Here is a 57,150-nt window from a genome sequence, read left to right as displayed (position 1 = left end):
CTGCCAGCTGGACCACCAACGAGGTGTTCTGGCGCGGGGCCAACCGGCGCTATCTCGAGCTTGACTGGCAGGGCTTCCGCATCTGGGGCGTGACGGCAGCGATCATCGCCAACCTGTCGCGGCGGATCGCGGTGGAAAGGCTGAAAGATGCTGCGTGATCTTTCGCAAGCCGATTGGCCCCGCCGCGCAGGGCTCGCCGCGCTGACAGCCGCGCTAGGGGCAGAGAATATCCGCTGGGTCGGCGGGGCTGTGCGCGACGGGCTGCTGGGCGCGAGCGTCCACGATGTCGATTGCGCCACGAAGCTGATGCCCGCCGAGGTGATCGCGGGCTGCGGCAAGGCCAGCATCCGCACCGTGCCGACCGGGATCGAACACGGCACCGTCACCGCGATCCTCAAGGACGGGCCGGTCGAAATCACCACCCTGCGCCGCGATGTGGCAACCGATGGCCGGCGCGCCACCATCGCCTTTGCCAAGGACTGGCCCGAGGACGCCGCAAGGCGCGATTTCACCATCAACGCGCTCTATGCCCATCCCGAGACGCTGGAGATTGCCGACTATTTCGGCGGGCTCGATGATCTCGCAGCGCGGCGGGTGCGCTTCATCGGCTCGCCCGAGCAGCGCATTGCCGAGGATCACTTGCGGATCCTGCGCTATTTCCGCTTTCAGGCGCGCTTCGGGGCCGAACTTGATGCCGCTGCCGAGGCGGCCTGCGCTGCCTTGGCGCATACCTTGAAGGGCCTCAGCCGCGAGCGGATTGCGGCGGAATTGCTGGCGCTGCTGGCCCTGCCCGATCCGCACTCCACCCTCGATCGGATGCGCGCGGGCGGCGTGTTGGGCGTGATCCTGCCCGAGGCGGGCGCGCCGCAGCTGGCCTGCCTTGCGCGGGTCATTGCAGCCGAGGCCGCGCAGGGCTTTGCCCCCGATCCCGTGCGGCGGCTGGCGGCGCTGCTGCCGCCCTCGCCCGAGGTGGGCGAGACTGTCGCTGCGCGCCTGCGCCTCTCGAAAGTCCAGCGCACCCGGCTGGTCTCGGCAGCCGAGCGCCAGACGGGCGACAGCGCGAACGCGGCCGCGCTCGCCTATCGCATCACGGCGCCCCATGCGATCGATCGCCTGCTACTGCTGGGCGGCGATGCGAAGGCGCTCGCGGAATGGACAATGCCGGTCTTTCCGCTCAAGGGCGGCGCCATTGTCGCGCGCGGGGTGACCGCCGGGCCGGACGTCGCGCGCATCCTCAAATCGCTTGAGGCGCGCTGGATTGCCGAGGGCTTCCCCGGCGCCGACCGCGTCAACCAGATGCTGGCCGAAGAGCTGGGATCGAGCGCCTTCGACTTCGACTAGTCGAACCGGCCCGACTTGGGGAAGCCCTGCGGCGGCATCCGTCCGGCAGCACCGCGCGCCACCTTCCACATGCGGATTTCGGTCTCGGTGCGGGTCCGCTCGCCCGAGCCTCCCATCTGCCAGCTGAGACCGTCAGCCAGCACGAAGGTTATCGCGTCGGACAGCCCGCCATCGCGGAAGCGCTGCAACTGCACCCCTTGACCGCGCGCCATGATCGGCAGCTCTTCGAGGTTGAACACGACGAGCTTGCGGTTGTCGCCGACGCAGGCGACGTGATCGTGGCTTTCCGCAATCGGGCGGATGACGTTGAGCTTCGCCCCGTCCTTGAGGTTCACCACCTGCCGCCCCTTGCGGGTCTCGGCGAGGAGCTCGCTGGTCTCCGCCACGAAGCCCTTGCCGAGGCTCGAGGCGAGCAGCAGCTTGCCGCCAGCGCGATGCACCATCAGCGCCGCGACATTGGCGTCGCTTTCCAGGTCAATCATCGTGCGCACGGGCTCGCCGAACCCGCGCGCGCCCGGCAGCTTGTCGCAGCCCAGCGTGAAGAAGCGCCCGTCGGATGCGGCGAGCAGCAGCTTGTCGGTGGTCTGGGCGTGGAGGATAAAGGCGAGGCCGTCGCCCTCCTTGTACTTGAACTCCTGATCCAGCGGCACATGGCCGCTCGCCGCGCGGATCCAGCCCTTCTGGGAGAGGATCACGGTGACCGGCGCCTTCTCGATCATCGCGTCCATGCTGAATTCGATCGTCGGCGCGGCTTCGGCAATCAGCGTGCGGCGGCGACCGATCAGCGTGTCCTCGGCATAGTCCTTGCGCAGATTGCGCAGATCCTTCTTGAGGCGCGTGCGCTGGCGGGCCGGGCTTTCGAGCAGCTTTTCGAGCTCGTCCTGCTCGGCCAGAAGCTCGTCCTGCTCCTTGCGCAGCTGCATTTCCTCGAGCTTGCGCAAGCTCCGCAGCCGCATGTTGAGAATCGCTTCGGCCTGCCGGTCGGTGAGTTCGAACTCGGCCATCATCACCGGCTTGGGCTCGTCCTCGGTGCGGATGATCTCGATCACGCGGTCGAGGTTGAGGAAGGCGATGATGTAGCCGCGCACCAGTTCAAGGCGCTTTTCGATCTGCTCCAGCCGGTGTTTCGCGCGGCGCTGGAGGATGTCGATCTGCGCGAAGGTCCAGCTTTCGAGCAGTTCCTTGAGGCCCATCACCATCGGGGTGCGGCCCATGCCCGGGCGCGCATCGAGCACGTTCAGGTTGAGGCTGAAGCGCGTTTCGAGATCGGTGAGCTTGAACAGGCTCTCCTTGAGCAGCTCGGGATCGACATTGCGGCTTTTGGGCACCAGCACGATGCGGATCGCTTCGTCGCTTTCGTCGCGCACATCTTCGAGGATCGGCAACTTGCGGTCGGCAATGGCCTGCGCGATCTGCTCGATCAGCTTGCCCTTGGGCACCTGATAGGGGATTTCCGAGATCACGAGCTGCCATTGCCCGCCGCCGAGCCGTTCGATCCCGGCCTCGATATCGCCCGGATCCTTGGCCTCGGGCGCATGGAACCGGCCGCGCAGGCGGAAGCTGCCGCGTCCCGTGCGATAGGCCTCGGCAATCGCGGCCGCGCTATCGACCACCTGTCCGCCAGTGGCAAAATCGGGGCCGTGGAACAGCTCCATCAGCCGCGCGTGCTCGACATGGGGGTTGTCGATCAGCTCCAGCGTCGCGTCGATGATCTCCGCGACATTGTGGCTGGGGATCGAGGTCGCCATGCCCACCGCGATCCCGCTCGCGCCATTGGCGAGCAGATTGGGGAACAGGCCGGGGAAGATTTCCGGCTCGATTTCCTCGCCATTATAAGTCGGCAGGAAATCGACCGTGCCTTCATCGAGGCCGGACATCAGTTCCAGCGCGGTCTTGGTCAGGCGCGCTTCGGTGTAGCGATAGGCTGCGGCGTTATCGCCATCGACATTGCCGAAATTGCCCTGCCCCTCGACCAGCGGATAGCGCAGCGCGAAATCCTGCGCGAGGCGGACCATCGCGTCATAGACGGATGCGTCGCCATGGGGGTGATACTTGCCGATCACGTCGCCGACGACGCGGGCGCTCTTCTTGAAGGCGCTGGAAGGATCGAGCTTCAGCTGCCGCATCGCCCACAAGAGGCGGCGGTGGACCGGCTTCAACCCGTCGCGAAGATCGGGCAGCGAGCGGGCGGTGATCGTCGAGAGTGCATAGACGAGATAGCGCTCGGACAGCGCGGCATCGAAGGGCGCATCGACGATAGCGTCAAAGCCATCGTCCGATGCCTCAGTGGTCGGAGTTTCGGACATGGCCTCCGTCTAGCAACCCTGAGCGGCGCGAGGGAGAGGGGTTTCCACAGGGTTGAGGCACTTACATACGGCGGGCGTCGCTGCTTTCGGCAGGGATGCTGACGGACAGGCCGTCCATCTCGGCCGTCAGTTCGATCTGGCACGACAGGCGGCTCGTGCGGCGCGCACCGGCGGCGAAGTCGAGCATGTCCTCCTCCTCCTCCGCAGCGCGGGGCAGGCGGTCGAACCATTCGGCAGCGACGATCACGTGGCAGGTGGAGCAGGCCATCTGGCCTTCGCAGGTGCCCTCGAGCGGCAGGCCCGCTGCCTGGCCGACACGCAGCAGGCTGTCGCCCGGTTCGGCCTTGGCGGTGACCGTGCTTCCGCGCGGATCGATGAAGGTGATGGTGATGCTCACAGACCCTGTTCCTTCGCGGCGGCGAGAATCGCGGCGGCGGCGGCCTCGATCTCCTGCGCCGTCGTATAGCGCCCGAAACCGAGGCGGATAGAGGACTTTGCTTGTGCGTCGGTAAGGCCGATGGCGCGCAGCACGTGGCTTGGGCGGCCCGATCCACTCGCGCAGGCCGAGCCGGCGGAGAACATGACCGAGCGGCACTCGCTCATCAGCCGGGCGACGTCCAGCCCGTCCTTGCGCAGGTTGAGATTGCCGTGCCAGCGGTGCTCGGCGCTGCCGTTCAGCTCCCAGCCGTCGAACAGCTCGCGGGCACGGTGCCAAAGGGCTTCGACATGGGCGGCGTCCTCTTGCCCCTGCGCCAGCGCCAGCCGCGCCGCCGCGCCAAAGCCTGCGATCAGCGCGGGGCTCAGCGTGCCCGAGCGCAGCCCCTGCTCCTGCCCGCCGCCATGGGTCTGGGGCGCAATGTCCACTCCGTCCCGCACCCACAGCGCGCCGATGCCCTTGGGGCCGTGGAGCTTGTGGGCCGAGACCGCGATCATGTCGGCATGGGCTGGCGGCGCGAGTTTGCCTGCGCCCTGCACCGCATCGCACAGGAACCAGCCGCCCGCCGCATGGGCCGCCTCGGCCAGTTCCTCGACCGGCTGGATCGTCCCGATCTCGTTGTTGACCTGCATCACCGCGGTGAGCTGCGTGCCTTCGGGGATGACCGTATCCTCCGCGACGAGGCCGTGGGGGTCGACCGGCAGCACCAGCATCTCGGTGGTTTCGCGCATGGCGTGGCCGCAATCGAGCACTGCGGCATGTTCGATCGCCGAGACGGCGATGGTGTTGGTGCCGTCGCCGCGTGCGGTGCCCTTGATCGCGAGGTTGATCGCCTCGGTCGCACCGGAGGTGAAAATCACCCGCCCGTCCGGTGGAAACAGCGCGGCGACCTGTTCGCGCGCCGCCTCAATGGCAGCCGCGGCCATGCGGCCCATGCGGTGGGGGCTATGCGGATTGCCGAAAGTGTCGCTCTCCGGCCCGCCGAGCCAGCGCAGCATCGCCTCGCGCGCTTCGGGCGCAAGGGGCGTGGTGGCCTGGTAGTCGAGGTAGATCATGCGAGCGAAGCCCAGACTTCCGCGAACCGCTCCAGATCCTCGGGCGTGGTCGACCAGCCCAAGCTCACCCGGATCGTGCGCGCCGCGACATCATCGGGTACGCCGAACGCATCGAGCACCCGGCTTTTCTTGAGCGTGCCGGAGGAGCACGCGCTCCCTGCCGAGACGGCGAAGCCCATGGCATCGAGCCGTATCAGAAGGGCCTGCGCACTCATCGCGGGGTGGGTCAGGGCATAGATGTAATCGACCTGCTCGCCGATGGTCATGCGCTGGCCTGCGACACGTGCGGCGAAGGCGGCGCGCTGTTCCGCGGTGCTTGCCCAAGCGCCCGCGTCCAGCGCCGCCGCCATACCCATTGCGCCGGGCAGGTTCTCGGTCCCCTGCCGGTAGCCGCGCTCATGCCCGCCGACCGGCTCCAGCAGGTTGAAGTCCCGCACCAGCAGCGCCCCCACTCCGATCGGCCCGCCGAACTTGTGCGCGCTGACCACGAGCATGTCGGCATCCGGCAGCGCCAGCTTGCCCGCGCTCTGCGCACAGTCGGACAGCAGCAGCGCCCCCGCCTCGGCCAGCGGAGCCGCCATTTGCGCGACCGGATTGATCGTGCCGGTTTCGGAATTGACCTGCTGGACGGCAAGCAGCGTGGCAGGATCGAAGGGCTCCTCGCCGGTGAACACCGTCGCATCGGGCGCAGCGCGCAACACCGCGTCATGCTCCACCGCGCTGACGATCCGACGTTTCGCCTTCGCGCGATTAAGCGCGATCCACAGGGCCTCGCTCGCGCCCGAGGTAAAGATCAGCTCCCCGTCCCAGCCCAGCGCCGCCTTGATCCGCTCGCGCGCATCCTCCAGCGCGGCGCGCGCCTTGCGCCCTTCCGCATGGGGGCTGGAAGGGTTCGCCCATATGGCAAAGCCCTCCTCTATCGCCGCCCGTGCCTCGGGGCGCAGCGGCGAAGTGGCGGCGTGATCGAGATAGACCCGCTGGGGAATGACCTTTTCCTCACAAGAAATTGCGATTTTCGCGAGTGACACTATATAGGCCGCGCAATCGCCAGCGCCACCCGGCGCGCAGGCTTCTCGATCACAAGGTTAACCGATGCCCTCAGTCATCTTCCCCGGCCCGGAAGGCCGTCTTGAAGGCCGTTTCTCCCCGCCGCCGCGCCCGCGTGCGCCGGTGGCGATGATCCTGCACCCGCACCCCGAAGGCGGCGGAACGATGAACGACCGGATCGTGCAGCGCCTCTACAAAACCTTCGCGGATCGCGGCTTTGCCACGCTGCGTTTCAACTTCCGCGGTGTGGGCCGCTCGCAGGGCTCGTTTGACAGCGGGATCGGGGAACTTTCCGACGCGGCATCGGCGCTCGACTGGGTGCAGTCGATCCATCCTGAAGCGCAGAGCACCTGGATTGCCGGCTACAGCTTCGGTGCCCTCATCGGCATGCAGCTCCTTATGCGCCGCCCCGAAGTGCGCGGCTTCATCTCGGTCGCGCCGCCCGCCAACATGTACGACTTCAGCTTCCTCGCACCCTGCCCTGCCAGCGGCATCTTCGTGCAGGGCGCGGCGGATACGGTGGTGCAGCCCAACGCGGTGCAGAAGCTGGTGGACAAGCTGCGCACCCAGAAGCACATCACCATCCACCACGAGGAAATTCCGCGCGCCAACCACTTCTTCGAGAACGAACTCGAAGAGCTGATGAAGTCGGTCGACAACTATCTCGACTTCCGCCTCTCGCCGGATTGCCCGATTAAGTGATTTTTGCGTGCTGCACGCCCTCCGGCGTGCAGTCCTCGGCGAGCCTTTGTTGCCCTACCGCTTCGCTGCTTGAGGGCCGCGTTTCAATGTCTTTGGGCTTGGGCGCCTGCGGCGCGTGCGCGTGCGCTCGCGGCCCGTTCGTTGGCGGGCCAGAAAGTTCCCCAGCCTATTCCTCTCTCTTTTCTCTACTGATTTGATTGCAAAAAATACAGTATTGAAAAGCAACGCGAAATGTCTTCGCGCCTAACAAAAAGCATAGTACTCTCGGAGCCGAGCGAGGCCGGAGGGTCTGCGCTTGTCATCGGCACTCCGGCCACCGCTCCCACGATGATGGAGAGAGGAGACCCCTGATGACCTATGCCTCCCATGCCCGCCGTCCCAATCCCGCTGCCCTTGTCGGCGCCCTCGGCATTCCCGCTGCCGTAGGCGCCTTGCTGGTGGTGGGCCTTGCCGTGACGGTGGTCGTCACACCTGAGCCGCCGCCGCTTCAGGGCTTTACCGTCAAGCCGATCCCGATCCCCCCGCCGCCGCCCGATCCCGCGGCGCCGACCAGCAACACCAGCACCAAGGCAGCGAGCCCCACCACCACCACCCGCCCGGACACGATCCCCTTCGATTTCGCCACCACTCCTGTCACCACCTTGCCCGGCGTGGACGAATTGAAGGGCGTCGAGGTCGGCCCGGTCGATTTCGGCATCCCCGGGCCTTCCCCCAGCGCCTCGCCCTTCGATCCGGTTGGCGCGGCCCCGCGCAACAATCCGGCGCGCTGGGTGCTCGATAGCGATTACCGCGCGAACTGGCTGCGGCAGGGCCTTTCGGGTTCCGCACGCTTCACCCTGACGATCGATGCGGCAGGGAAGGTGACAGGGTGCAGCATCACCCGTTCGACGGGACACGGCGTGCTCGATGCCGCGACCTGCGAGCTGGTGACCAAACGCTCCCGCTTCGATGCAGCGCGCGACAGCAGTGGCCGCCCGGTGAGCGGCAGCTACTCGGGTGCGATCACCTGGAATATTCCTGATTGATCTGGTGACGGCGCGCCGGGGAGGCTTACCCCTCTCCGGCCGCCTTGATCTCTTCGATCGGTGCCTTGCCGGTGGAGCTCGGCACGGTCCAGATCAGCACGTTGACGACCGCGATCACCGCCAGCAGCACCATCAGCAGCGGCTGCTTTGCCTCGCCGGTGCGGCGCCAGAGGACAAAAGCGCCCGCCACCAGCGCGAGCGCGGCGAGCATCACGAGCGAGAGCACGAAATCGGTCATGCCCGTGCCCATAGCCGCTTGGGCCGCCCCCGCGCAATTGACTTGGAGGCAGGCGAACGCCAAACCTCGCCCGCATGAGAGAGAGCAACCATGATTTCACCCGCCGCCAGGCCCTTTCCGGGCTTGCCGGTGTTTCCGCCCTTGCCCTGCTGCCCGCCTGCGCCCGCAGCGATGCCGCGCCGATCAGCACCCCCGCTGCTCCGGGCGGCGCGGATGCGACGCTGGACCGCATCGCCTACAAGATGCTCGCACACGAGCCGGGCCGGGCAACCGGGCTCGGGGTCGACACCGGCGAATATGCCGCGTGGCGATCGACCTTCGGGGTCGGCGGCGAGGAAGGGCGCAGCGCCTATGCCGCAACACTCAAGGAACTGGTAGCCGAAGCCCGCGCCTTCCCGCGCGCCAAGGATCGTGGGGGCCTCACCGACGATCAGGAAATCGGCTTCGAGGTGGTCGAAACCGCCTTCACCCGCGCTGTGGAGGGCATGGCCATGCCCTATGGCGATGTCGCGGTCGGCAGCTGGCGCAACGCGCCCTATGTGGTGATCCAGAACGTCGGCGGCTATCTCGACATGCCGCGCTTCTTCGGCTCGAGCCAGCCGCTGTTCGCGGCCTCGGATGTCGGCCCCTACATGTCGCGCCTTGCCGAGGTGCCCGCGTTGCTCGACGGGGAACTTGAGCGCATCCGGTCGGCGCGCGGGATGGGCCTCGTGCCGCCCGCTTTCCTGCTCGACAAGGCGATCCGCCAGATGGAAACGAGCATTGCAGGCGCATCGGAAAGCTACGCCGGCCCGCTCGCGGCCGCGAAGCTGGATGGCGCGACGAAGGCTGCCGAGCAGGCCGAGCGGATCGTTGCCAGCGGCATCGTCCCCGCGCTCGAACGCCAGATCGCCGAACTCAAGGTCCAGCGCGCCGCGGCCAAGGACAATGCCGGCATGTGGGCCCAGCCGATGGGCGAGGAATATTACGCCTGGGCCGTCGGCGCCTCGACCACCACGCGCCTCACCCCTGACGAGATCCACCGTCAGGGTCTTGCCGAACTCGAAGAAATCCACGGCCGGATGGACCCGATCCTCAAGGAGATCGGCTACACCAAGGGCAGCGTCGGCGAGCGGATGCAGGCGCTTTCGCAGGACCCGCGATACCACTTTGCCGAAGGGGACGCGGGCCGCGCGGAAATCTTCGCCTTCATCAACGAGCGGCTCGGCTGGATCAAGGCGCAGATGCCGCGCGCCTTCAACAAGCTGGTCGATCCCCCGCTCGAAGTGCGCCGCCTCCCGCTCGCCGAAGAACCCGGCGCGCCGGGGGCCTATGGCGGGGCGGGCAGCAAGGACGGCAGCATTCCGGGGCGCTTCTGGATTAACCTGCGCACCACCGATCTGCACCGCAAGTATGACCTTGCCGATCTCACCTTCCACGAGAGCATTCCGGGCCACGTGTGGGAAGGCGAATTCTCCAACCGCCTGCCGCTGATCCGCTCGATCCTCGCCTTCAACGCCTTTTCCGAAGGCTGGGCACTCTATGCAGAACAGCTGGCGGACGAGCTGGGCGCCTATGACGAATTCAAGGTCGGCCGCCTCGGCTACCTCCAGTCGCTCGCCTTCCGCGCCTGCCGGTTGGTGGTGGACACCGGCCTCCACTCCAAGCGCTGGACCCGCGAGCAGGGCCGCCAGTTCTTTGTCGAACGCAATGGCTCCAAGGCCGAGGAAGTCGCCTCCGAGGTCGATCGCTATTGCAGCTGGCCGGGGCAGGCCTGCGGCTACAAGATCGGCCATACCGAAATCGTCCGCCAGCGTTCGCGCGCGCAGGCAGAACTCGGCAGCGCCTACGATCTCAAAGCGTTCAACACCGCCGTGGTGCTGGGCGGCAACGCGCCCCTGAATGTCGTGGCGAATACCGTCAGCCGCTATATTGCCAGCGCCAAGGCCTGACACCATCTTGCAACCTCCGGCGGGCAACCCTGCTGACCGGATGACCGCCGGAGGCGCAGATGGAAACGCTCGGACAAGACCTTGAAACCATGCGCCGGGTGCCGCTTGCGACGGCCCATGTCGATGCGATCTGCGCGATCGGCGGCGAGGTGTTCGACCCGGCCGGCGCCATCGTCATGGATATCGGCGAGGCGCTCGATCGCTTCGTCTACATCCTTGAAGGCGAGGTCGAGGTGGTCAATCCCTACACCGGCGAGCGGATGTTCGAATCCGGCCTCGGCCCGACCCAGTTCATGGGCGAGATCGGGTTTCTAAGCGGCGCGACCAACTACCTCAAGATGCGCGCCAGCGTGGACACCCGCGTGATCGAGGCCCCGCGCCCGGCGATGCTCGAACTGATGAGCCGCGTGCCGGAACTGAGCGACCACATCATCACCGTCTTCGCCGCACGCCGCCGCAAGCAATACGAGCTGAAGAACAGTGCGGTGAAGGTGATCGGCGCGGACCGCGATCCCAAGGTGCAGGCGGTGGAACGCTTCCTCTCGCGCAACCGCATCCCCTTCGAGAGCTATGATCTCGACGGGGTCGATCCCGAAACCGTGCAGGTCTGCAGCCTGATCAAGCACGAGCCTTCGGTGATCCTCGGCACCTTTACCCGGCTGGAAGACCCTTCCCCACGCAAGGTGGCGCAATATCTCGGGCTCGATCTCGATATCTGTTCGCGCCGCACATATGAGCTGGTGATCGTCGGCGGCGGCCCTGCGGGGGTGGCGGCGGCGGTCTATGCCGGGAGCGAGGGCATCCCCGCGCTGGTGATCGAGGATACGGCGGTGGGCGGGCAGGCCGGCACCTCCAGCCGGATCGAGAACTACATGGGCTTTCCCACCGGCATCAGCGGTACGGACCTCACCTGGCGCGGACAGGTGCAGGCGATGAAGTTCGGCACGCGCTTTGTGATGCCGCGCCGGGTGGAGGGCCTGTCGCGGCGCGAGGACGGCACCTACTGCATCACACTGGATGATAACGATGAACTCTGCGCCCGCGCCGTGCTGGTGGCGACGGGGGTGCAATATCGCCGCCTGCCGCTCGCCCGGCTGGAGGAGCTGGAAGGCGCAGGTATCTTCTATTCGGCGACCGAGATGGAAGCGCGCTTCTGTTCGCGCACCGAGGTCGTGGTGATCGGCGGCGGCAATTCGGCGGGGCAGGCAGCGATGTTCCTCAGCCGCGCGGCCGCCCATGTCCATCTGGTGGTGCGATCAGGCAGCCTTGCCGAAAGCATGTCGAGCTATCTGATGCAGCGGCTGGAGGCCGATCCGCGCGTCACGATCCATTATCACAGCGAAGTCACCGCGCTCCACGGCGAAAGCTGGCTTGAAGGCATCACCCTCAAGACCGGAGAAAGCGAGCGGCGCATCGATGCCCGCGCGCTGTTCATCATGATCGGCGCCGCGCCCAATACCGGCTGGCTGTCGGGCCTTGCCGCAACCGACGAGAAGGGCTTCGTGCTGACCGGCGCGGCTGCCGGACAGACGGATGACTACGCCACCACCGCGCCCGGCATCTTCGCGGTAGGCGATGTGCGCGCAGGCTCGGTCAAACGCGTGGCGAGCGCAGTCGGTGAAGGTTCGGTGGTGGTCAGCCGGATCTGGCAATATCTCGAGGATACGCGGGTCTAGATCCGCCTCAGCTCTTGCCGAACAGCCCCTTGGCGATGTCCATGATGTCGTCGACCGGATTGCCGTCGCCATCGCGGTCGAGGATCGATGCGAAGTTCGACAGCGAGCCCTCGCCGCCGATCGCGGTGACGATCTGCTGGAGCACTTCGGGGCTGAGGCCGGTCTTTTCCGCGGCCAGCGTGACTGTGTCGCCGTCCAGTTGATGGGTGCGGCCGAGCGCGCCGATGGCAGCTTCCACCATCCCAGGATCAAGCCCCACCTGCTTGGCAAGGTTCACGACATCGTCCGGCGCGCCGCCGATGTTCTTCAGGATACCATCAAGAATGCTCATCATGTCTCTCCTCGCGAATCGCGTGGAGGCCAGTGTGACGCAGGCTTGCGGCTTTTCAAAGAACAAGGCCCCGCTCCGGCTTGTGCCGGGCGGGGCCCCTCTCCCGAACTTGTGATGGATCAGGCGGCGACGGGGGCAGGAGCCGCCTGACGCACGCCTTCATCGACATGGGCTTCGAACTGGGCGAAGTTGTCGATGAACAGCTGCACCAGCTTCTGCGCGGTCGCGTCATACTCGGCCTTGTCAGCCCAGGTGCTGCGCGGATCGAGGATGGTCTGATCAAGCCCGGCTTCGGCCAGCGCCGGCACAAAGACCGGCACGTCGAAGCCGAAATTGGGGTCCTTGCGGAATTCCACTTCGTCCATCTTGCCGTCGAGCACCGCGTTGAGCAGCGCGCGGGTGGCCTTGATCGGCATGCGGCTGCCGGTGCCGTACTTGCCTCCGGTCCAGCCGGTGTTGACCAGCCAGCACTGCGCCCCGCCCTTGGCAATCCGCTCCTTCAGGAGGTTGCCATAGACCGACGGGTGGCGCGGCATGAAGGCGGCGCCAAAGCAGGTGCTGAAGGTAGCTTCGGGCTCGGTCACGCCGATTTCGGTGCCGGCGACCTTGGCGGTGTAGCCGCTGAGGAAGTAGTACATCGCCTGATCTGCGGTAAGCCGCGCAATCGGAGGCAGCACGCCGAAAGCGTCGGCGGTGAGCATGATCACATTCGACGGCGCCGGGCCGAGGTTCTTCTCGGAGGTGTTGGGGATCGATTCGATCGGATAGGCGCCGCGGGTGTTCTCGGTCTTCGAGGAATCGGTGAAGTCCAGCTCGCGGGTGTCCTCGTCCATCGCGACATTTTCGAGGATCGTGCCGAACATCTTCGTCGTGGCGTAGATCTCCGGCTCGCCCTCGGCCGAAAGGTTGATCATCTTGGCATAGCAGCCGCCTTCGAAGTTGAAGACCGCCGTATCCGACCAGCCATGTTCGTCATCGCCGATCAGCGTGCGGCTGGCATCGGCCGAAAGCGTAGTCTTGCCGGTACCCGACAGGCCGAAGAAGATCGCGCTCTTGCCGTCGGCGCCGATATTGGCCGAACAGTGCATCGGCATCACGCCCTGTGCAGGCAGGAGATAGTTGAGAAGGCCGAACACGCCCTTCTTCATCTCGCCCGAATATTCGGTGTTGCCGATCAGGATCAGCTTTTCGGTGAAGCTCACCGCGATCACCGTGTCGCTGCGGCAGCCGTGGCGCTCGGGGTTCGCCTTGAAGCTCGGCAGGTTGATGATGGTGTATTCGGGCACGAAGCTGGCGAGTTCGTCAGCGGTCGGGCGCACAAGCAGGGTGCGGATGAACAGGTTGTGCCACGCCAGCTGGTTGATGACGCGAACGTTGACCCGGTATTCGGGCTGCGAGCCGCCGAACAGATCGGCGACGTAGAGCTCTTCCTGCCCCTCAAGCTCCTTGAGGAAATCGGCCTTGAGGTTGGCGAAGTGCTCCTCGCTCATGGGCTGGTTGATCGGGCCCCAGTTGATCGTGTTCTCGGTCCCGGCATCGCGGACGATATACTTGTCCTTGACGCTGCGGCCGGTGAAGCGGCCGGTATCCACCAGCAGCGCGCCGTGCTTGGTCAGCTTGCCCTCGCCCTTCTTGAGCGCGTGTTCGACCAGCGCCGAGGTGCCGAGATTGGCGTGGATGGTCGCGCGGGTAACGAGGTTCTGGGCAGCCAGCGGGGTAGCGAGCGAGGTCAAGGTCGTATCTCCTGAGCCAGTCAAGACGGCAGCAAAACGAATGGATGGGGCGAATCCGCTAGGCCTGCCCTAGCACTCGCGCATACGTATGCAAACAGCGGCGGCTGCGTGATCCGCAACACGACCCGTCCCATGGCCCGCGCCCATAATTCGCGACGCTGCCTGCGTCAAACGCATGGCCCCTGACATTTTTGCGCGGGCGGTGGATGGTGCCGGAATGCGGCCAAGCTGACACATTGTATCGGCTGCACAATGGCGCTACCCCATAGGCTATGCGACGGCGGCGGCGAGAGGGATAGGCACCATGTCCGAAAGCACCCCCGATCCGGCCGGGCCGGCGATCGGCGAAGGCGCTGGCGAAGGCGAGCGCGCGATGCAGATCGCGCTGGTGGATGATGATCGCAACATCCTCACCACGGTTGCGATCGCGCTCCAGGCCGAAGGTTTTGCCACCCGGCTCTATTCCGATGGCGAGACGGCGCTGAAGGCGCTGCTCGACAATCCGCCGGACTTGGCCGTGTTCGACATCAAGATGCCCAAGATGGACGGGATGGAGCTGCTGCGCCGCCTTCGCGAGCATTCCGCGCTGCCTGTCATCTTCCTCACCAGCAAGGACGATGAAAGCGACGAGGAAGCGGGCCTTGAACAGGGGGCGGACGACTACATCGCCAAGCCCTTCTCGCTGCGCCTGCTGGTGGCACGCATCCGCGCGATCCTGCGCCGGGCCGAGCCGCTACGCGAAGGGGCCGCGCCCGCCGATACCCCCGCCGAACCAGCCCAGGCCTCGATCACCCGCGGGCGACTGTTCATGGATCCGGCGCGCCACCGCGTCACCTGGGACGGCCAGCCCGTCAGTCTCACCGTCACCGAATTCCTGATCCTCGAAGCGCTCGCGGTGCGCCCCGGCGTGATCAAGAGCCGCAACCAGCTGATGGACGCCGCCTATCCCGACGATGTCTTCGTCGATGATCGTACCGTCGACAGCCACATCAAGCGGATGCGGCGCAAGTTCCGCGTGGTCGATTCCCGCTTCGGCGCGATCGATACGCTTTATGGCGCGGGCTACAGCTTCACCGATGGCTGACGCGAAGCGTAACGGGGCCAGCGGCGAACAGCTTACAGCCACGGGCCGCTTCGCGCTCACCGCGCGCATCCTTGCCGTCAACATCCTGCCGCTGGCGGTGATGGGCGGCGGGCTGTTCTATCTCGACAGCTACCGCACGCAGCTCATCGACGAACGCTTCAAGCTTGCCCGGATCGAAGCGCAGATCACCGCCGAGGCGCTGGCCGGCGCCACCCGCGAACGGCAGGAGGCGCTGCTGGTGCAGATCGGCAAGGAGCAGCGCATGCGGCTGCGCATGTTCGACAAGAACGGCAAGCTCGCCGCTGACAGTTTCGAACTCGCCGATCCCTCGTTCCGCTTCAACGACATCAATGATGATGACTGGGAGCAGCGGTTTTCGCGCTGGCTCGATCGCACGGTCGACACCATCGTCAGCGCCGAGGCGGTGCAGGACTATGTCGAGCCCGAGGGCAAACAGGCCGATGCCTGGCCCGAACTCGCCCGCGCGCGCGAATTGGGCCTGTCGCAGGTGCGTCTCTACGACTGGCGCGACGGCACCCCGGTGATCACCGCCGCCGCGCCCGTGGGCCTGCAGGGGGCGACTTTGCTGACCGTGCGCAACGCGGTCGATATCACCGAAAGCGTGCGGGCAGCGCGCACCACGCTGGGCTTTGCCATGCTGCTGGTGCTGGGGGCCTCGGCGCTGCTCTCGCTGTTTCTCGCGCGCACCATCGTCACCCCGCTGCGCCAGCTGGCGCGGGCCGCGGTGCGGGTGCGGCAAGGACGTGAACGGGAAGTCGAAGTGCCGCGCCTGCCCCAGCGCAGCGACGAGATCGGCCTGCTCGCCCGGGCGGTATCGGACATGACCACAGCCCTGCGCGGCCGGATCGACGCAGTCGACAGCTTTGCCGCCGATGTCGCGCACGAGATCAAGAACCCGCTCGCATCCTTGCGCAGCGCGATCGAATCCCTGCCCCGGGTGGAAGACCCCGCGCTGCGCAACGAGTTGATCCAGATCGCCACCCACGATGTGCGCCGGATCAGCCGGCTGGTGACCGAAATCTCCGATGCCAGCCGGATCGATGCCGAAATGAGCCGCGCGATCTTGGAGACGATCGATCTCGGCAAGCTGGTCGGCGCGATCATCGGCGGGCGCGAGGACCGCGCGGAAAATGGCGGGCGTCCGATTGCCTTGAACATCGCGGGCGGTGTGCCGCGGGTGCGCGGGGTCGGCGCAAGGCTGGAGCGGGTGGTGGAGAACCTGCTCGACAATGCCGTGTCCTTCTCGCCGCCCCATGCCCCGATCGAGGTGGAGATTGCCCGAACCGGCCAGTGGGTGACGCTGACAGTGTGCGATCACGGCCCGGGAATTCCCGAGGGATCGCGCGAGAAGGTGTTCCAGCGCTTCCATTCGGTGCGCCCGGACGAAGAGGCTTTCGGCAATCACTCGGGGCTCGGTCTTGCCATAGGCCGTGCCATTGCCGAGGCGCATGACGGCACGCTCACCGCCGAAAGCCGGCCCGATGGCGCACCCGGCGCGTGCCTGCGCCTGCGTCTGCCCGCGGCGGCGTGAACGTGGCCGGCCCGCTTGTCCTGCAAGCCAGCGCAGTGGCGATTGGCGGGCGCGCCTTGCTGATCGCCGGGCCGCCGGGCAGCGGCAAGTCGAGCCTTGCGCTGGCGCTGATCGATCGCGGCGCCGGGATGATCGGCGATGATGCGGTGACGCTGGAGCGGACGAGCGATTCCCTTATTGCCTCTCCGCCGCCCAATATCGCCGGGCTGATCGAGGTGCGCGGCGTGGGCATGATGCGGATGGCAACGGCTGCGTCTGCTCCGGTCGCGCTGCTGCTCGAATTGGGCGGACCGCAGGGCGAGCGCCTGCCTTCTGCGCCTCTGCCCACCCGCAGGATTGATGGGGTGGATGTGCCGGTGCTCGCCTTCGATCCCGGAACCATCGCCCCGGCCCAGCGGGCAGAGGCCGCGCTGGCGCTGCATGGACTGGCGGCAAATACGCCTTCCCTTTCCGCCGCTTCGGGACGAGAATAGCGCGCATGACGGATACGCCCGAAAATCCCCGCGCGCCCCAACGGCTGCTGCTGGTCACCGGCCTTTCGGGCGCAGGCAAATCCACCGCGCTCGCCGTGCTCGAGGATCTCGGGTGGGAGACGATGGACAATTTCCCCGTCCGCCTGCTCAAGCGCCTGGTCGCCATGCCCGACGAGGCGCGCGGGCCGCTCGCCATCGGCTTCGATTCGCGCACCCGCGGCTTTGTGCCCGCCGACATCATCGCGCTAGTGAAGGATCTTGCCGCGCGCGAGGATATCGCCCTCACTTTCGTGTTCCTCGATTGCGCGGGCAGCGAGCTGGAGCGGCGCTACAACGAGACCCGCCGCCGCCACCCGATGGCTGCCGGGCGCCCGGTGATGGAAGGCATCGCAGCCGAGCGCGAGCTGCTCGAACCCCTGCGCCGCTGGGCCGAGATCATGATCGACACCTCGGCCATGACCAGCAATGATCTGCAGGCCCATGTCCGCCAGCTCTTCGCCCCCGAATCCGGCGAGACGGCGGCGATGACGCTGACGCTCTCGAGCTTCGGCTTTGCACGGGGGATGCCGCCGCTGGCTGATCTGGTGTTCGACATGCGCTTCATCGACAATCCGCACTGGGTGCCCGCCTTGCGCGATTTGACCGGACAGGACGCGGCCGTGGGCGAACACATCCGGCGCGACCCTGCCTTTGCCGATGCCTTCGCGCGGATTCGCGATCTGCTGCTGGTGCTGCTCCCGCGTTACGCCGCACAGGGGAAACCCTATGTCCACATCGCCTTCGGCTGTACCGGCGGGAGACACCGCTCGGTCTACACAGCCGAAACCATGGCTGAAAGCTTGCGTGCCGCCGGATTTTCGCCCACTGTCCGGCACCGCAATCTGGGTTCGCGCGCAGCGGACGAGATCGAGCGGGATCGACGCTAGCAGGGCCAGCGCCACGTCTGGCATTGTCCAGCTCGGTGGAAACGCGTAAGGGCCGCGCCGCGGCGGGCAATTAACGGACCGAAATTCACGCATGATCGGCTTGATCCTGGTTACTCACGGTCGTCTCGCCGACCAGTTCGTCGAGGCGATGGAACACGTCGTCGGCCCGCAGGATGGTATCGTCACCGTCTGCATCGGGCCCAATGATGACATGGAACAGCGCCGCGCGGATATCGCGCAGGCGATCGGCACGGTCGACACCGGCAGCGGCGTCATCATCCTCACCGATCTGTTCGGCGGCACGCCTTCGAACCTTGCGATTTCACTGCTGGAGGCCGGGCATGTCGAGGTTATCGCGGGGATCAACCTGCCGATGCTGATCCGCCTTGCCGGCGCACGCAAGGCAATGGACGTGACGGGCGCGGTCCACGCCGCGCAAATGGCCGGTCGCAATTACATCACCATCGCTAGCGAGTTGCTGGGTCAGGACGCCCCGCCCGCAAGGGCCGAGGCCTGAAGGGGAGCCGCCGTGGGGGAGGCACGCAAGACCATTACCATCGTCAATCGCCGGGGCCTGCATGCCCGGGCGAGCGCCAAGTTCGTGGGACAGGTTGCCGCCTTGCCTGCAGGCGTGAAGGTCACCGTCAGCAAGGCGCCCAACAGCGCGGCAGGCGGATCGATCCTCGGTCTGATGATGCTGGGCGCAGCCAAGGGTGACACGATCGAACTGCTGGTCGAGGGCGATAACGCCGAGGGCGTGCTGGCCGAGCTTGCCGCGCTGGTCGAAGCCGGCTTCGGCGAGGACTGAGGCGGCCCCGCCGTCAGCCAGCACTCGTCATGCAGCGTCACATCACCGGCTTTTCCAATCCGACCGTCAAGTACCTGCGGTCCCTGCGCGACAAGAAGCACAGGAAGCGCAGCGGGCAATTCCTTGTCGAGGGGCTGCGCCTGCTCGAGGATGCGCGGGCCTGCGGCCGCCTGCCGCAGATGCTGGTGATGGCAGAGGGCCGCAGCTCCCACGATCTGCTGGCGCGGCTGGAGGCGGAGGTGGTGGCTGCGGGCGGCGAGGTGATCACCACCACGCCCGATATCCTCTCCAAGATCACCGGCAAGGAAAACGCCCAGAGCGTGGCGGGCGTGTTCGACGAATGGGACACCTCTCTCGCCGCGCTTGATCGCACAGCCGCGCCGATCTGGCTGGTGGCGCAGGCGCTCAGAGACCCGGGCAATCTCGGCACCATGTTGCGAACCGGCGATGCGGTTGGCGCAGGAGGCCTGATCCTGATCGACGACTGCGCCGATCCCTTCAGCGCCGAGGCCGTTCGCGCCAGCATGGGGGCGGTGTTCACCGTGCCTGTTGCGCAGGCGCGTTGGGAAGAGTTCCTGCCGTGGCTACGGAGCGGAACAGGCCAGCTGGTCGCTGCCTCCCTGCGCGATGCAGTGCCCTATCGCAGTGCGGCCTATCAGGCGCCGTGCTTCATTCTGGTCGGCAACGAATCGCAGGGCCTCCCTGAAGGTTACGAGATCGCCTGCGATCTGCGCGTCACCATGCCGATGAAAGGCCGCGCGGATTCGCTCAATGCTGCTGTGGCGGGCGCGGTGCTGGCTTACGAAGTGCTGGCCGCGACCGGAGGCTGATTACTCGGCCGCATCCTTGCGATCTTCGAGCGCAGGATACTCGGCCTCGACCGCATCTCCATCGGCCGCATTGTAGCGCGGCGCGCTTTCGACCAGCGGGACATCCTCGATCGCCTGCTTGCCGATCTCGATGCCCTTGTCTGCCAGCCGCCGCCCGGAGGTGAGGACATTGCGCTCAAAGCTGCCGACAAACTTGTTGTAGTTGTTGACCGCGCTCTCAAGCCCGCCGCCGACGCGCTTCAGATGTTCGCTCGCCACGCGCAAACGGTCATAGAGTTCCGCGCCCATCCGGCCGATTTCCTGCGCCTCTTTCGCCAGCCCGTCCTGCCGCCACACCTGCGCGACGGTGCGCGCGATGGCGACAAGATTGGTCGGCGTTGCCAGCAAGACGCGCCGCTCGAAGGCGAAATCCCAGAGCTCGGGGTCGGCCTCCAGCGCGGCCGTGACGAAGTGTTCGCCGGGGACGAACATGATCACATAATCGGGGGCTTCCTCAAACTGGCTCTGGTAGCTCTTCGCGCCCAGAGTTTGGACATGGCCGCGCATCGACTTGGCGTGGAGATCGAGGTGCCGCTTGCGTTCGGCTTCGTCATCGGCCTCGAAGGCGGCCTGGTAGGCGTTCAACGACACCTTGGAATCGACCACCAGCTTCTTCTGGCCCGGAACATTGATGATCGCATCGGGCCGCTGCCGCCCGTCCTCGGTGTCGACCGAATGCTCCATGATGAAGTCGGTGTGCTGGGCAAGCCCGCACTGTTCGAGCAGGTTTTGCAAGGCCCGCTCCCCCCAGCGCCCGCGCGCCTTGGGTGCATTGGTGAGCGAATTGCCGAGCCGCTGCGCCTCGCGCTTCACCTCGTCCTGGCCTTTACGCATTTCCTCGATAACGCCCGCGAGCTGCCCGAAGGCATCGACGCGCTTTTCCTCGAGCGCCTTGACCTGTTCTTCGTAACTTTTCAGCCGATCCCCAACCGGAGCGAGCAGCGCCTTCAGCTTCTCCTCGCTCGCCTTTTCGGAATGGCCGAGGCGTTCCTCGGCGCGCTTCAAAAAGGCTTCCTGCGCGCGGCCGAGCACAGCTGCACCGGTGTTCTCGAACTCTTTGAGGAGATTGGAGCGCGATTCCTCAAGCAGGCGCTTCTGTTCATCAAACGCGGCCCGCTCGGCACGGAAGCGTGCATTTTCCTCGCGCGCCGCATCGAGCTGTTCGGCAAGACCATCGGCACGCGCGGCACGTTCGCCCAAGGCCGCGACTTCGATCCGCGCCTCGCCTAGTTCGGCCACGGCGCGCTTGAATTCCGCCTCCCGCTCGGCCCCGGCAGCCTCAGCCGCCACCAGCCGCGCGCGCAAATCCGCCAGCGGGCGCGCGCCAAGGAACCAGCCGATCGCAAGACCGGCAACGAGAGCGAGAATCGAGAGAATCGCGGGGTCCATGCAACTATCCTACACGGAACGAATAGGGAACGCTAGTGGCCGAGGCGCGATATCCCAAGAAAGCGAGGCCCCGGGTCAAGCCCGGGGAGACGATAAGGCGCTGATTTCGGCCCAAAGGGCCGCGAGCGCACGCGCGCGAGCCGCAGGGGCCTGTAGCGAAGCGAAAGAACAGCCCCGACGACGAAGGCGCGGAGGCGCCCTCGCAAAAAGCTACGCTGCGCGGCGGATCTTCTCTAGCTTCTTCAGCACCATCGCGCGCTTCAGGCGCGAGAGGTGATCGATGAAGAGGATGCCTTCAAGGTGGTCCATCTCGTGCTGCAGGCAGGTCGCCATCAGCCCGTCGAGCGCTTCCTCGTGGGTGTTGCCGTCAAGATCCTGATAGCGCACGCGGCAGGTCGCCGGGCGATCGACATCGGCGTAAATCTCGGGGACCGAGAGGCAGCCCTCCTGATAGGTCGAAAGCTCTGCCGCCGGATCGAGAATGACGGGATTGATGAAAACCCGCGGTTCCTTCTTGGTGGCGGGGTGCGTGTGCTTGTGGCCGCCGTGCGCGGTGCACTCGACCGGCTCGGCATCCGGATCGTCGGGCTGGAGATCGATCACCAGCACGCGCTTGGGCACACCAACCTGAATCGCGGCAAGGCCGATGCCGGGGGCATCATACATCGTCTCGAACATGTCTTCGACGAGCGTACGCAGCTCGTCGTTGAACTCATGCGGTTCAACCGGGGTCGAGATGGTCTTCAGCCGGGAGTCCGGCACTTCAAGGATTTCGCGGATAGCCATGGGCGCCATGTAAGCGAGGCGCGCGATTTATTCAACGCACTGCGTCACCCCACCGGCCGCCTTGCGCGCAGGGCCTGGGCGAGCGTGCCCTCGTCAAGATAGTCGAGCTCGCCGCCGACCGGCAGGCCGTGGGCCAACTGGGTCACACGCAGCGGAAAGGCCTCGAGCCTTTCAGCAAGGTAATGCGCGGTGGTCTGGCCTTCGAGCGTCGCATTCATGGCGAGCACCACCTCGTCGATTTCTCCACCCTCGACCCGGCCAAGCAAGGCGGCGATATTGAGATCCTCCGGACCGATACCGTCGAGCGCGGAAAGCCTGCCGCCGAGCACATGATAGCGCCCCGGGAAGAGACGCGCGCGGTCGAGCGCCCAGACATCCGAGACTTCCTCGACCACGCACAGCGAGCGCGCATCGCGGCGCGGATCGGCGCAGATGCCGCAAGGGTCGGAGGTGTCGACATTGCCGCAGACATGGCATTCGACCAGCGTTTCGGAGACCGCCGCAAGCGCTTCGAGCAGCGCGGGCAGCGCGCTCTCGCGGTGCTTCACGAGCCACAGCACAGCCCGCCGCGCCGAGCGCGGTCCGAGGCCCGGCAGGCGGGCCAGCGCGGAACTCAGTGCCTCGATCTCTTGCGATGCCATGGAGGGGGAGATAGGGGCTGCGGCTCGCTTCACAAAGGCTCCGGGCAAAGCTTATGCGCATCATCTTCATGGGAACGCCCGAATTCGCGGTGCCGGCGCTGACCGCGCTGCATGATGCCGGGCATGAGATCGCCTGCGTCTACACCCAGCCGCCGCGTCCTGCGGGGCGGGGGAAGAAGCTGATGCCGTCGCCCGTGCAGGTGGAGGCAGAGCGTCTTGGCGTGCCGGTCCGCTCGCCTGTGTCCTTACGGAACCCGCAGGCGCAGGCGGAATTCGCGGCCTTGGGCGCCGATATCGCGGTGGTCGCTGCCTACGGGTTGATCCTGCCGCAAGCCGTGCTCGATGCGCCCGCACGCGGCTGCCTCAATATCCACGCCTCGCTGCTGCCGCGCTGGCGCGGGGCGGCACCGATCCACCGTGCGGTGATGGCGGGCGACACGGAGACGGGCGTCACCATCATGCAGATGGAAGCGGGGCTCGATACGGGGCCGATGCTGCACAAGGTCGCCGTGCCGGTCCACCGCAAGACGACGGGCGAGCTGTTTGTTGAACTGGGCGCGGTGGGCGCTGCGGCGATGGTGGCGGTGCTCGCCGACCTCTCCGCCTTCCCGCCGCAGGTGCAGGACGATGCAGCGGCGATCTACGCCCCCAAGATCGACAAGGCGGAAGGCAAGATCGACTGGTCGCAAGACGCCGCTGTCATCGAGCGCCTTGTCCGCGGCCTCGCGCCCTTCCCCGGTGCATGGTTCGAACTGGAAGGGGAACGCGTGAAGCTGTTGCTGGCCGAGATGGTCGAGGGTTCGGGAGCACCCGGCAGCGTACTTGACGATGACTTCACCATCGCCTGCGGGCATGGCGCGATCCGGCCGCTGAGGCTCCAGCGCGCCGGCAAGCCCGCAATGGAGCGCAGCGAATTCCTGCGCGGGCGGGCGGTCAAAGCGGGGACGACACTCGCTTGACCCGCTTCGCCCTCACCTTGGAATTCGACGGCACGCCGTTCTTCGGGCTGCAACGCCAGTCTCACGGGCCGAGCGTGCAGCAATCGGTTGAAGACGCGCTGCAACGGATCACGGGCGAGAGCGTCGTCATGCACTCTGCCGGGCGCACCGATGCAGGCGTGCATGCGCTGGCGATGCGCAGTCATGTCGATATCGAAAAGCCCTTCGATCCGTTCCGGCTGATGGCAGCATTGAACGCGCAGCTGCGCCCCGATCCGGTCGCTGTGACGCATTGCGAGGTGGTGCCAGATGACTGGCACGCGCGCTTTTCCTGCACCGGGCGGCGCTATCTCTACCGCATCATCAATCGCCGCGCACCGCTGACCTTGCAGCGCGACCGGGCGTGGCACGTCGCCCAGCCGCTCGACGCCGAGGCCATGCACCGCGCGGCGCAGGCGCTGGTGGGGCGGCATGACTTCACCACCTTCCGCTCGGTCCATTGTCAGGCGGCCGATCCGGTGAAGTCGCTGGACGAGCTGCGGGTCGAAAAGGTCGGCGAGGAAATCCACATTCACGCAGCCGCGCGTTCTTTCCTGCATCATCAAGTGCGCTCGATGGTGGGGTGCCTGAAGCTCGTGGGCGCGGGCACATGGCCCGAGGGCCGGATGGCCGAAGCGCTGGCGGCACGGGATCGCGGTGCTTTGGGGCTTAACGCGCCGCCGCATGGGCTCTACTTCGTCGAGGCAACCTACCCGGATTCGCGAGAGGATAAACAATGACCACCACCGGAAAGCAGCTCTTCACCACCCTGACCGACGACGGCAAGCTGACGCTGGAGGTGGCGGAAAGCCAGTTCCCCGCGCCCAAGGGCAATCAGGTGCTGGTCAAGATGGAAGCCGCGCCGATCAACCCCTCGGACCTCGCGATCCTCACCTCGGCAGCCGATTTCGAGACCGCCGAATACACCCCCGGGAAGGTCGTCGCGACCATGCCCGAGCCGTTCCTCACCGGCAACAAGGCTCGCCACGGCCAGCGGCTTCCGGCGGGCAATGAAGGCGCTGGCACGGTGATCGCTGCGGGCGAGAGCGACATGGCGCAGGCTCTCATCGGTCAGCGCGTCGCCTGCGTGCCGGGCCATGCCTTCAGCCAATATGCCATCGCTGACGCCTTCATGTGCCTGCCGCTCGGCGAGCATTCATCGGAAGTTGGCGCCTCCAGCTTCGTGAACCCGATGACTGCGCTGGGCTTTGTCGAGACCGCGAAGATGGAAGGCCATTCGGCGATCATCCACTTGGCCGCCGCCTCCAACCTCGGCCAGATGCTCAACCGCATCTGCATCGAGGACGGGATGAAGCTGGTCAACATCGTCCGCAAGCCCGAGCACGTCGCGATGCTCAAGGCGCAGGGCGCGACCCATGTGGTCGATAGCTCCGCCCCCAGCTACATGGCCGACCTGCGTGCCGCGATTGCTGAGACCGGCGCGTTCTTGGGCTTCGATCCGATCGGCGGCGGGCAGGCCTCGGACGGCGTTCTGAAGGCGATGGAGCAGGTCGCGGTCACCCAGATGAGCGAGTTCTCGCGCTATGGCTCGAACCAGCAGAAGAAAATGTATATCTACGGCCGGCTCGATCTTCAGAACCCGACCATTCTGACCGCTTCCTATGGCCTGCAATGGTGCGTTGCGGGCTGGCTGCTGACCCCCTTCCTCCAGCGCGCCGGGTTCGAGACCGCAGGCCGGATGCGCGCCCGCGTGCAGGCGAACCTCACCACCACTTTCGCCAGCCATTACAAGGCGAAGGTGACGCTGGAAGGGATGCTGGAGAAGCCCGCAATCACCGACTACCGCCAGATGAAGACCGGCGAAAAATATCTCGTCACGCCCTGGGGGTGAGGGGTTTTACCTCCCCCTCTCTTCGGAGAGGGGGCAGGACCTGCCTTGGACTGGGCCGCGCTATCCCGCGGCGCCGGGCGTGCAGAACGCCTTCGTTCCCTCGACCCGCACTGTGGCCTTCTCGCCGGGATTGACGGGCGTGACCGAGGTGTTGCCCTTCCACCCGAACCTGAAATTGACCGGCCCGGCAAGGCGGCAAACAGCGCCTTTGCCTTCGACGGCGCACATGCTGTCTGCCTGCTTGTAGTCCTCGATGGTGGCCGGATCAGCAGGCTCTGCCGCAAGCGTGGTTGCCGCCGTGCCTCCCACGAAAAACCGTTGCCCGAAGTTCAATGCATTGGCCGACCAGCCGGCCTTGCCATCAGCGAACTTGGTTTCATCGAGGCCGATATTCCTGCCGAAACGCATGCAGAAATCCGCTCCGCCACCGTCGTTGCTGTCTGCAGGAGCAGGGGCCTGCGCAGTGAGCAAGGCCAAAGCTGCGCAAAGGGTGGAGATACGGCCGAAACGCTGCACGAAGCACTCCATGTCAACCAAATAAAGTAATGCAGCCAGAACGTTAACCTGCTCCTTGCGAAGCCGCAAGTCTGCTGCGCACCCCTCACCCTCCGTCAAACGCCGTCTGCACGGCGCCCGCATCCGTCACCCCGTTCGCAATCAGGACCATCAGCAGCACCCGCGCCTTGGCCGGGCCGAGCGCGCGGGCGGCGACCAGGCCGAGCGCGTCGTCCTCCACCTCGACATTGCGGTCGACCAGCCCTTCATCGACGCGGGTGGAGCGCACCACCGGCACGCCGCTTGCAGCCGCGTCGGCCAGCGCGGCGATGACGCTTGCGGGGGCGTTGCCCTGCCCCATGCCTGCGAGCACTACGCCCTTGCACCCGATGCCGAGCAGCGCCTTGACCGGCTGTTCGTCCATCCCCGCGCCAGCGGTGAGGATCGCGACGCGCGGCAACTCCTGAGGGAAGGCATAGCGCGCGCCCTCGCATGCGCGGTGCGGCGGGCCGAACCAGTCGAGGCTGGCGGGGGTGACCCGCGCCAAGGGCCCGCGCGGGAAGCTGCGGAAGGCATCGATCGCCGAGGTCGCGGCCTTGCGGGCATCCCTCACCGCGAGCACCGCGTCGCCCATCACCAGCATCACCCCGCGGCCGCTTGCTGCCGGATCGCTGGCCACTTTGACCGCATTGGCGAAGTTGCGCATCCCGTCTGCGCCCACCGCATCCGCCGCGCGCATCGCGCCCACCAGCACGATGGGCTTGGTCGTGGGCAAGGTGAGGTCGAGCAGGAAGCCGGTCTCCTCCGCCGTATCCGTGCCATGGGTGATGATGATCCCGCCAATCGCAGGATCAGCCAGCGCGGCGGTGCAGGCCGCATGGAGCGCCTGCCATTCGGCAAAGCCGATGTCCTGCGATCCGATCCGCGCGATCTCCTGCGAGACAAGGTCTGCATCGAGGCCAAGCGCAGCAAGGTGCCCCACCAGCACCTCCAGCGCCAGTCCGCCCGGACGGTAGGCTGCGCCGGTGGCATTGCTGCCCGCCCCGGCAATCGTGCCGCCGGTGCCGAGAACGAGGATGCGCGGTGAATTCATGCCAACGGCCCTAACGCTCCGCGTGCCCCAGCACCAGAGTTGCATTTGCGCAGAGCCACGCTAGAGAACGCGGCCACGCCATGGGGCGGTTAGCTCAGTTGGTAGAGCATCTCGTTTACACCGAGAGGGTCAGCGGTTCGAGCCCGTTACCGCCCACCATGTCGCACAATCGGCCTGTGGCTTGTCCGGCAAATCCAGGCCTTGTGCAGCGCGCTACTGTGCCGCGCGCGAACGGGGCGTCTGCACGAGCAGCACGGCGCCCTCGATCTGCGTGACAATTTTGACACATTTTGTCGTCCAGATACGTCCACACCCTATCTGCAAGTTTCTTTAGCTTGGAATATTGCGTCCTTTTCGCCAAAGTGCCCCCTTCAACGAGGGGAAAAGGCTTTTTATGAAATCGTCTCTGATCACGCGCACCAATCGCGTTGGCCTGATGGTCAGCGTCGCGCTCGGCGCTATTGTTTCGTCGCATCCGGCTCTGGCGCAGGACGCCGCCACCGACGAACCCGCCACCGCAGAAACGCCCGCGGACCAGCCTGAAGGCTCGGTGATCGTCACCGGTTCGCGCATCAAGTCGGTCACGCCTTTCAACAGCCCCGATCCGATCGCCGTGCTCGATCCGGAAGTCGCCAAGAAGGAAGGCCGCACCGATCTCGCGAGCACCCTGCAGGGCTCCTCGATCGCTGCCGGTTCGACCCAGGTGACCGCGGCGCTTTCGTCCAACTTCGTCACCAATGGTGGCCCGGGCGCACAGACCATCGACCTTCGCGGTCTCGGCGCCAACCGCACGCTGGTGTTGCTGAACGGCCGCCGTGCAGGGCCCGCCGGTACCCGTGGCGGCGTGTCGTCCTTCGACCTGAACGTGCTGCCGCTGTCGATCGTCACCGACATCCAGATCCTCAAGACCGGTGCCTCGTCGGTCTATGGTTCGGACGCGGTCGCGGGCGTGGTGAACATCTTCACCAAGAACAAGCTCGACGGCCTCACGCTCGATCTCAACACCTCGCTGCCGTTCGATCCCGGCGGCGAAAACTACCGGATCAGCGCTGCCTGGGGCAAGGTCTTCGATCGCGGCCACATCCTGATCGCGGGCGACTACACCAAGACCGAGGAACTGGCGCGCGGTGATCGCGCCTATCTGGCGTGCCCTGAAGCCTACATCTTCGATCAGAACGGGGCTCGCGCTGACCTGATCGATCCGCGCACCGGCCAGCCGCACTGCGAAGACCTGCGCTGGGGCCACATGTGGACCTACAACCTGATCGACAACCTGCGGCTTGATGGCCCGGGCGGCCCCAACACCGGGATCCAGACCACGCCGGGCGCGGTCAACCTGCTGCAGTTCCAATATCCCTCGGGCCCGGGCGCAGGCGCGCTCGGCATTCCGGCGTTCGGTGCCCCGGCCTTCGCGGGCGACTTCGGTGCGCCCGCTGGCTGGTTCCCGACTGGCTACAACGCCGCCTCGATGGCGGTGCAGAACGCCTACCACCCCTTCGTGGAACAGCAGACGATCATCCCGGAAACCGACCTCTACACGGCCTATGCTGAGGGCGCCTTCGAGATTTCGAGCGCGGTCGAGGTGTTCGGCGAATTCCTGTTCAACCGCCGCAAGACCTACCAGAACGGCTGGCGTCAGTTCTGGAACTTCGGTTACACTGGCGATCTCTACGGCACGGGCGGCTTCGGCACGTCGTGGGCGCAGGGCTTCACCGGCGTCAACCTGCTGAGCCCGACCGGCATCACCGATCTGTCGGACAACAGCCAGAAGGTCGATTACTATCGCGGCGTTGCTGGCATCCGCGGCGACATCAGTTCCAAGGGTAACTGGAGCTATGATGTCCACACCCAGTACAGCCGCAGCATCGGCCGCTATCGCAGTCAACAGATTCTGCAGGACGTCTACGACACCGGCTATTTCCAGACCGCGTCCTGCGTCGGCACCACGACCCCGATTTCGGGCCGTCGCTGTATCGATCTGCCCTGGGCCGATCCGTTCTTCCTGCGTGGAGAACTGACCAACGAGCAGGCGAACTTCCTGACCGATTGGGAAGAAGGCCGCACACTCTACACCCAGAAGACCGCCGAAGCGATCGTCTCGGGCGAGCTGTTTAAGCTCCCCGGCGGCCCGCTCGCCGTGGCTTTCGGTGCCTCGATCCGTGAAGACAAGATCAATGACACGCCTGGTGCCATCACCCTTGCGGCCAACGCCTGGGGCGCATCAGCAAGCGGCATCACGGCCGGCAAGAGCATCACTTCTGAAGCCTTTGCCGAACTCAACATGCCCGTGCTGGCCGACAAGCCCTTCATCGAAGAGCTGAACATCTCGGCCGCCGCGCGCGTCACCAACGTCAAGGCTACCCGCGCCTCCGATGGCGTGGACAACAGCGACAATGGTAACTGGACCTACAAGCTGGGCCTTAACTGGACGGTGACCGACTGGCTGCGCTTCCGCGGCAGCTTCGGCACGTCCTACCGCGCACCGGCATTGTTCGAACAGTTCCTGGCTGACGAAACCAGCTTCGTCCCGCAAAACCGGATCGATCCTTGCGTCGCGTGGGGTGCAAACCTGGCGGCCGGGGCGATCTCGCAGACCCGCGCAAACAACTGCGCAGCTGACGGCATCCCCGCCACCTATGGCGGCGGCGGCATCAGCGCGACGATCATCTCGTCGGGCGGTCTCGGCATCCTCGAATCCGAAACCTCGGAAGCACTGGTCGTCGGCACGATCCTGACGCCGAGCGTGCCGTTCCTTCCGGATACCGACATCAGCATCGCGGTCGACTATTTCGACATCAAGGTCGAGGGCGAGATCTCGCAGCTCGGGGCGGGAACGATCCTGGCCGGTTGCTATGACTCGATCGCCTTCGCGACCGAACCGCTGTGCAATCTGTTCACCCGCGGCCAGAACGTCTCGGCCCCGTTCCAGATTGCCACGGTGCGCGATTCGTTCATCAACGTGTCGAGCCAGCAGAATTCGGGTATCGACCTGTCGGTCCGCATCGGTCAGGATCTGGGTTCGCTCGGTACCGTGTCGCTCACGGCGGACATGACCTGGCAGATCACGGATGATTCCCAGCTGCTTCCGACCTCGCCTGTGCTGAACGAAAACGGCTTTGTCGGCTCGCCCAAGTGGGTTGGCGATTTTCGCGCCAACTGGGCGCATCCCTCGGGCTTCAGCCTGTTCTACGGGATGAACGTGATTGGTTCGGCAAGCTCCCGGGAGCTGTTCGACCGCGGGAGGCCGACAGCTGGAGGCTGCCTGCGTTCCTTCAACAACCAGGGCACGGCTAACACGGCTGACGATCTGCCGATCTACGGGGTCTACTGCCCCGATCTGGATGTCCCTGCGACCTTCTACCACAACATGTCGGTCTCGAAGGAAATCTCAGATGGCCGCTTCACCATCACGGCGGGCGTGTCGAACCTGTTCGACACCCGTCCGCCGCGGGTTTCGGTGCTGAATGGCGGCAACATCTCCACGCTGGGCCCGGTGGCCGCCGCCTCGCAATATGACTTCGTGGGACGCCGGGCCTTCGTGAATTTCTCCGCGAAGTTCTGATCAACCCACGACTGACACGAGGAAGAGGCGGCATGGCAACATGCCGCCTCTTCTGTCATAAGCGCCTGCGGGAGGCCTGTTTTTCGCGATGCCAGAGATTTTCGTTCGTGCAGACACGCTGGATGCGGAAAATGCCCGCTTCGCGCAGACGCCCTTGCAAACCCCCGTCTTTCTCAATTCCGTGCCCAAGAGCGGCAGCCACCTCATGCGCAACATCCTGCGGATGTTCGTGCCGGTTGACCAACAATATGCGGCCGACTTCATCCAGTGGGGCAACCTGCCGCAGCACCGCCACGCCTTCGATCCGGCAAGCCCGCGCCTCAGCTGGGGCCACCTGTTCTTCGCCGATGCCTCGGTCGTCGAGACTTCGCACGCGCGCCGCATCATCCTTTATCGCGACCCCTATGACTGGGTGATCGCCCGCGCACGGTTCCTGCTGTCCGACCAGTTCTCCGGCAATGTCGAGCACCTGAAGCACGGCCAGATCACCGCCGACGAACTGCTGACGATGATGATCTTCGGCCTGCCCGCCAAGCTGCCCTCCTTGAACGATATCTACGAATTGAACGCGGTGGCATGGCTGGGCGCTCGGGCGCACATGCTGAAGCTCGAAGACCTGGTCGCCGCCGTGAAGGCGCTCGACACGCCTGAGGCCGAGACCTTCTTCGCAGGCCTGCTGGACGCTTGCGGCATCGCTATGCCTGCTGACTGGCGCGAACGCGTCAGGATCGGCAGTGATCCGGCGCAAAGCGGCACCGCGCGCGAAAACCTCACCGGGATTGCGCTCGATCTGCCCAAAGAACTCGGGCCCCGCCACAAGGCGCTCGTGGATTACCAAGCGCCCGGACTTCGGTCCGTGCTCGGCTATGTCTAGGCTGGCGGCACGATGAACACCAACACCGTCTCCACCCGGATCTTCCCGCGCCTTTCCGAAGCGATCCGGCTGCGCGAACGCGGCGAAAGCGACAGCGCGGCGCAGCTGCTGATCGCGCACTTGAGGGAACATCCCGATGAACCGCGCGGACTTGCCCAGCTGGGTTTCATCGCCGCCGAAACCGGCGCGCTGGGCCAGGCAGAACATTTCCTGCGCAAGGCCCTGACCCTGGGCGAGGACAGTGCCGAATTGAAGCGCACGCTCGCCTCGGTCTACAGCCAGCAGGAACGCCTGCAGGTCGCCGAAGCCTTTGCCAGCCGGTTGATCAACGAGGGCGGCGATCTGCAGCTGCGCGGCCTGCGCGCGAACCTGCTCGACCGCATGGGCCGCAGCGAGGAAGCGCTTGCGCTGCACCGGCAGCTGGTCGAGCAGACGCCCGACACGATCGGCAGCTGGCTCAACTACGGCTATGCCCTGCGCGCTGCGGGCGATGTGGAGGGCGCGATTGCCGCCTATCGCCGCGTCATTGCCATCGACGACGGCTATGGCGAGGCATGGTGGGGCCTGGCCGGGATCAAGCGCAAGGTGCTGACCGACGAGGACATCCCCGTCATGCAAGCCGCACTCGCCATCGCGGTGGACGAGCGCAACATCGCCCCGCTGCACTTTGCGCTCGGCCGGGCGTTCCATGATCGCAAGGACTTTGCCGCAGCCTTCCACCACTACTCGGAAGGCAACCGCATCCGCGCTGAAGCCATCGCCTATGACCGGCGCACACTGACCGAGGAAGTGGCCGAGGTCGAACGGCTCGCCACACCGGCCTTCATGCAGGCACTCAACGCGCGTCCGCTTGGCAGCGATCAGCCGGTCTTCATCATCTGCCTGCCGCGCTCGGGCTCGACCTTGCTCGAGCAGATGCTGGGCAGCCATTCGGACATCGAACCGGTGGGCGAGTTGCCCTATATCCCGGCGATCCTGCGCTCGTTCATGGAAATCACCGCGCGGCGCGCCAAGCTGTCGGTGCCGCAGGCGATCGCCGCGCTTTCGGACGAACAGGCCGCGATGCTGGGGCAGGACTATCTTGCCCGCGCCCGGCTGCACCGCAAGACCAACCGCCCGTTTTTCATCGACAAGCTGCCGCAGAACTGGAGCAATATCCTGTTCATCAAGCGGATTCTTCCGCAAGCGCGCTTCATCGACATCCGCCGCCCGCCGATGGACTGCTGCTTTTCGAACTTCTCGCAGTCCTTCACGGCGGCCCACGCTTCGTCCTTCGCGCTGGAGGATATCGGACAGTCCTATGTCGATTATGTGCGGCTGATGGCCCATTTCGATGGCGCCGCGCCGGGCATGATCCACCATATCAGCTACAGCGCACTGGTGGAGGATACGGAGGCGACCTTGCGGCCCGCGCTCCAGTATCTCGGGCTCGAATGGGACGATGCGATCAGCTCGTTCCACAAGCTCGACCGCGTGGTGCGCACGCCGAGCAGCGAACAGGTACGCCGCCCGGTCAATCGCGACGGGATGGAGGTGTGGCGGCCCTATGCGCAGTGGCTGGGTCCGCTGCGCCGCGTGCTGGGCGATCTGGCCGAGGGCTGATCGCCCGCCGTCTCAGCCGCGCAAAGATACCGCGCGTGCGCCGCGGTCGACGCGCAGCCGCCCGCCGCCCCGCGCTGGCGGGTCTTCATGGATGAAGCCTTGCGTGGCCGGATCCTGCCATTGCCAGTCGGCCATCGGCGCACCTTCGAGCGAGAGCCAGCGGCCGTTTTCAGGGAAGCGGGTGTATTCTGCCAGCCGCGCGGTGCGGGCTGCGGCGAGCCCTGCGACATGGTCTTCCAGCGCAGCATCGCACCGCTCCCAGTCGATCGGCATATTCTGGCAGTAGGCGTTGTTGTTGCCTTGCTGGCTGCGCCCGAACTCGTCGCCTGCGGTAAGCATGATCGTGCCGGTCGAGGCGAACAGAGTCCCAAGCAGCGCGCGGGCATCGGCGGCGCGGCGGGCGATCACCAAGGGATCATCGCTCGGCCCCTCGGTGCCGCAATTCCACGAATGGTTCTCGCCATGGCCGTCGCGGTTGTCCTCGCCATTGGCGTGATTGTGGCGGTCTGCATAGGCGACCGTATCGGCGAGGGTGAATCCGTCATGCGCGGCGAGGAAATTGACGCTGCGGCAGTCTTGGCCGAACACATCGGATGACCCCGCGATCCTGGTGGCGACGTTGCCGACGGTCGCCTCGCCCTTCCAGAACCTGCGCACATCATCGCGGTAGCGATCATTCCATTCGAGCCAGTTCGCCGGAAAGCGCCCGAGCTGGTAGCCGCCAGGCCCGATGTCCCAAGGCTCGGCAATCATCACGCGGTCAGCCAATCGGGGCTCGGCGGCGAGCTCGGCGAAGATCGGGGCCTGAGGATCGAAGCCCGGTCCGCGTGCCAGCACCGGGGCGAGGTCGAAGCGGAAGCCGTCGATCCCGCAATGCCGCACAAAATGCACAAGGCTGTCGATCATCAGCCGCCGCACCGCCGGATTGGCGAAATCGAGCGTGTTGCCGCAACCCGTATCATTGATCAGCCTGCCGTCGGGCGCTGTGGCATAGGCAGCCGGATCCAGCCCGCGCAGGCACAGCGTGCCGCCGTGCACATCGCTCTCGCCGGTATGATTGAAGACGAGATCGAGGATCACGCCGATCCCGTCTTCGTGCAGCGCCGCCACCGTCTCGCGCAGCTCGGCCACGCCCCCCGGACACAGGCCGGGATCGAGCGCCATCGGAGCGACCGGATTATAGCCCCAGTGGTTCGCCAGCCCCAGCGGCGGCAGGTGCCGCTCGTCGATCCAGGCGATGACCGGCATCAGTTCGACCGCGCTCACGTGCAGCTTCCTGAGGTGCGCGATGATCGCAGGATGCGCCAGCGCGGCGACCGTGCCGCGGATCGCTGGCGGCACATCCGGGTGGAGCGCGGTGAAGCCTGCGACATTAAGCTCGTAGATCAGCCCGCCGCGCGCAAACCGGGGCGACTGATGGACGACTTCTGCCAGCGGTCCGGAAACAACGGCGCGCGGGACAAGATCGGCGGTGTCCTCGCCGAACACGCCAAGGCGGGGATGCTGGACGAAGCGGCGATCAAGCTCCAGCGCGCGAGGATCGACCAGCAGCTTGGCGGGATCGAACCACAGGCCCTGCGCGGGATCATAGGTGCCATGGGCTCGGTAGCCGTAAGATGAGCCGGACAAATCGCCCGGCACCTCGGCCACCCAGGTCTCGCCGACGCGGGTCATCGGCCGACGGGTTTCGGCCGCCCCGTCAAACAGGCACAGGTCAAGCGCCTCGGCCAGCGGGGCGCGCACAGCGAAGCGGGTGATGCCGCCCGCAAGCTGCGCACCGAGCCCTGGTGTCACGTCACCACATCAGGCGCGGTGCGACCCGTATGCGCAGCGATACCCGCAATAGCCTCGGCGGCAGCGATCAGATCGGCCAGCATTGCCGGGGTCTCGGCATCGAGCACGCCGTCCGCTGCCTCGTAGCGTTCGAGATAGACCCGCAAGGTCGCGCCCTCGGTGCCCGTGCCGGACAGGCGGAAGACGATCCGCGAACCGCAGGCGAACATCACCCGGACGCCCTGCTTGTTGCTCACCGAGCCATCGACAGGATCGGTATAAGCGAACTGATCCGCCGCCGCGACTGTCAGCGGGCCGAAGCTTTGCCCGGTCAGGCCCGCAAGCGAGGCCTCCAGCTCTGTCATCAGCGCGTTCGCTTTCGCGCTCTCGATCGCCTCGTAATCGTGGCGCGCGTAGTAATTGCGTCCGAACCGCGCCCAATGCTCCGCAGCAATCTGCAGCACCGGCTTGCCTGTCACGGCGAGGATGTTGAGCCACAGCAGCACCGCCCACAGCCCGTCCTTCTCGCGCACGTGATCGCTGCCGGTGCCCGCGCTTTCCTCGCCGCAGATCGTCGCACGTCCGGCATCAAGCAGCGTGCCGAAGAACTTCCAGCCCGTCGGCGTCTCCCACAGGGGAATGCCGAGTACTTCGGCCACCTTGTCTGCCGCAGTGCTGGTCGGCATCGACCGGGCAATGCCCTTGAGCCCGCCAGAATAGGCGGGCGTGAGGTGGGCGTTGGCCGCCAGCATCGCCAGCGAATCCGACGGCGTGATGAACACGCCCTTCCCGATGATGAGATTGCGATCCCCGTCCCCGTCAGATGCCGCGCCGATGGTCGGAGCGTCGGGCGCCATCATCAGACTGTAAAGCTCTGCTGCATGGACGAGATTGGGATCGGGATGATGCCCGCCGAAATCCTCCAGCGGTTCGCCGCCCCGAACGGTCCCTGCCGGAAATCCGAGCCTGCCTTCGAGGATGTCCCGTGCATAGGGCCCGGTCACCGCGTGCATCGCATCGAAGGCCATGGTCAGTACACCGTCGGCCACGGCTGCCCGGATCGCGGCGAAATCGAACAATTCCTCCATCAGATCGGCATAGTCTTCGACGGAATCGATCACCTCGACCGCCATGTCGCCAACCCGCGAGGTGCCCACCTGATCGAGATCGACCTCCACGCCGCCTTCTACCATCAGCCAGCGGTCGATCGTCTGCGTGCGGGCGTAGATCGCATCGGTCACGGCCTCGGGCGCTGGGCCACCATTGGCGATGTTGTACTTGATGCCGAAGTCTTCCTCCGGCCCGCCGGGGTTGTGGCTGGCCGAAAGGATCAGCCCGCCACTCGCGCCATATGTGCGGATCACATGGCTCGCTGCCGGGGTCGAAAGGATGCCGCCCCTGCCCACCAGCACGCGGGCATAGCCGTTTGCGGCGGCCATGCGGATCGCCCGCGCGATTACGGTGCGGTTATGAAAACGCCCGTCGCCACCGATCACCAGTGTCGATCCGGCGGGGCGCTCGGCCACGTCAAACACCGACTGGATGAAGTTTTCGGCATAGCCCGGCTGCTGGAACACCCGCACCTTCTTGCGCAGGCCCGATGTGCCCGGCTTCTGCCCGTCGAAGGGCGTGGTGGCGAAAGTGGTAATCATCCCTGTTCCTCAAGCAATTGGCGGTAGAGCGCAGCATAGGCCGCACCGCTGGCGTCCCACGAAAAGTCGGCCTTCATCCCGTTGGTCTGGAGCCGTTTCCATTCCGCCGGGCGGTGATAGAGCGCGCAGGCACGGCTGATCGCCATGGCCAGAGCGCTGTCATTGACGGCGTTCATCTGGATGCCCGTGGCAACGCCTGCTGCCAGCGCCGCCGGATTGGCGTCGATCACCGTATCAGCCAGCCCGCCGGTGCGCGACACCACCGGCACGCAAGCATACGCAAGGCCATAAAGCTGGGTCAGGCCGCAGGGTTCGAAGCGGCTCGGGATCAGGATCGCATCGCCCCCGCCCTGCATCAGGTGCGAGAGGCCCTCGTCATAGCCGATCCGCACGCCGATGCGGGCCGGATGGCGTGCGGCAGCAGCGCGGAAGCGCGCCTCGATCTCGCCATCGCCCGCCCCCAGCAGCGCCAGCCGCCCGCCGATCCCGACGAGATGGTCAAGCACCTCGGCGAGCACGTCCATGCCCTTCTGCCAGGTCAGGCGGCTGACGACGATGAACAGCGGGCCATCACCCCTTTCAAGCCCGAAGGCCTGTTCGATCGCGCGCTTGTTCTTGCTGCGACCCGCCCGCCTGGCAGCGGTGAAATGGGCCGCCAGATGCGGATCGCTCGCCGGATTCCATTCCCGCGTGTCGATCCCGTTCAGGATGCCGTGGACGCGATTGGATCGGGCCAGCACCAACCCTTCGAGCCCCATGCCGAACTCGTGTGAGCGGATCTCGCCCGCATAGGTCGGGCTGACGGTGGTGATCGCATCGGCAAACTGCATCCCGGCCTTGAGAAAGCCGACCCCGCCGTAGCTTTCGACCCCGTCCACTGTCCACGCTGACGCGGGAAGGCCGAGATGCGCGAAAATGTCGGCCGGATAGTAGCCCTGAAACGCCATGTTGTGGATGGTGATGACGCTCGGCACAGCACACCCGCCCGTCGGCGGCGCGAGGCGCAGATAGGCCGGCACCAGGCCCGCCTGCCAGTCATGGACGTGCGCCAGATCGAAGCCGCGCCCCTTCACTGCTCCGCCCGCAATATCGGCAGCCGCGCGGGCAAAGGCGGCAAAGCGGCGCCAGTTATCGTCCCAGTCGCGCCCGCTCGCATCGCCATAGGGCCCGCCCTCGCGATTGAAGAGCGCCGGCGCATCAAGCACCAGCAGCGCATGTTCCCCCAGCTTGGCGGCCAGCAGCCGCGCAGGCGAGCCGAGCAGCGCATCCCACTTGTGCACGGCCTTGGCCTTCCCGATCTTCGCCAGCACAGCCGGATAGCCGGGGACGAGGGTCGTCACGTCCACGCCGTGGGCAGCGAGCGCGCCCGGCAGCGCACCCGCCACATCAGCCAGCCCCCCGGTTTTGATCAGCGGGGCAGCCTCGGACGCGACCGAGAGGACTTTCAGGCCCATGCCCTAAAGGCGCGCCATCATGTCGCGGGTGACCAGCACCACGCCCTTTTCCGAGACCCGGAACCGGCGCGCGTCAAGCTCGGGATCCTCGCCGATGACCATGCCTTCCGGGATGCGCACGCCGGAATCGATGATCACCCGGTTGAGCCGCGCCCCGCGTCCGATGTTGCAATAGGGCAGGATCACAGCCTCGCGCACATCGGAATAGCTGCCGATCTTGACACCGGTGAACAGCAGGCTGCGCCGCACTTCGCTGCCAGAGACGATGCAGTCGCCCGACACCAGAGAGGATACCGCAAAGCCGCGCCGCCCGTCCTCGTCATGGACGAACTTGGCAGGCGCTGCGACCACGGCATCGGTCCAGATCGGCCAGTCGCGGTCATAGAGATTGAGCTTGGGCACCGTGTCGGTGAGATCGAGATTGGCTTCGAAATAGGCATCCAGCGTGCCGACATCGCGCCAGTATTCCTCGATCTCCTCGGCAGCGCGGATGCAGCTGTTGGTGAAGCGGTGGGCGACGGCTTTGCCGTGCTTGACGATGTAGGGGATGATGTCCCCGCCGAAATCGCGCTTGGAAGCGGGATCATCGGCATCGCGCCGCAACTGTTCGAACAGGAATTCGGTGTTGAAGACATAGATCCCCATCGAAGCCAGCGCCATGCCCTCGTTGCCGGGAATGCCGGGCGGGTCCTTGGGCTTCTCGACAAAGGCGGTGATGGTGTCGTTCGCGTCGACCTGCATGACGCCAAAGCCGGTCGCCTCCATGCGCGGCACGACAAGGCAACCGACCGTCACATCGGCGCCGGAATTGACGTGCTGTTGCAGCATCAATTCGTAGTCCATCTTGTAGATGTGATCGCCCGCCAGGATCACCATGTACTTGGGCGCGAGGCTGGCGATGATGTCCATGTTCTGGAACACCGCATCGGCCGTGCCTTCGTACCACTGGTTTTCCGAGACGCGCTGGCTGGCAGGCAGAATGTCGAAGCTTTCGTTACGTTCGGGGCGCAGGAAGGTCCACGCGCGCTGCATGTGGCGGATCAGCGAGTGCGCCTTGTACTGCGTTGCGACGCCGATGCGGCGGATGCCGGAATTGATCGCGTTCGACAGGGCAAAGTCGATGATGCGCGACTTGCCGCCGAAATAGACCGCCGGCTTGGCGCGCCGGTCCGTCAGTTCCATCAACCGGCTGCCGCGCCCGCCTGCCAGCACATAAGCCATGGCGTCACGCGCCAGCGGCCTTCCCGAAGTCACCTCTCTCATCCCGACGTCTCCCCTTGTCCGGTGTCTTGTTCCGTTTAGCCTAACCTTCGAATTGCAGCATTATCGTGGCGAGTGGCGGCAACACGATGTGTGCAGCGCCATCGCGGGCCTCGACGCGGCCAAGATTGCCCTGACCGCTTCCACCATAGATCTCCGCATCGCTATTGAGCACTTCGGCCCATGCCCCGTCATGCGGTAGCGGCACGCGGTAGGCCGTGTGCAGCGCCGGGGTCATGTTAGAAATCACCGCCACCGGAGCCGCGCCCGGCGCCATACGCACCCAGGCGAAGACCGAGTTGTCGGCATCATCCGCGATCAGCCATGCAAAGCCCTCGCCCTCGCAATCACGTGCATGGAGCGCGGGGGTTTCGCGGTAGAGGCGGTTCAGGTCGCAGATCAGCCGCGCGACGCCGCGATGCGCGGGCGCGTCCATCAGCTCCCAGTCAAGCGCGCGCTCCTCGCTCCATTCGCGGCGCTGGGCAAACTCCTGTCCCATGAACAGCAGCTTCTTGCCGGGATAGCCCCACATCATCGCATAGTAGGCACGCAGGTTGGCGAATTGCTGCCAGTCATCACCACTCATCTTGCCCAGGATCGTGCCCTTGCCGTGCACCACCTCGTCATGGCTCAAAGGCAGGACGAAATTCTCGGAGAAGGCATAGACGAGCCCGAAGGTGATCTCGTTGTGGTGGTATTTGCGGTGCACCGGATCGCGCGCCATGTACTGGAGAGTGTCGTGCATGAAGCCCATGTTCCACTTGAACCCGAAGCCCAATGCGGTGCGCGGGCCTTCGTCAAAGGCGGGTTGCGAAACGCCCGGCCATGAGGTCGATTCCTCGGCAATCGTCATGACTCCCGCATGGGTGCCATAGAGCGCGCGGTTGGTCGCGCGCATGAATTCGACCGCTTCCCAGTTCTCGCGCCCACCCTCGGCGTTGGGGATCCATTCTCCCTCTTTGCGCGAGTAATCACGGTAGAGCATCGAGGCGACCGCATCCACACGAAGGCCATCGACATGATACTGCTCTGCCCAGAACAGCGCATTGTTGACCAGGAAAGAGCGCACTTCCTTGCGCCCGAAATTGTAGATCGCGGTGTTCCAGTCGGGGTGAAAGCCCAAGCGCGGGTCTTCGTGTTCGTAGAGCGCGGTGCCGTCGAAACGGGCAAGGCCATGCTCGTCGACCGGAAAATGCGCCGGCACCCAGTCGATCAGCACGCCGATCCCGGCGCGGTGGGCGCCGTCAACGAAGCGGGCAAAGCCCTCCACATCGCCAAAGCGGGCCGAGGGGGCGTAAAGCCCGGTGGTCTGGTAGCCCCAGCTCGGATCATAGGGATGTTCGGAGACGGGCAGGAACTCGATATGGGTAAAGCCCATTTCGGCCACGTAGGGGATCAGCCGCGCGGCCAGTTCGTCCCAGTCGAGGAACCAGCCATCATCGCGACGCTGCCATGAGCCGGGGTGGACTTCGTAGATCGATATGGCCTCGCGCCGGGGATCGACGCTGGCCCAGTGGGCACGGTGGGCAGAGTCGCCCCATTCGCGCTTGCCGGGCCGCGCGACGATGCTGGCGGTCCTGGGGCGCAGCTCGCTGGCGAAGGCGAAGGGATCGGCCTTCAGCGGCTGGACCGTGCCGTCAGGCCCGGTGATGCGATATTTGTAGGCCGCGCCTTCGCCGATGTCGGGGATGAAGATTTCCCACACGCCGATATCGACACGGCGGCGCAGCATATGCGCAGCCCCGTTCCAGCCGTTGAAATCGCCGACAAGGTTTACGCTGCGGGCATTGGGCGCCCAGACGGCGAAGTGCACGCCCGTGCAGCCCTGATGTTCGATCACATGCGCGCCGAGCTTGTCGAACAGCCGAAGATGCGTGCCCTCGGCGATCAGGAAATCGTCCATCGGCCCCAGAACGGGGCCGAAGCTGTAGGGATCGGTCACCCACCATTCGTGGCCGTTCCCCTTGCAATGGTAACGCACCGGCTTGGGCTTGCCCCGCAGCAGCCCCTCGAACAGCGGGCCATCGACGCGGGTCATCTTGCCGAGGCGCCCACCCTTGAGCGAGAAAGCCTCGGCGGTTTCGGCACCGTGCAGGATCGCGCGGGCAAAGGTCCCTGCCGGGCCGTCATGCGGGCCGAGCAGCGAGAAGGGATCGGCGTGCGATCCGTCCATCAGCGCGGCGATGGCCTCGGCCGGGGGTTTCACATCACGCCCCAGATCTCGCGCGCATATTCGCTGATGGTGCGATCGGAGGAGAACCAGCCGACATTGGCGATGTTCATGATCGCCGACTTGCGCCACGCGGGCCTGTCGCACCAGCGCTGTTCAACCTCGCGCTGGGCCGCGGCATAGGCGTCAAAATCGGCCGCCACCATGAACCAGTCGGAATTGTAGAGCGCATCCATCAGCCCCTGATAGCGGGTCGGCTCGTCAGGGCTATAGACCCCGCTGGCGATCGAATGGATCGCCTGGGCCAGTTCGCTCGAACCCTCGATCACTTCGCGCGGGGAATAGCCCCCGGCACGCTTGGCAGCGACCTCCTCAGCGGTGAGGCCGAAGATCACGATATTCTCGGTGCCAACCCGCTCCATGATCTCGATATTGGCCCCGTCGAGCGTGCCGATGGTGAGCGCGCCGTTGAAGGCGAACTTCATGTTGCCGGTGCCCGAAGCTTCCATACCGGCGGTGGAAATCTGCTCGCTAAGGTCAGCGGCCGGAATGATCCGCTCGGCCAGGCTGACATTGTAGTTCGGGACGAACACCACCTTCAGCAATTCGCCCACGGAAGGATCGGAATTGATCCGCCGGGCGATGTCATTGGCCAGTTTGATGATCAGCTTGGCGTTGTGATAGGTCGGCGCAGCCTTGCCGCCGAAGATCTTCACGCGCGGCACCCAGTCGCGTTCGGGATGGCTGCGGATCTGGTCATAGAGCGCCACCGTCTCGATCAGGTTGAGCAGCTGGCGCTTGTATTCGTGGATGCGTTTGATCTGCACGTCGAACAGCGCATCGGCGTCAAGCCGCAGCCCCGTCAGCTCGCGCAAATGATTGGCCAGATCGACCTTGTTGGCGCGCTTCACCTCGTCGACCCGCTCGCCCAGCGCCTTGTCGCCCGCCATCGCGGCAAGGCTCGCCAGCTGCTCGGCATCGGCCTTGAACCCGTCACCGATCGCCTCGCGGATGAGGCCGGTCAGGCGCGGGTTCGACTGGTGAAGCCAGCGCCGCGGGGTGACGCCGTTGGTCTTGTTGTTGATCCGCGCCGGATAGAGCTTGTGCAGATCGGCGAACACGGTCTGCTTCATCAGTTCAGTGTGGAGCGCTGCCACCCCGTTCACAGAATGCGCGCCCACGAAAGCGAGGTTCGCCATCCGCACGCGCCGCTCGCCATGCTCGTCGATCAGCGAGATCGCGGCAATCGAGGCATCTTCCAGCCCGGCCTTGCGCGCCTCGCGCAGCACCTTGGCGTTGATGGTGTAGACGATCTGCATGTGGCGCGGCAGCAGCCGCTCGAACAGCGGCAGCGGCCAGCTTTCAAGCGCCTCGGGCAGCAGGGTGTGGTTGGTATAGGCAATCGTGCCGCGGGTTATGTCCCACGCCTCGTCAAAGGCGAGGTGGTGATCGTCCATCAGCAGCCGCATCAACTCGGCCACCGCCACCGACGGGTGGGTGTCGTTCAGCTGGATCGCCGCCTTTTCCGGCAGGCTGCGCACATCGCCGAAATACTGGATATGGCGGCGCACGATGTCCTGGATGCTTGCGCTGGAGAAGAAGAACTCCTGCCGCAGGCGCAATTCCTGCCCCGCCGGGGTCGAATCCGCCGGATAGAGCACCCGTACCAGACTGTCGGCCCGAACCTGCGCAGCGAGCGCGCCCGCGTGATCGCCGGCGTTGAAGGCAGCGAGCTGGATCGGATCGACCGCATTGGCATTCCACAGCCGCAGGGTGTTGACCCGCTTGCCCTGCCAGCCGACCACCGGGGTATCGAAGGCGGTCGCCTCGATCTTTTCGCCCGGAACCCAGCGGATCGCCCCGCCCTCGCTTACCACCTCGCCGCCGAAGCCGATGGTGTAGGCGCTCTCCCGCCGCTCGAACTCCCACGGATTGCCGTGGGCGAGCCAGGTTTCGGGCAGTTCGATCTGCCAACCATCGTCGATGCGCTGGCGGAACATGCCGTTGATGTAGCGAATGCCATAGCCAGCGGCGGCGATGTCGAGGCTGGCGAGGCTCTCCATGAAGCACGCCGCAAGCCGCCCGAGCCCGCCATTGCCGAGCGCGGCATCGGGTTCGAGTTCCTCCAGCGGCGCCAGATCGAGCCCGTGTTCGCGCAGCGCCTGCTCCATCTCGCGCGTACTGCCGAGGTTCGAGAGTGCATCGCGCAGCAGGCGGCCGATCAGGAATTCGAGGCTGAGATAATAGACCCGCTTGCCCTCGGCCTCATGGGTGCGGTCGGTCGAGGCGAACCAGTTGTCGATGATGTCATCGCGCATGGCGAGCACAGCGGCATTGTACCAGTCATGCGGCTTGGCCGCGCGTTCGGTCTTGCCGACGCGGTGATGCAAGGCGTCGAGAATGCGCGCTTCGAGCGTAGCCGCCTTGCCGGTCAGGCTGCCATTCGAGCTGTTCGTCATGCTTTGCGCACTCCCCTTTGAAGCCTGACAGGATCGAACCGCGAGAACAGCGCCCCCCGCCTCTGTCAAACACACCCTAGCCAGTTGCAACCGCGTGCAGCAATCAGTCAGATGCCGTGACAGTCGTATTCATGCGGGAAAGATGCCCGCAAAGCGCTTGCCAGCGGGGCTTTGGCGAAGGATGCGCTGGGAAAGCGAAGGGAGGCCGCAATGGAGCAACTGCACGCGCTGGCCCATGCTTGCGGGTTGAGCCGCGACTGGACGGATGTCGAAGGGCGTCAGCAGCGTGTCGCGGACGATGCGCTCGTTGCCTTGATTGCCGCGCTCGGCCATGAGGCAGGCAGCGAAGCCCGGATCGCGCGCAGCCTTGCTGCGGTGGCGGAACGGCGCATGGGTTTGCCGGCGATGCTGGTGGCCGATGCCGGGGCCAGCATCCCTCTGCCGATTGCCGCCAACCGCGCCGAGATCACTGGCGAAGACGGCATCACCCGGCCCTTGGCCGTCACCGGCAACCAGCTTCAGGTGACAGCGCCGCCGGGATATTACGATCTTATTCTGGATGGTCATGCGCTGAAGCTCGCGGTTGCGCCGCCAGCATGTCCCCTGCCAGCGCAGGATCAGCGCCGTCCGTGGGGCGTATCGCTCCAGATCCCCTCCTTGCGGGGAGAACAGCCCACCCCCTTTGGCACCTTCGCAGACCTTGCTGAGGCCGCGCGTGCGCTTGGCGCGGCGGGCGGGGATGCATTGGCGATCAATCCGGTGCATGCCCTGTTTCCCGGCCATGGCGAGAATTTCAGTCCCTATTCGCCGTCGAGCCGCCTGTTCCTCAACGGAGCGATGGGAGATCCGGCGCTAGCAGGCCTGCCGCCGCTACCACCGGCAGGCGATGCCAGAGATCTGATCGACTGGCCTGCCGCCATGCCACGGTGTCTTGCCGAATTGCGGACAGTCTTTGCGGCGCTCGATCCTGCGCGGCGCGCGGCGATTGCCGCAGAGGGCGATGCCATGCTGCATCGACACGCGCTGTTCGATGCGCTCGATTGCCACTTCCGCCCGCAAGGCGCACATGGCTGGCAGGGCTGGCCCGCCGCCTTCCACGATCCGAATGGTGCCGCAGCGCGGCGCTTTGCTGCCGAACACCCCGAGGAGATCGCCTTCCACCTCTTCGTGCAATGGCTCGCACGGCAGGGTCTGGAAGCCGCGCAGACGGCGGCCCGCAAGGCTGGCATGGGGATCGGCCTGATCGCGGATCTCGCAGTCGGGGTCGATCCGGCGGGCAGCGATGCATGGTCGCTGCGCCATGCGATGCTGGACGGGCTCACCATCGGCGCGCCGCCCGACCCGCTTGGGCCGCTCGGGCAGAACTGGTCGATCACCGGCTTTTCGCCCGATGGCCTGCGCGACACCGGCTACGCCCCGTGGATAGCGATGATCCGCGCAGGCCTTTCGGTGGGCGGCGGCCTCAGGATCGATCACGCCTTCGGCCTGGCGCGGCTCTGGGTCATCCCGGAAGGCGGCGCGACGTCCGATGGTGCCTACCTCTCCTTCCCGTTCGAGGATCTCGTGCGCCTCACCGCGCTCGAAGCGCACCGCGCCAATGCGCTGGTGATCGCCGAGGATCTCGGCACCGCGCCCTTCGGCTTTACCCAGGCCGTCACGGACAGGCGGATGCTGGGGATGCGCGTCTTGTGGTTCGAACGCGCCGAGGATCACGGCTTCGTCGGTGCACAGGATTACGAGCCGCTCAGCACCGCGATGAGCGGGACGCATGACACGGTGACAGTCGCCGGCTGGTGGCGCGGGCGCGATCTCGACTGGGCCGAAGAGCTTGGCCGCCTGCCTGAAAACATTGGCCGCTCGGAAGCCGAAGCGATCCGCGAATGGGACCGCGGATTGCTCTGGTCGACCTTGAACCACCACGCCCCTCGCCCCGCGGCCGATGACCCGGACCCGGTGGTCGACGCTGCCATCGCCCATATCGCCCGCACGCCCTCCTGCCTCGCGCTGGTTTCGTTGGAGGACATGCTGGGTCTGGATGAGCAGCCCAACCTGCCCGGTACTGTCGACGTCCACCCCAACTGGCGCCGCCGGATAGCCACATCAGCGGCCCGGATGCTGGAAGACACCCATGTCCAGCGCCGCTGCGCGATCCTCAGGCAGGCGCGGAAGGGGCTCGAACCGCCAGAATAGCCCGTAGCCAGCCTATCGGGTGGCAAGGCTCTCGCGGATCATCGCGATTGCTGCCGGGCTGTCCCATTCATAACCGCCCGCTACGCGCAGCACTTCCTTGCCCTTGGCATCGAACAGGATGGTCAGCGGCAATGCGCCCTCGGGCGTGAACTGGGCCGACATGGTGGTATCGGGATCAAGCCAGGGTTCGAGCCGGACGAAACCCTTCTCGGCAAAGAACGGAGAGACGGTCTCGGCTCCGCGCAGGTCCTGGCTGATGGTGATCACCCGCACCTCGCCCTCAAGCTCGCCCGCAAGGGCATCAAGCTGCGGCATCTCGATCACGCAGGGGCCGCACCATGTCGCCCACAGATTGATCAGCACCGGCCCGTCCTGCGCGCCCAGATCGAGCGCATTGCCCGCCGGATCCTTGAAGGTGAGCGCGGGGAGCGGGGTGCCGGCAAACTTGCGGTCCACCACGCCCGCTGCCGCTTTTGCATTGTCTTGCGCCGCCTCGCCCGGTTGCGCTGGCGCCCCTGCAGGCCTATCGCATCCTGCCAGCAGCAGCAGCGGTATTGCAAGAATGAGCGAAGAGCGGGACATGACAGGCTCCGAAGAAAAGGCGGCCAACGCGATGTGGGGCGGGCGCTTCGCTGCCGGCCCTAGCGCGATCATGCGCGAAATCAACGCCTCGATCCCGTTCGACAAGGCGCTGTGGCAGCAGGACATCACCGCATCCAAAGCGCATGTCGCGATGCTGGGTGCACAGGGCATCATCGCCGCCGAGGATGCCGCTACGATCAGCGCCGGGCTCGATCAGGTCGCGGCCGAATATGCCGCCCATGGCGTGCCCGAGAACTGGGACCTCGAGGACATCCACATGACCACCGAGGCGCGGCTGGCCGAGCTGATCGGCCCGGTCGCCGGTCGCCTCCACACCGCGCGCAGCCGCAATGATCAGGTGGCGACCGATTTCCGCCTGTGGGTGCGCGATGGCTTTGCTCAGATGGATGAAGGCCTCGCCGCGCTACAATGCGCGCTGGTGGCCCGTGCGGGCGAGCATGCGGACAGCATCATGCCCGGCTTCACCCATCTCCAGACCGCGCAGCCGGTGACGCTCGGCCACCACCTGATGGCCTACTACGAGATGTTCCGCCGCGACCGGGCGCGGATCGCCGACGCGCGGGTGCGGATGAACGAATGTCCGCTCGGCTCGGCGGCGCTGGCAGGCACCGGCTTTCCCATCGATCGCGACATGACGGCGGCGGCGCTCGGGTTCGACCGCCCCACTGCCAATTCGCTCGACGCTGTGTCCGACCGCGATTTTGCGCTCGATTTCCTGTGGTGCTGCTCGTCGAGCGCGCTGCACCTGTCGCGCCTCGCCGAAGAGCTAATCCTGTGGGCGAGCCAGCCCTTCGGCTTCATCCGCCTGCCCGACACTCTCTCAACCGGCTCCTCGATCATGCCGCAGAAGAAGAACCCCGATGCCGCAGAACTGGTGCGCGGCCATTCGGGGCGGGTGATCGGCAGCCTCACCAGCCTGATGATCACCATGAAGGGGCTCCCGCTCGCCTATTCCAAGGACATGCAGGACGACAAGCCGCCGGTTTTCGAGGCCGCAGGACTGATGGCGCTCAGCATCGCGGCGATGACCGGAATGATCGCAGGCGCTTCGTTCAATACCGCCCGGATGCGCGCGGCGGCGGAACTGGGCTATGCTACCGCCACCGATCTTGCCGACTGGCTGGTGCGGGCGCGCGGCATTCCGTTCCGCGAGGCGCATCATATCACAGGCAGCGCGGTGAAGCTGGCGGAAAGCCGGGGGATTGCGCTTGATGCCCTGCCGCTGGCCGATCTTCAGGCCATTGATGCGCGGATCGATGACAGCGTCTATGCCGCGCTGTCGGTCGATGCTTCGGTGGCAGCGCGCGCGTCTTATGGCGGAACCGCACCCGATCAGGTCCGTTTGCAAGTGGCCCGTGCGCGGGCAGTGCTGGGGATGGAGGAATGATGCGTATCGTGATTGCCATTGCTGCCGCAGCGCTGCTGGCCGGCTGCGGTTCGCGCGCGCCGCTTACTCCGCCCGAAAGCGCGAGCCTGCCGGTCGCCCCGCATGGTGCCACCGCGCCGCCCAATGCCGATGAACTGCTGCGCCGCGATGCCCTCGCCGCGCCCGAACGCAGCGTAGAACTGCGCCGCCGCTCGGAAGAACGGCAGGACGACCCCTTCGATCTCCCCCCGGAATAAGACCCCGCTTCGTCATGGATCATTTTGCCCTCAGAAACGGCGTCATGCACGCCGAAGACGTGCCGCTGCCGCTGATTGCGGAGGAAGTCGGCACGCCCGTCTATGTCTATTCGCGCGCAACGCTGGAACGCCACGCCCGCGTCTTCCGCGAGGCGCTGGAGGGGGTGCAGGACAAGCTCATCGCCTTTGCCGTGAAGTCGAACCCCAACCTGGCCGTGCTGAAGGTGCTGGGCCAGCAAGGCATGGGCGCAGACGTCGTCTCGGTTGGCGAGATGCGCCGCGCGCTGGCGGCCGGGATTGCGCCGGAAATGATCGTCTTTTCGGGGGTGGGCAAGACCGCAGCCGAGATGGTCGCCGCACTCGATGCCAGGATCGGCCAGTTCAATATCGAGAGCGAGGAAGAGGGCGTCGAGCTGGCCGAAATCGCGGCGGCGCGCGGGATGACGGCGCAGTGCACCTTGCGCATCAATCCCGATGTTGATGCCGGCACCCATGACAAGATCTCGACCGGCAAGGCCGATAACAAGTTCGGCGTGCCGATCAGCGAGGCCGGGCAGATCTTCGGCACGCTGGCCAAGCTGCCCGGGGTCAACCTGCGCGGCGTGGCGGTACATATCGGCAGCCAGCTCGCCGATCTCGCCCCGCTGGAGACCGCATTCGAAAAGCTCGGCGCGCTGGTGACGGCGCTGCGCGGTGCGGGCCATACCATCACCCATGTCGACCTGGGCGGCGGGCTCGGCGTGCCTTACCGCGTTGGCGAAATCCTGCCGGAACCCGCCGCCTATGGCGCGATGGTCGCGCGGGTGACGAAGGACTGGGGCGTCAAGCTGATCTTCGAGCCGGGCCGGGTGATCGCTGGCAATGCCGGCGTCCTGCTGACCCGCGTGGTGCGGGTGAAGCGCGGGATCAAGGATCCTTTCGTGATCGTCGATGCGGCGATGAACGATCTTGCACGCCCGGCGCTCTACGGGGCCTATCACCACTTCGAGGCGGTCGAGCCCAAGGGCGCACAGATGACCGCGAACATCGTCGGCCCGATCTGCGAGACCGGCGATACCTTCGCCATGGGCCGGGAATGCGACGCGCTGGAAGCGGGCGATCTTGCCGTGTTCCGCACCGCGGGGGCTTACGGCGCGACCATGGCATCATCCTACAATTCGCGCGGCTTCGTGGCCGAAGTGCTGGTGGATGGCGACAGGTTCGCCGTGGTGGCCGACCGGATCGAGGCGGGCGCGATCATGGATGCCGAACGCGTGCCGGAATGGCTGGTTTGAGGCTCAGATGAGCCAGATCGCCAGCCTGCCCCTGTTCCACCAGATCGCCGGACAACAGGTGCTGGTACTGGGTGACGGGCCGGCGGCCGAACCCAAGCGACGGCTTGTCGAGCGCGCTGGCGGCGTGGTGGTGGACGATCTGCCCCGCGCGATCGATGAAGGCGTGCGGCTCGCGTTCATTGCCTATGATGATGGCAAGGCCTGCGAGGTCGCCGCGGTCAATGCGCGCTGCGCGGGGATGCTGGTCAATGTCGTTGACCGGCCCGAGCTGTGCGACTTCACCACGCCAAGCATCCTCGATCGTGATCCGCTGCTGATCGCGATCGGGACAGGCGGGGCTTCGGCGGGGCTTGCCAAGCATGTGCGGCTGCGGCTCGAACGGGTGCTGCCCGAGACGCTGGGGCTGCTGGCGCGCGCGCTGGAGGCTGCGCGGCCGGTCTTGCGCAAGCGCTTTACCGATGGTGCCGCGCGGCGGCGGGTGATCGATGCGGCGCTGGCTGAAGGTGGCCCGCTCGATCCGTTTGATCGCGATGCGCATGTGCGGGTTTCGGATTGGGCCGAGGGCGCCGCTCCGGCCCGAACGGGACAGGCAGCAGAACTGATCCTGACCAGTGCCGATCCTGAGGACCTCACGCTGCGACAGGCGCGCCTGCTGGGCGAGGCCGATGTGCTGCTGATCGACGGGCCGGTGCCGTCCGCCATTCTCGCCCGGGCGCGTGCCGATGCGGCGCGGGAGGCTTGGGACGGCGCGGCAGAGCCCGTCGCTGGCGACACTGGATTGACGGTGGTGCTGCGCTTCCGCCCCTCGGCCTAGGCGGCAAGCGTCATGGGGCTGCGCAGGCTGGCGAAGTTACCCGCCATCGCCGTCAGCGAGCGATCGCTGAGCGCGATGAAGGCGCGGCGCTTGTCGGCCGGATCGGGGACCCTCACGAAAATCCCGCTCTCCACCATCTGCGTGAGCCAGCGCAGCGCGGTGGTCGCCGGGACAGCCGCCGCGATGCACAGCGAGGTGACCGAGACCTGCGCCCCTTCACCATGCGCGGCTGTGAGATCGAGCAGCATGTCCCACGCCGGATCGCCGAACAGTTCCGCATCGAAAAAGCGCGCACGTGCCTGCCGGTTGGCAATCACCTGGCGCACCATGCGCGGATCGGGAAGCTGGGTCTGGCCAGAACCGGCAAGCACGGCAGGCGCGGGTTCCGTACTGCGCTTGTAACCGGAGATCAGCGTCGCCGCAGGGTGGCTCTGCTGCGCCAGCGGCTGGGTCATCCGGTCAAGCGACTGGGCAATCGCTTCGACCTGCTGTGACAGGCGCAGGAGGGCCAGCCGGTCTTCCTCCGACATCTCGCGCACCCGCGCGGCACCCGCCTCACCCATCACCCGGCCGACGGCAACCACACGCTCGGCCCGGCTGGGGGAAATCAGTATCTGCGGTGCGGATTGATCAAGCACTGCGAAGACATCATCGAGCCCCGCCATCGAGGTGGACACGATCAGCTTCGCGCCTGCGCGCGCCACCCGCATATCGAGCCTCGCAAGCCCCGCCAGCATCATCGCATCAAGCCCGCGGCTGCCGGTGACAGCGCAATCCACCATCACAACATCGCCCAGCAGCGCAATCGGCCCTTCAAGCAGAGCAGCGATGCTGCCACCATCGATCGTGCGGAACCCTGCCCCGCCAAGATCGGCTGCGATCTGATCACGCAAGGAAGCATTCTCGCCATAGATCGCAACGCGGGCGGGCAGACCGGCGCCATCCTGCGCGATGTCGTAGGAAAAATCGGCTTGGGGGGCAGCATTGATCAGCATCGACTCGACTCCAACAATGTTGGAACGAAACTAGAACAAAACAGGATCAGTTCAAGTAAATATGCGTATTACTGTCAGACCTCCCGCCCCGCCTCCCCACCCGGCCACCAATGATACCATAAGGCTATGGTGGCCGGGTGGGGAGGCTGGGCGGGAGGTCTGCGCGCGGCCGGCCGCGCCGCAAATCAAGGCCGGATTTCGATCACCGTGCCGTCCGGTACGATGCGCCACAGCTCTTCGATTTCCGCGTTGGAAAAGGCGATGCAGCCGTCGGTCCAGTCACCCGGCATCCGTCCGAAAGGCAAGGCATTGGGCTGGCCGTGGAGGAAGATATCGCCCCCGGGCGAGCGGCCATACTGCGCGGCATAGGCGCGGTCGGCAGGCGCAGGGTAGGAAACCTTCAGGCTCAGATGATAGGCGCTACCGGGATTGCGGCCTTCGATTACGTAGCGGCCTTCGGGCGTGCGCTCGTCGCCCTCGAAGCGCTTGTGGCCGACCGGCTGATCACCGAACTGCAAGTCCCGCCACGCCTTGACCGGCTGGCCGCCAGCATAGCCGATCATCAGCCGCTCGGACTTGTCGAACAACAGGTAATCGACATGGGTAAAGCTCGGGCGCGGCTCGATCCGCTGGACTTCGCGCGCCAGCGGCGGTTGCGCGGCGGGTGCCTCGGCCACCTTGGGCGGCGGATTGGCACAGGCGGCAAGAGCCAGCAGAGCAAGAGCGGCAAGACGCTTCATCAGCGCCGAGGATAACGCGCCCTGCCCCTTGCGATCAATCCACGAAAGGATCGCGCATCAGGATCGTGTCGTCACGCTCGGGCGAGGTCGAGACCAGCGCCACCGGACATTCGATCAATTCCTGGATGCGCTGGATGTACTTGATCGCATTCGCCGGAAGATCGGCGTAGGAGCGCGCGCCTGCAGTGCTCTGGCTCCAGCCTTCCATCTCTTCGTAGATCGGCTCGCATTCGGCCTGATCGGCGGCGTGGCTCGGAAGGTAGTCATAGACCTTCCCGTGCAGCCGATAACCGGTGCAGATCGCGACCTTCTCCAGCCCGTCGAGCACGTCGATCTTGGTGAGCGCGATGCCGGTGACACCCGAAATCGCGCAGGACTGGCGCACCAGCACCGCATCGAACCAGCCGACGCGGCGCTTGCGGCCGGTGACGGTTCCAAATTCATGGCCGCGCTCGCCGAGGCGCTGGCCGATGTCGTCCTCAAGCTCGGTCGGGAAAGGGCCGGAGCCGACGCGGGTGGTGTAGGCCTTGACGATGCCGAGCACGAAGCCGGTCGAATTGGGGCCGAGGCCGGAGCCCGACGCCGCGGTGCCGCTCACAGTGTTGGACGAGGTGACGAAGGGATAGGTGCCGTGATCGACATCGAGCAGCACGCCCTGCGCGCCCTCGAACAGGATCTTGGCGCCGGCGCGGCGCACCTTCTTGAGGCGCTTCCACACCGGCTGGGCAAACTTGAGCACAAAGGGGGCGATTTCGCGCAGTTCTTCGAGCAGGGCGGCGCGATCGACCGGCGGCTGGCCGAAGCCTGCGCGCAGCGCATCGTGATGCGCGCAGAGGCGATCGAGCTGAGGCTCCAACGTGTCGAGATGCGCCAGATCGCACACGCGGATCGCGCGGCGGCCAACCTTGTCCTCGTAAGCCGGACCGATGCCGCGGCCGGTGGTGCCGATCTTGCCCTTGCCCGCCGCGGTTTCGCGCAAGCCATCGAGATCACGGTGGAGCGGCAGGATCAGCGGGCAGTTATCCGCAATCGCGAGGTTCTCGTCGGTGATCGAGACCCCCTGCCCTTCCACCTTGGCGACCTCGTCACGCAAAGCCCAGGGATCCAGCACCACGCCGTTGCCGATCACCGACAGGGTGCCCGAAACGATGCCAGAGGGCAGTAGCGAAAGCTTGTAGGTCTTGCCGTCGATCACCAGCGTGTGGCCGGCATTGTGCCCGCCCTGGAAACGCACCACCACATCCGCGCGGCTGGCGAGCCAGTCGACGATCTTGCCCTTGCCCTCATCGCCCCACTGGGCGCCGATCACGGTGACGTTGGCCATTTCAATCCTTATCCGGTGGCGACAAAACCGCAGGGGCACTAGGCGCTCGGGGGCATGGTGGCAAGCTGTGCGAAGGGTTGCGGGGCTGTGCGCGTTAAAGCACAGTCATGCAATCACCCGAGGACGCATAATGAACACCGCCACCCGCACCCTGCTCGCCCTCTCCGCGGCCGCCGTACTGGCAACCCCGATCCTTGCCCAGCGGAACCGGGACGAGCGTCTGCCACGCGAATGCCGCGAGGAAATCGTGCGATTGTGCGGGATGAACCGCGGCGAGCTTCGCAACTGTCTGCGCGAGAAATACGCCCAGCTTTCTGAAAGCTGCGCGGCCAGCATCCGCGAACGGATGGAGGCCCAGCGCGGTGCTGGTGAAGGTGCAGGCGCAAGGCGCGGCCCGGGCATGGGTGCGCGGGCCGGTGCGGGCGCGGGTGCAGGCGCCTATGCCAGCGCGAAGATCAGCAGCACCGTGGTCTATGGCGATCACCTGCGCCAGCAGGTCGATGTCTATACCCCCGATAGTGCGGTGGGCGATGCACCGCTGGTGGTCTTCATCCACGGCGGCGGCTGGCAGATCGGCAATCGCGGCCTCGTTCAGGCCAAGCCGCAGCACTTCAAGGACGCAGGCTATGTTTTTGCCTCGGCAGGTTACCGGCTGCTGCCGGACGCGCCGGTGGAACAGCAGGCCGCCGATATCGGTGCCGCGATCAAGGCGCTGCGCGGGCAGGCGCAATCGGGCGGGTTCGATCCCGACACAATTGTGCTGATGGGGCATTCGGCAGGCGCGCATCTCGCCGCGCTGGTCGCCACCGATCCGCAATATGCCGGCGATGAAGCCTTCGCGGCGATCAAGGGCGTCGTGCTGCTGGACGGGGCAGGCTATGATGTCGTCAACGCCGCCGCCACGCCGACGATGGAGCTGCCGACGCTCTACAAGGACGTGTTCGGCACTGATCCGGCGCGGCAGAAAGCCCTCTCGCCGATCACCCATGTCGGCGGCAAGGACGCGCCCCATTGGCTGGCACTCTATGTCGCGGAACGTCCCGGCTCGAAGATGCAGTCCGAGGCGCTGACCCGTGCGCTCGCCAAGGCCGGTGCGGATGCGAGCGCGGTCGCCATCACCGGCACGGATCACGGACGCATGAACCGCGATCTGGGCACCGATGCCGGAAAGGCGCAGACAGACGCGGTCGACGCCTTCCTGAAAAAGGTGTTCGGTTAGCCCCCGACAGGAGCTGTCGCGATCACGTCGATTTCGACCATCAGTTCCGGCAGTGCGAGGCCCTTTACCTCGACCGTGGTATCCGCAGGGTATGGCGGGGTGAAATACCGCTCCCGGGCCTCGAGAATCTTCGGGAAGTTGCCCATGTCGGTGAGGTAGATCGTCACCTTCACCACGCGCGAAAGATCACTGCCCGCTGCGGCCAGCACAGTCTCGATATTGGCGAAGGTCTGGGCGATCTGCGCGTCGATGTCGCCTACGCCGACAATGCTGCCGTCTTTGCCGATGCTGGCTTGCCCGGACAGGAACAAAAGCTCCCCCACCTGCCACGCGGGCGCGATCAAATAGGGCGCGAGCGGATCATTCGGCAGGGTGATCGGCTTGACGCGGTCGGTCATGCGCGCGGTGCCAGCTCAACCAGCGCATCGCCCTCGAGGATATGCGTGCAGCCCAGCGCCACCGGATCCTCGCCCTCGGCCAGTTGCGCAAGCGTGCGCGCGCCGCTCGCGCGCAAGGCCGTTGCAGCGGCCCGGTCATAGCCCAAGGGCAGCCACACCAGCGGTGCGGCTTCGGGCTGCGGTGCCACATCGGCCAAGCGATCAAGGTAGAGCGTGAAGCCGGTTGCCGGCTCATCGGTCCCGGCGATGCGGTAGGTGCCGCCCCGCCCTGCCGCACGGCGCAGGCCCTCGGCATAGAGGGTGAAGCCGAACCACGACTGGTATTCGAAGCCATGCCGCTCGGTCGGATCGAGCGTGATGCGCGCCGCATCCCCGATGCTGGTCGCAATTGCTTCCAGCCCGTCGAGCCGCGACTTCAGCGCCCCACCCGCGTCGACATCCCGCAGCGCGGCAAGCGCCTTGTCGAAGGGGCCTGTGGCATAGAGCAGCGGCAGATATGCCGCCCCGCCCGCGCTGCGAAGGCCACCGGCATCCTTGGTATCGAGCTCGCGCCGCACCGCCTCGATCTGTTCGGACGCCAGAGGGAAGGCCTTCTCTGCCAGCGTGTCGACCAGATCGGGCAGCGTGAAATCGACCGATATGCCGGTGAGGCCAGCCGCCTTCAGCGCCTCGATGGCGAGCATCACCGCCTCGCTTGCCGCAGCGACTGTGTCTGCGCCGATCAGCTCCGCGCCCAGTTGCAGCCGCTCGCGCGCGGGATCGAGCTGGCTGGCCTTGATCACCACGGTGTCGCCAGAATAGGCAAGCCGCAGCGGGCGCGGTGCATTGCGCAGGCTGGTGGCGGCAATCCGGCCAACCTGCGGGGTCATGTCGCTGCGCAGCGCGAGCGTGCGCAAGGATGCCGGATCGACGAAGCGGAACATTGCCCGCCCCTCGCCGCCAGCAACCCCCGCCATGCGCCCCGCCAGCGAGGCTTCGAATTCGAGCAGCGGCGGGCGCACCCGGTCATAGCCATGCGATTCCAGCACCGCGAGGCAGGCGCGCATCGCAGCCGTGATCCGCGCTGCTTCAAGCGGCAGGCGGTCTTCAAGGCCTTCGGGAAGGAGATCGTTGGGCTGGGTCATATTGCTCGTTCGTCATCCCGGGCTTGACCCAGGATCGCTATCGTCAGGCACCCGACTGACCGGACAGCGGCCCCGGGTCAAGCCCGGGGCGACGCCATCTCGATCAAAACGTAAGCGCGGTCACCGTCTTGACGCCTTCGACCTTCTCGGCCTCGGCGACGACTTCCGGGGTCAGCGCATCGTCAAGGCTCAGCAGCAGCACCGCTTCCCCGCCCGCGGCGCGGCGGCCGAGGTTGAAGGTGCCGATGTTGATGCCGTGATTGCCCAGCAGCGTGCCGATGCGGCCGATGAAGCCCGGCTTGTCGTCATTGACGATGTAGAGCATGTGCCCGGCGAGTTCGGCTTCGATCCCGATGCCGAAGATTTCGACCAGACGCGGCGCTTCCGTGCCGAACAGCGTGCCCGCCACCGAACGTGCGCCGGCCGAGGTCTGCACCGTCACCCGCACCAGCGTGTTGAAGGCGCCTTCGCGCTCGTGCCGGATCTCGCTTACGTCAAGCCCGCGCTCCTTGGCGAGGAACGGCGCGTTGACCATGTTCACGCTGTCCGAATAGCGACGCATGAAGCCGGCCAGGACTGCGGCGGTGATCGGCTTGCCGTTGAGTTCGGCGGCCGCGCCCTCGCGTTCGATGCTGATGTGGGTGAGGTTGCCATGCGCGAGCTGGCCCACAAGGCTGCCGAGCTTCTCGGCGAGCGCCATGTAGGGCTTCAGCTTCGGGGCTTCCTCGGCCGAGAGGCTCGGCACGTTGAGCGCGTTGGTGACACCGCCATTGACGAGGTAGTCAGCCAGCTGCTCGGCAACCTGCAGCGCGACATTGACCTGCGCTTCGTTGGTCGATGCGCCAAGGTGCGGGGTGCAGATGAAGTTGGGCGCACCGAACAGCGGATGATCGGCCGCCGGCGGCTCGGTCTCGAACACGTCGAGCGCCGCGCCTGCCACCTGTCCGCTTTCGAGGCAGTCCTTCAGCGCCGCTTCGTCGATCAGCCCGCCGCGCGCGCAGTTGATGATGCGAATGCCCTTCTTGGCATTCTCCAGCCGCTCGCGGCTGAGGATGTTGCGGGTGTCTTCGGTCAGCGGCGTGTGCAGCGTGACGAAATCGGCGCGCGTCAGCAGCGTGTCGAGATCGACCTTCTCCACGCCCATCTCGACCGCGCGCTCTTCGGTAAGGAAGGGATCATAGGCGATCACCTTCATGCGCAGGCCGAGCGCACGGCTGGCGACGATCGAACCGATATTGCCCGCGCCGACGAGGCCGAGGGTCTTGCCGGTGACT

General features: G+C 66.0%; 50 protein-coding genes and 1 tRNA gene (2 of these 51 running past the window's edge). 26 read left to right on the top strand and 25 right to left on the bottom strand.

Annotation, left to right across the window (positions count from 1 at the left end; all coding sequences use genetic code 11):
• Both RSE14_RS14390 and RSE14_RS14385 read left to right on the top strand, forming a co-directional pair.
• Positions 1-158, top strand: partial view of a CoA pyrophosphatase gene (locus tag RSE14_RS14390; RefSeq protein ID WP_324074805.1) — the 3' end only. The gene continues 469 nt to the left of window position 1, outside the view; 158 of the gene's 627 nt are visible here — the last part of the coding sequence; its start codon lies beyond the left edge, outside the window; it ends in the stop codon at positions 156-158.
• Positions 148-1,341, top strand: coding sequence for a CCA tRNA nucleotidyltransferase (locus RSE14_RS14385; protein ID WP_324074804.1), 1,194 nt, complete (start codon positions 148-150; stop codon positions 1,339-1,341). The genes RSE14_RS14390 and RSE14_RS14385 overlap by 11 nt, the downstream gene beginning before the upstream one ends.
• On the opposite strand, the gene parC is transcribed toward RSE14_RS14385, so the two are convergent.
• The 4 genes from parC to RSE14_RS14365 form a co-directional block, all read right to left on the bottom strand.
• Complete coding sequence (gene parC, locus RSE14_RS14380; RefSeq protein WP_324074803.1) at positions 1,338-3,647, bottom strand: DNA topoisomerase IV subunit A; 2,310 nt, start codon at positions 3,645-3,647, stop codon at positions 1,338-1,340. The genes RSE14_RS14385 and parC overlap by 4 nt on opposite strands.
• 61 nt (positions 3,648-3,708) lie before the next feature.
• The gene (locus RSE14_RS14375; RefSeq protein ID WP_324074801.1) at positions 3,709-4,044 is read right to left on the bottom strand and encodes a 2Fe-2S iron-sulfur cluster-binding protein; all 336 of its coding nucleotides are present in this window, start codon (positions 4,042-4,044) and stop codon (positions 3,709-3,711) included.
• Positions 4,041-5,138, bottom strand: a complete 1,098-nt coding sequence (locus tag RSE14_RS14370; RefSeq protein ID WP_324074800.1) for a cysteine desulfurase family protein — start codon at positions 5,136-5,138, stop codon at positions 4,041-4,043. The genes RSE14_RS14375 and RSE14_RS14370 overlap by 4 nt, the downstream gene beginning before the upstream one ends.
• Positions 5,135-6,166, bottom strand: a complete 1,032-nt coding sequence (locus RSE14_RS14365; protein WP_324074798.1) for a cysteine desulfurase family protein — start codon at positions 6,164-6,166, stop codon at positions 5,135-5,137. Before RSE14_RS14365 ends, RSE14_RS14370 begins: the two co-directional genes overlap by 4 nt.
• Positions 6,167-6,230: 64 nt before the next feature.
• Here RSE14_RS14365 and RSE14_RS14360 point away from each other — a divergent pair, with 64 nt between their 5' ends.
• Together RSE14_RS14360 and RSE14_RS14355 are read left to right on the top strand one after the other, a co-directional pair.
• A complete protein-coding gene (locus RSE14_RS14360; RefSeq protein ID WP_160760491.1) occupies positions 6,231-6,887 on the top strand; it encodes an alpha/beta hydrolase in 657 nt (218 codons plus the stop codon).
• Positions 6,888-7,237: 350 nt separating this feature from the next.
• A complete protein-coding gene (locus RSE14_RS14355) occupies positions 7,238-7,912 on the top strand; it encodes a TonB family protein (protein ID WP_324074795.1) in 675 nt (224 codons plus the stop codon).
• Between the two features lie 25 nt (positions 7,913-7,937).
• Here the strand turns inward: RSE14_RS14355 and RSE14_RS14350 are convergent, their stop codons facing one another.
• Positions 7,938-8,150 (bottom strand): hypothetical protein, encoded by a 213-nt coding sequence (locus RSE14_RS14350; protein ID WP_324074794.1) that lies wholly within the window; start codon positions 8,148-8,150, stop codon positions 7,938-7,940.
• A gap of 74 nt (positions 8,151-8,224) precedes the next feature.
• Between RSE14_RS14350 and RSE14_RS14345 the strand changes: the two genes are divergently transcribed.
• The gene (locus RSE14_RS14345; protein ID WP_324074792.1) at positions 8,225-10,081 is read left to right on the top strand and encodes a DUF885 domain-containing protein; all 1,857 of its coding nucleotides are present in this window, start codon (positions 8,225-8,227) and stop codon (positions 10,079-10,081) included.
• A 59-nt stretch (positions 10,082-10,140) separates the two neighbouring features.
• Positions 10,141-11,757: an FAD-dependent oxidoreductase gene (locus RSE14_RS14340; protein WP_324074791.1), complete on the top strand. Its 1,617-nt coding sequence runs from the start codon at positions 10,141-10,143 to the stop codon at positions 11,755-11,757.
• Between the two features lie 7 nt (positions 11,758-11,764).
• Here the strand turns inward: RSE14_RS14340 and RSE14_RS14335 are convergent, their stop codons facing one another.
• Together RSE14_RS14335 and RSE14_RS14330 are read right to left on the bottom strand one after the other, a co-directional pair.
• Positions 11,765-12,088, bottom strand: coding sequence for a hypothetical protein (locus RSE14_RS14335; RefSeq protein ID WP_324076935.1), 324 nt, complete (start codon positions 12,086-12,088; stop codon positions 11,765-11,767).
• A 119-nt stretch (positions 12,089-12,207) separates the two neighbouring features.
• The gene (locus RSE14_RS14330) at positions 12,208-13,821 is read right to left on the bottom strand and encodes a phosphoenolpyruvate carboxykinase (protein WP_324074789.1); all 1,614 of its coding nucleotides are present in this window, start codon (positions 13,819-13,821) and stop codon (positions 12,208-12,210) included.
• 373 nt (positions 13,822-14,194) lie between these two features.
• On the opposite strand from RSE14_RS14330, the gene RSE14_RS14325 reads away from it, so the two are divergent.
• The 7 genes from RSE14_RS14325 (at position 14,195) to RSE14_RS14295 (ending at position 19,494) form a co-directional block, all read left to right on the top strand.
• Complete coding sequence (locus tag RSE14_RS14325; RefSeq protein WP_324076934.1) at positions 14,195-14,905, top strand: response regulator transcription factor; 711 nt, start codon at positions 14,195-14,197, stop codon at positions 14,903-14,905.
• Positions 14,898-16,457: a sensor histidine kinase gene (locus RSE14_RS14320; protein WP_324074787.1), complete on the top strand. Its 1,560-nt coding sequence runs from the start codon at positions 14,898-14,900 to the stop codon at positions 16,455-16,457. The genes RSE14_RS14325 and RSE14_RS14320 overlap by 8 nt, the downstream gene beginning before the upstream one ends.
• 2 nt (positions 16,458-16,459) lie before the next feature.
• The gene (locus RSE14_RS14315; protein WP_324074786.1) at positions 16,460-16,930 is read left to right on the top strand and encodes an HPr kinase/phosphorylase; all 471 of its coding nucleotides are present in this window, start codon (positions 16,460-16,462) and stop codon (positions 16,928-16,930) included.
• A gap of 5 nt (positions 16,931-16,935) precedes the next feature.
• Positions 16,936-17,856 (top strand): RNase adapter RapZ, encoded by a 921-nt coding sequence (gene rapZ, locus RSE14_RS14310; protein WP_324074785.1) that lies wholly within the window; start codon positions 16,936-16,938, stop codon positions 17,854-17,856.
• A 91-nt stretch (positions 17,857-17,947) separates the two neighbouring features.
• Complete coding sequence (locus RSE14_RS14305) at positions 17,948-18,373, top strand: PTS sugar transporter subunit IIA (RefSeq protein ID WP_324074783.1); 426 nt, start codon at positions 17,948-17,950, stop codon at positions 18,371-18,373.
• A 12-nt stretch (positions 18,374-18,385) separates the two neighbouring features.
• A complete protein-coding gene (locus tag RSE14_RS14300; RefSeq protein WP_324074782.1) occupies positions 18,386-18,664 on the top strand; it encodes an HPr family phosphocarrier protein in 279 nt (92 codons plus the stop codon).
• Positions 18,665-18,693: 29 nt separating this feature from the next.
• Positions 18,694-19,494: a TrmH family RNA methyltransferase gene (locus RSE14_RS14295; protein ID WP_324074781.1), complete on the top strand. Its 801-nt coding sequence runs from the start codon at positions 18,694-18,696 to the stop codon at positions 19,492-19,494.
• Here the strand turns inward: RSE14_RS14295 and RSE14_RS14290 are convergent, their stop codons facing one another.
• From RSE14_RS14290 to recR, 3 genes are all read right to left on the bottom strand, one after another.
• Positions 19,495-20,922 carry a DNA recombination protein RmuC gene (locus tag RSE14_RS14290; RefSeq protein WP_324074779.1) on the bottom strand — a complete coding sequence of 476 codons (1,428 nt, stop codon included), beginning with the start codon at positions 20,920-20,922 and terminating at the stop codon, positions 19,495-19,497.
• Between the two features lie 210 nt (positions 20,923-21,132).
• Complete coding sequence (locus RSE14_RS14285; RefSeq protein WP_324074778.1) at positions 21,133-21,708, bottom strand: peptide deformylase; 576 nt, start codon at positions 21,706-21,708, stop codon at positions 21,133-21,135.
• A 44-nt stretch (positions 21,709-21,752) separates the two neighbouring features.
• Positions 21,753-22,349, bottom strand: a complete 597-nt coding sequence (gene recR, locus RSE14_RS14280) for a recombination mediator RecR (protein WP_324074777.1) — start codon at positions 22,347-22,349, stop codon at positions 21,753-21,755.
• A gap of 53 nt (positions 22,350-22,402) precedes the next feature.
• Here recR and fmt point away from each other — a divergent pair, with 53 nt between their 5' ends.
• Genes fmt through RSE14_RS14265 form a run of 3 tightly spaced genes read left to right on the top strand, consistent with a single transcriptional unit; the run spans position 22,403 to position 25,178 of the window.
• Positions 22,403-23,308, top strand: a complete 906-nt coding sequence (gene fmt / locus RSE14_RS14275) for a methionyl-tRNA formyltransferase (RefSeq protein WP_324074776.1) — start codon at positions 22,403-22,405, stop codon at positions 23,306-23,308.
• Complete coding sequence (gene truA, locus RSE14_RS14270; RefSeq protein WP_324074774.1) at positions 23,305-24,066, top strand: tRNA pseudouridine(38-40) synthase TruA; 762 nt, start codon at positions 23,305-23,307, stop codon at positions 24,064-24,066. Before fmt ends, truA begins: the two co-directional genes overlap by 4 nt.
• Positions 24,063-25,178 (top strand): zinc-binding dehydrogenase, encoded by a 1,116-nt coding sequence (locus tag RSE14_RS14265; RefSeq protein ID WP_324074772.1) that lies wholly within the window; start codon positions 24,063-24,065, stop codon positions 25,176-25,178. The genes truA and RSE14_RS14265 overlap by 4 nt, the downstream gene beginning before the upstream one ends.
• A gap of 60 nt (positions 25,179-25,238) precedes the next feature.
• Here RSE14_RS14265 and RSE14_RS14260 read toward each other — a convergent pair whose 3' ends face one another.
• Both RSE14_RS14260 and RSE14_RS14255 read right to left on the bottom strand, forming a co-directional pair.
• Positions 25,239-25,763 carry a hypothetical protein gene (locus RSE14_RS14260; protein WP_324074770.1) on the bottom strand — a complete coding sequence of 175 codons (525 nt, stop codon included), beginning with the start codon at positions 25,761-25,763 and terminating at the stop codon, positions 25,239-25,241.
• A gap of 16 nt (positions 25,764-25,779) precedes the next feature.
• Complete coding sequence (locus RSE14_RS14255) at positions 25,780-26,766, bottom strand: asparaginase (RefSeq protein WP_324074768.1); 987 nt, start codon at positions 26,764-26,766, stop codon at positions 25,780-25,782.
• An 83-nt stretch (positions 26,767-26,849) separates the two neighbouring features.
• On the opposite strand from RSE14_RS14255, the gene RSE14_RS14250 reads away from it, so the two are divergent.
• The 4 genes from RSE14_RS14250 to RSE14_RS14235 all read left to right on the top strand — a co-directional run bounded on the left by RSE14_RS14250 (position 26,850) and on the right by RSE14_RS14235 (position 32,804).
• A tRNA-Val gene (locus RSE14_RS14250) sits at positions 26,850-26,925 on the top strand.
• Between the two features lie 235 nt (positions 26,926-27,160).
• Positions 27,161-30,328 carry a TonB-dependent receptor domain-containing protein gene (locus RSE14_RS14245; protein ID WP_324074766.1) on the top strand — a complete coding sequence of 1,056 codons (3,168 nt, stop codon included), beginning with the start codon at positions 27,161-27,163 and terminating at the stop codon, positions 30,326-30,328.
• A gap of 88 nt (positions 30,329-30,416) precedes the next feature.
• A complete protein-coding gene (locus RSE14_RS14240; RefSeq protein ID WP_324074765.1) occupies positions 30,417-31,202 on the top strand; it encodes a hypothetical protein in 786 nt (261 codons plus the stop codon).
• A 12-nt stretch (positions 31,203-31,214) separates the two neighbouring features.
• Positions 31,215-32,804 (top strand): tetratricopeptide repeat-containing sulfotransferase family protein, encoded by a 1,590-nt coding sequence (locus tag RSE14_RS14235; RefSeq protein WP_324074762.1) that lies wholly within the window; start codon positions 31,215-31,217, stop codon positions 32,802-32,804.
• 12 nt (positions 32,805-32,816) lie between these two features.
• Here RSE14_RS14235 and glgX read toward each other — a convergent pair whose 3' ends face one another.
• From glgX to RSE14_RS14205, 6 genes are read right to left on the bottom strand one after another with little or no spacing between them, the layout of a single operon-like run.
• The gene (glgX, locus tag RSE14_RS14230; RefSeq protein WP_324074760.1) at positions 32,817-34,598 is read right to left on the bottom strand and encodes a glycogen debranching protein GlgX; all 1,782 of its coding nucleotides are present in this window, start codon (positions 34,596-34,598) and stop codon (positions 32,817-32,819) included.
• Positions 34,595-36,229, bottom strand: coding sequence for an alpha-D-glucose phosphate-specific phosphoglucomutase (locus RSE14_RS14225; protein WP_324074758.1), 1,635 nt, complete (start codon positions 36,227-36,229; stop codon positions 34,595-34,597). Before RSE14_RS14225 ends, glgX begins: the two co-directional genes overlap by 4 nt.
• Positions 36,226-37,683, bottom strand: coding sequence for a glycogen synthase GlgA (gene glgA, locus RSE14_RS14220; protein ID WP_324074756.1), 1,458 nt, complete (start codon positions 37,681-37,683; stop codon positions 36,226-36,228). The genes RSE14_RS14225 and glgA overlap by 4 nt, the downstream gene beginning before the upstream one ends.
• A 3-nt stretch (positions 37,684-37,686) precedes the next feature.
• Positions 37,687-38,946 (bottom strand): glucose-1-phosphate adenylyltransferase, encoded by a 1,260-nt coding sequence (glgC, locus tag RSE14_RS14215; protein ID WP_324074754.1) that lies wholly within the window; start codon positions 38,944-38,946, stop codon positions 37,687-37,689.
• Positions 38,947-38,986: 40 nt separating this feature from the next.
• Positions 38,987-41,149, bottom strand: coding sequence for a 1,4-alpha-glucan branching protein GlgB (glgB, locus tag RSE14_RS14210; RefSeq protein ID WP_324074752.1), 2,163 nt, complete (start codon positions 41,147-41,149; stop codon positions 38,987-38,989).
• Complete coding sequence (locus tag RSE14_RS14205; RefSeq protein WP_324074750.1) at positions 41,146-43,572, bottom strand: glycogen/starch/alpha-glucan phosphorylase; 2,427 nt, start codon at positions 43,570-43,572, stop codon at positions 41,146-41,148. The genes glgB and RSE14_RS14205 overlap by 4 nt, the downstream gene beginning before the upstream one ends.
• Before the next feature lie 210 nt (positions 43,573-43,782).
• Here RSE14_RS14205 and malQ point away from each other — a divergent pair, with 210 nt between their 5' ends.
• Positions 43,783-45,762, top strand: a complete 1,980-nt coding sequence (gene malQ, locus RSE14_RS14200) for a 4-alpha-glucanotransferase (RefSeq protein WP_324074748.1) — start codon at positions 43,783-43,785, stop codon at positions 45,760-45,762.
• Between the two features lie 12 nt (positions 45,763-45,774).
• Here the strand turns inward: malQ and RSE14_RS14195 are convergent, their stop codons facing one another.
• Positions 45,775-46,221 (bottom strand): TlpA family protein disulfide reductase, encoded by a 447-nt coding sequence (locus tag RSE14_RS14195; RefSeq protein ID WP_324074746.1) that lies wholly within the window; start codon positions 46,219-46,221, stop codon positions 45,775-45,777.
• Between the two features lie 154 nt (positions 46,222-46,375).
• Between RSE14_RS14195 and argH the strand changes: the two genes are divergently transcribed.
• From argH to RSE14_RS14175, 4 genes are read left to right on the top strand one after another with little or no spacing between them, the layout of a single operon-like run.
• On the top strand, positions 46,376-47,752 hold the full coding sequence (gene argH, locus RSE14_RS14190; protein WP_416379385.1) for an argininosuccinate lyase: 1,377 nt from the start codon (positions 46,376-46,378) through the stop codon (positions 47,750-47,752).
• Entirely contained in the window at positions 47,749-47,988 is a 240-nt protein-coding gene (locus tag RSE14_RS14185; protein WP_324074742.1) for a lipoprotein, read from the top strand. Before argH ends, RSE14_RS14185 begins: the two co-directional genes overlap by 4 nt.
• Positions 47,989-48,002: 14 nt before the next feature.
• On the top strand, positions 48,003-49,262 hold the full coding sequence (gene lysA, locus RSE14_RS14180; RefSeq protein ID WP_324074740.1) for a diaminopimelate decarboxylase: 1,260 nt from the start codon (positions 48,003-48,005) through the stop codon (positions 49,260-49,262).
• Between the two features lie 7 nt (positions 49,263-49,269).
• Entirely contained in the window at positions 49,270-50,076 is an 807-nt protein-coding gene (locus RSE14_RS14175; RefSeq protein WP_324074738.1) for a precorrin-2 dehydrogenase/sirohydrochlorin ferrochelatase family protein, read from the top strand.
• On the opposite strand, the gene RSE14_RS14170 is transcribed toward RSE14_RS14175, so the two are convergent.
• From RSE14_RS14170 to RSE14_RS14160, 3 genes are all read right to left on the bottom strand, one after another.
• Positions 50,073-51,071, bottom strand: coding sequence for a MarR family transcriptional regulator (locus RSE14_RS14170; protein ID WP_324074735.1), 999 nt, complete (start codon positions 51,069-51,071; stop codon positions 50,073-50,075). The two genes, RSE14_RS14175 and RSE14_RS14170, sit on opposite strands and share 4 nt — an antisense overlap.
• 185 nt (positions 51,072-51,256) lie before the next feature.
• Entirely contained in the window at positions 51,257-51,811 is a 555-nt protein-coding gene (locus RSE14_RS14165; RefSeq protein WP_324074734.1) for a L,D-transpeptidase family protein, read from the bottom strand.
• A 34-nt stretch (positions 51,812-51,845) separates the two neighbouring features.
• Positions 51,846-53,135: an adenylosuccinate synthase gene (locus RSE14_RS14160; protein WP_324074732.1), complete on the bottom strand. Its 1,290-nt coding sequence runs from the start codon at positions 53,133-53,135 to the stop codon at positions 51,846-51,848.
• Positions 53,136-53,265: 130 nt separating this feature from the next.
• On the opposite strand from RSE14_RS14160, the gene RSE14_RS14155 reads away from it, so the two are divergent.
• Positions 53,266-54,354 carry an alpha/beta hydrolase gene (locus tag RSE14_RS14155; protein WP_324074731.1) on the top strand — a complete coding sequence of 363 codons (1,089 nt, stop codon included), beginning with the start codon at positions 53,266-53,268 and terminating at the stop codon, positions 54,352-54,354.
• On the opposite strand, the gene RSE14_RS14150 is transcribed toward RSE14_RS14155, so the two are convergent.
• From RSE14_RS14150 to serA, 3 genes are all read right to left on the bottom strand, one after another.
• Positions 54,351-54,752: a RidA family protein gene (locus RSE14_RS14150; protein WP_324074729.1), complete on the bottom strand. Its 402-nt coding sequence runs from the start codon at positions 54,750-54,752 to the stop codon at positions 54,351-54,353. The genes RSE14_RS14155 and RSE14_RS14150 overlap by 4 nt on opposite strands.
• Entirely contained in the window at positions 54,749-55,876 is a 1,128-nt protein-coding gene (locus tag RSE14_RS14145) for an ATP phosphoribosyltransferase regulatory subunit (protein ID WP_324074727.1), read from the bottom strand. The genes RSE14_RS14150 and RSE14_RS14145 overlap by 4 nt, the downstream gene beginning before the upstream one ends.
• A gap of 103 nt (positions 55,877-55,979) precedes the next feature.
• Positions 55,980-57,150 carry the 3' portion of a phosphoglycerate dehydrogenase gene (gene serA / locus RSE14_RS14140; protein WP_324074725.1) on the bottom strand. 416 nt of this gene lie beyond the right edge of the window, so only the last 1,171 of its 1,587 coding nucleotides appear in the window; the start codon falls outside the window, past its right edge; its stop codon occupies positions 55,980-55,982.

The sequence above is a fragment of the Erythrobacter sp. genome, assembly GCF_035194505.1.
GTDB lineage: Bacteria > Pseudomonadota > Alphaproteobacteria > Sphingomonadales > Sphingomonadaceae > Erythrobacter.
This window is presented reverse-complemented; position numbering and strand designations above follow the sequence as displayed.

Bases quoted from the DNA above. Each gene is read 5' to 3' on its own strand.
- RSE14_RS14245 (WP_324074766.1), top strand. From the start codon at position 27,161: ATGAAATCGTCTCTGATCACGCGCACCAATCGCGTTGGCCTGATGGTC.
- RSE14_RS14160 (WP_324074732.1), bottom strand. From the start codon at position 53,135: ATGGCCAACGTCACCGTGATCGGCGCCCAGTGGGGCGATGAGGGCAAG.
- rapZ (WP_324074785.1), top strand. From the start codon at position 16,936: ATGACGGATACGCCCGAAAATCCCCGCGCGCCCCAACGGCTGCTGCTG.
- malQ (WP_324074748.1), top strand. From the start codon at position 43,783: ATGGAGCAACTGCACGCGCTGGCCCATGCTTGCGGGTTGAGCCGCGAC.
- RSE14_RS14240 (WP_324074765.1), top strand. From the start codon at position 30,417: ATGCCAGAGATTTTCGTTCGTGCAGACACGCTGGATGCGGAAAATGCC.
- RSE14_RS14360 (WP_160760491.1), top strand. From the start codon at position 6,231: ATGCCCTCAGTCATCTTCCCCGGCCCGGAAGGCCGTCTTGAAGGCCGT.
- RSE14_RS14305 (WP_324074783.1), top strand. From the start codon at position 17,948: ATGATCGGCTTGATCCTGGTTACTCACGGTCGTCTCGCCGACCAGTTC.
- RSE14_RS14150 (WP_324074729.1), bottom strand. From the start codon at position 54,752: ATGACCGACCGCGTCAAGCCGATCACCCTGCCGAATGATCCGCTCGCG.
- RSE14_RS14255 (WP_324074768.1), bottom strand. From the start codon at position 26,766: ATGAATTCACCGCGCATCCTCGTTCTCGGCACCGGCGGCACGATTGCC.
- RSE14_RS14335 (WP_324076935.1), bottom strand. From the start codon at position 12,088: ATGAGCATTCTTGATGGTATCCTGAAGAACATCGGCGGCGCGCCGGAC.
- RSE14_RS14225 (WP_324074758.1), bottom strand. From the start codon at position 36,229: ATGATTACCACTTTCGCCACCACGCCCTTCGACGGGCAGAAGCCGGGC.
- RSE14_RS14185 (WP_324074742.1), top strand. From the start codon at position 47,749: ATGATGCGTATCGTGATTGCCATTGCTGCCGCAGCGCTGCTGGCCGGC.
- recR (WP_324074777.1), bottom strand. From the start codon at position 22,349: ATGGCATCGCAAGAGATCGAGGCACTGAGTTCCGCGCTGGCCCGCCTG.
- RSE14_RS14295 (WP_324074781.1), top strand. From the start codon at position 18,694: ATGCAGCGTCACATCACCGGCTTTTCCAATCCGACCGTCAAGTACCTG.
- lysA (WP_324074740.1), top strand. From the start codon at position 48,003: ATGGATCATTTTGCCCTCAGAAACGGCGTCATGCACGCCGAAGACGTG.
- RSE14_RS14345 (WP_324074792.1), top strand. From the start codon at position 8,225: ATGAGAGAGAGCAACCATGATTTCACCCGCCGCCAGGCCCTTTCCGGG.
- RSE14_RS14340 (WP_324074791.1), top strand. From the start codon at position 10,141: ATGGAAACGCTCGGACAAGACCTTGAAACCATGCGCCGGGTGCCGCTT.
- glgC (WP_324074754.1), bottom strand. From the start codon at position 38,946: ATGAGAGAGGTGACTTCGGGAAGGCCGCTGGCGCGTGACGCCATGGCT.
- RSE14_RS14175 (WP_324074738.1), top strand. From the start codon at position 49,270: ATGAGCCAGATCGCCAGCCTGCCCCTGTTCCACCAGATCGCCGGACAA.
- glgA (WP_324074756.1), bottom strand. From the start codon at position 37,683: ATGGGCCTGAAAGTCCTCTCGGTCGCGTCCGAGGCTGCCCCGCTGATC.
- RSE14_RS14350 (WP_324074794.1), bottom strand. From the start codon at position 8,150: ATGACCGATTTCGTGCTCTCGCTCGTGATGCTCGCCGCGCTCGCGCTG.
- argH (WP_416379385.1), top strand. From the start codon at position 46,376: ATGTGGGGCGGGCGCTTCGCTGCCGGCCCTAGCGCGATCATGCGCGAA.
- parC (WP_324074803.1), bottom strand. From the start codon at position 3,647: ATGTCCGAAACTCCGACCACTGAGGCATCGGACGATGGCTTTGACGCT.
- RSE14_RS14355 (WP_324074795.1), top strand. From the start codon at position 7,238: ATGACCTATGCCTCCCATGCCCGCCGTCCCAATCCCGCTGCCCTTGTC.
- RSE14_RS14265 (WP_324074772.1), top strand. From the start codon at position 24,063: ATGACCACCACCGGAAAGCAGCTCTTCACCACCCTGACCGACGACGGC.
- RSE14_RS14145 (WP_324074727.1), bottom strand. From the start codon at position 55,876: ATGACCCAGCCCAACGATCTCCTTCCCGAAGGCCTTGAAGACCGCCTG.
- RSE14_RS14370 (WP_324074800.1), bottom strand. From the start codon at position 5,138: ATGATCTACCTCGACTACCAGGCCACCACGCCCCTTGCGCCCGAAGCG.
- RSE14_RS14155 (WP_324074731.1), top strand. From the start codon at position 53,266: ATGAACACCGCCACCCGCACCCTGCTCGCCCTCTCCGCGGCCGCCGTA.
- RSE14_RS14290 (WP_324074779.1), bottom strand. From the start codon at position 20,922: ATGGACCCCGCGATTCTCTCGATTCTCGCTCTCGTTGCCGGTCTTGCG.
- RSE14_RS14205 (WP_324074750.1), bottom strand. From the start codon at position 43,572: ATGACGAACAGCTCGAATGGCAGCCTGACCGGCAAGGCGGCTACGCTC.
- RSE14_RS14235 (WP_324074762.1), top strand. From the start codon at position 31,215: ATGAACACCAACACCGTCTCCACCCGGATCTTCCCGCGCCTTTCCGAA.
- RSE14_RS14285 (WP_324074778.1), bottom strand. From the start codon at position 21,708: ATGGCTATCCGCGAAATCCTTGAAGTGCCGGACTCCCGGCTGAAGACC.
- fmt (WP_324074776.1), top strand. From the start codon at position 22,403: ATGCGCATCATCTTCATGGGAACGCCCGAATTCGCGGTGCCGGCGCTG.
- RSE14_RS14325 (WP_324076934.1), top strand. From the start codon at position 14,195: ATGCAGATCGCGCTGGTGGATGATGATCGCAACATCCTCACCACGGTT.
- RSE14_RS14385 (WP_324074804.1), top strand. From the start codon at position 148: ATGCTGCGTGATCTTTCGCAAGCCGATTGGCCCCGCCGCGCAGGGCTC.
- RSE14_RS14165 (WP_324074734.1), bottom strand. From the start codon at position 51,811: ATGAAGCGTCTTGCCGCTCTTGCTCTGCTGGCTCTTGCCGCCTGTGCC.
- RSE14_RS14320 (WP_324074787.1), top strand. From the start codon at position 14,898: ATGGCTGACGCGAAGCGTAACGGGGCCAGCGGCGAACAGCTTACAGCC.
- RSE14_RS14170 (WP_324074735.1), bottom strand. From the start codon at position 51,071: ATGCTGATCAATGCTGCCCCCCAAGCCGATTTTTCCTACGACATCGCG.